The sequence below is a fragment of the Sphingobium sp. 3R8 genome, from assembly GCF_020166615.1.
Classification (GTDB): Bacteria; Pseudomonadota; Alphaproteobacteria; order Sphingomonadales; family Sphingomonadaceae; genus Sphingobium; species Sphingobium bisphenolicum.
Genome location: NZ_JAIQXR010000012.1, coordinates 56,507 through 113,049, shown reverse-complemented (window position 1 = coordinate 113,049; position 56,543 = coordinate 56,507). Strand labels below are relative to the sequence as shown.

At 62.7% G+C, this 56,543-nt stretch carries 53 protein-coding genes, 1 tRNA gene and 1 pseudogene (2 of these 55 running past the window's edge); 25 read left to right on the top strand and 30 right to left on the bottom strand.

The window, feature by feature from the left end:
• The 3 genes from K9B33_RS13095 to K9B33_RS13085 all read right to left on the bottom strand — a co-directional run.
• On the bottom strand, positions 1–90 hold the 5' portion of the coding sequence (locus K9B33_RS13095; RefSeq protein WP_224549331.1) for a hypothetical protein. The gene continues 78 nt to the left of window position 1, outside the view; 90 of the gene's 168 nt are visible here — the first part of the coding sequence; it begins with the start codon at positions 88–90; its stop codon lies beyond the left edge, outside the window.
• A gap of 40 nt (positions 91–130) precedes the next feature.
• The gene (locus K9B33_RS13090) at positions 131–856 is read right to left on the bottom strand and encodes a Crp/Fnr family transcriptional regulator (protein ID WP_224549329.1); all 726 of its coding nucleotides are present in this window, start codon (positions 854–856) and stop codon (positions 131–133) included.
• Positions 857–1,364: 508 nt separating this feature from the next.
• Entirely contained in the window at positions 1,365–2,723 is a 1,359-nt protein-coding gene (locus K9B33_RS13085) for an alginate export family protein (protein WP_224549327.1), read from the bottom strand.
• A 47-nt stretch (positions 2,724–2,770) separates the two neighbouring features.
• Here K9B33_RS13085 and K9B33_RS13080 point away from each other — a divergent pair, with 47 nt between their 5' ends.
• The 3 genes from K9B33_RS13080 to K9B33_RS13070 all read left to right on the top strand — a co-directional run bounded on the left by K9B33_RS13080 (position 2,771) and on the right by K9B33_RS13070 (position 5,873).
• The gene (locus K9B33_RS13080; protein WP_224549326.1) at positions 2,771–3,727 is read left to right on the top strand and encodes a chromate resistance protein ChrB domain-containing protein; all 957 of its coding nucleotides are present in this window, start codon (positions 2,771–2,773) and stop codon (positions 3,725–3,727) included.
• Positions 3,724–5,127, top strand: coding sequence for a chromate efflux transporter (gene chrA / locus K9B33_RS13075; RefSeq protein ID WP_411974013.1), 1,404 nt, complete (start codon positions 3,724–3,726; stop codon positions 5,125–5,127). The genes K9B33_RS13080 and chrA overlap by 4 nt, the downstream gene beginning before the upstream one ends.
• Before the next feature lie 71 nt (positions 5,128–5,198).
• Positions 5,199–5,873 (top strand): superoxide dismutase, encoded by a 675-nt coding sequence (locus K9B33_RS13070; protein ID WP_224549324.1) that lies wholly within the window; start codon positions 5,199–5,201, stop codon positions 5,871–5,873.
• Positions 5,874–6,180: 307 nt separating this feature from the next.
• On the opposite strand, the gene K9B33_RS13065 is transcribed toward K9B33_RS13070, so the two are convergent.
• Positions 6,181–6,609, bottom strand: a complete 429-nt coding sequence (locus K9B33_RS13065) for an NUDIX hydrolase (RefSeq protein ID WP_224549322.1) — start codon at positions 6,607–6,609, stop codon at positions 6,181–6,183.
• 161 nt (positions 6,610–6,770) lie between these two features.
• Between K9B33_RS13065 and K9B33_RS13060 the strand changes: the two genes are divergently transcribed.
• Together K9B33_RS13060 and K9B33_RS13055 are read left to right on the top strand one after the other, a co-directional pair.
• Positions 6,771–7,106 carry a TfoX/Sxy family protein gene (locus K9B33_RS13060; protein ID WP_224549320.1) on the top strand — a complete coding sequence of 112 codons (336 nt, stop codon included), beginning with the start codon at positions 6,771–6,773 and terminating at the stop codon, positions 7,104–7,106.
• A 334-nt stretch (positions 7,107–7,440) separates the two neighbouring features.
• Complete coding sequence (locus K9B33_RS13055; RefSeq protein WP_224549318.1) at positions 7,441–8,238, top strand: HEPN domain-containing protein; 798 nt, start codon at positions 7,441–7,443, stop codon at positions 8,236–8,238.
• A 166-nt stretch (positions 8,239–8,404) separates the two neighbouring features.
• Here K9B33_RS13055 and K9B33_RS13050 read toward each other — a convergent pair whose 3' ends face one another.
• Positions 8,405–8,833 (bottom strand): NUDIX hydrolase, encoded by a 429-nt coding sequence (locus K9B33_RS13050; protein WP_224549316.1) that lies wholly within the window; start codon positions 8,831–8,833, stop codon positions 8,405–8,407.
• A gap of 241 nt (positions 8,834–9,074) precedes the next feature.
• On the opposite strand from K9B33_RS13050, the gene K9B33_RS13045 reads away from it, so the two are divergent.
• Positions 9,075–9,707 carry a tyrosine-type recombinase/integrase gene (locus K9B33_RS13045; RefSeq protein WP_224549314.1) on the top strand — a complete coding sequence of 211 codons (633 nt, stop codon included), beginning with the start codon at positions 9,075–9,077 and terminating at the stop codon, positions 9,705–9,707.
• A gap of 118 nt (positions 9,708–9,825) precedes the next feature.
• Here the strand turns inward: K9B33_RS13045 and K9B33_RS13040 are convergent, their stop codons facing one another.
• From K9B33_RS13040 to K9B33_RS13020, 5 genes are read right to left on the bottom strand one after another with little or no spacing between them, the layout of a single operon-like run.
• Positions 9,826–10,227, bottom strand: a complete 402-nt coding sequence (locus tag K9B33_RS13040; RefSeq protein WP_224549312.1) for a thiol-disulfide oxidoreductase DCC family protein — start codon at positions 10,225–10,227, stop codon at positions 9,826–9,828.
• Positions 10,220–10,753, bottom strand: a complete 534-nt coding sequence (locus K9B33_RS13035; protein ID WP_224549311.1) for a DUF4166 domain-containing protein — start codon at positions 10,751–10,753, stop codon at positions 10,220–10,222. The genes K9B33_RS13040 and K9B33_RS13035 overlap by 8 nt, the downstream gene beginning before the upstream one ends.
• Complete coding sequence (locus K9B33_RS13030) at positions 10,750–11,223, bottom strand: DUF2269 family protein (protein ID WP_224549309.1); 474 nt, start codon at positions 11,221–11,223, stop codon at positions 10,750–10,752. The genes K9B33_RS13035 and K9B33_RS13030 overlap by 4 nt, the downstream gene beginning before the upstream one ends.
• Positions 11,216–12,493, bottom strand: a complete 1,278-nt coding sequence (locus K9B33_RS13025) for an SDR family oxidoreductase (RefSeq protein ID WP_224549308.1) — start codon at positions 12,491–12,493, stop codon at positions 11,216–11,218. The genes K9B33_RS13030 and K9B33_RS13025 overlap by 8 nt, the downstream gene beginning before the upstream one ends.
• 14 nt (positions 12,494–12,507) lie before the next feature.
• A complete protein-coding gene (locus K9B33_RS13020) occupies positions 12,508–12,831 on the bottom strand; it encodes a hypothetical protein (RefSeq protein ID WP_224549307.1) in 324 nt (107 codons plus the stop codon).
• 172 nt (positions 12,832–13,003) lie between these two features.
• Between K9B33_RS13020 and K9B33_RS13015 the strand changes: the two genes are divergently transcribed.
• The 8 genes from K9B33_RS13015 (at position 13,004) to K9B33_RS12980 (ending at position 22,005) form a co-directional block, all read left to right on the top strand.
• On the top strand, positions 13,004–14,746 hold the full coding sequence (locus K9B33_RS13015) for a sensor histidine kinase (RefSeq protein ID WP_224549306.1): 1,743 nt from the start codon (positions 13,004–13,006) through the stop codon (positions 14,744–14,746).
• The gene (locus K9B33_RS13010) at positions 14,743–16,083 is read left to right on the top strand and encodes a sigma-54-dependent transcriptional regulator (protein WP_224549305.1); all 1,341 of its coding nucleotides are present in this window, start codon (positions 14,743–14,745) and stop codon (positions 16,081–16,083) included. Before K9B33_RS13015 ends, K9B33_RS13010 begins: the two co-directional genes overlap by 4 nt.
• Positions 16,084–16,417: 334 nt before the next feature.
• Complete coding sequence (locus K9B33_RS13005; protein WP_224549303.1) at positions 16,418–17,284, top strand: TauD/TfdA dioxygenase family protein; 867 nt, start codon at positions 16,418–16,420, stop codon at positions 17,282–17,284.
• Positions 17,285–17,303: 19 nt separating this feature from the next.
• Entirely contained in the window at positions 17,304–18,302 is a 999-nt protein-coding gene (locus K9B33_RS13000) for an ABC transporter substrate-binding protein (protein ID WP_224549301.1), read from the top strand.
• Between the two features lie 101 nt (positions 18,303–18,403).
• Positions 18,404–19,747 (top strand): LLM class flavin-dependent oxidoreductase, encoded by a 1,344-nt coding sequence (locus K9B33_RS12995; RefSeq protein WP_224549299.1) that lies wholly within the window; start codon positions 18,404–18,406, stop codon positions 19,745–19,747.
• A complete protein-coding gene (locus tag K9B33_RS12990; RefSeq protein ID WP_224549298.1) occupies positions 19,744–21,339 on the top strand; it encodes an FAD-binding protein in 1,596 nt (531 codons plus the stop codon). The genes K9B33_RS12995 and K9B33_RS12990 overlap by 4 nt, the downstream gene beginning before the upstream one ends.
• Positions 21,336–21,740 carry a ferredoxin family protein gene (locus K9B33_RS12985; RefSeq protein WP_224549296.1) on the top strand — a complete coding sequence of 135 codons (405 nt, stop codon included), beginning with the start codon at positions 21,336–21,338 and terminating at the stop codon, positions 21,738–21,740. The genes K9B33_RS12990 and K9B33_RS12985 overlap by 4 nt, the downstream gene beginning before the upstream one ends.
• 85 nt (positions 21,741–21,825) lie before the next feature.
• Positions 21,826–22,005, top strand: coding sequence for a hypothetical protein (locus K9B33_RS12980; RefSeq protein WP_224549295.1), 180 nt, complete (start codon positions 21,826–21,828; stop codon positions 22,003–22,005).
• Between the two features lie 21 nt (positions 22,006–22,026).
• Here the strand turns inward: K9B33_RS12980 and K9B33_RS12975 are convergent, their stop codons facing one another.
• The gene (locus K9B33_RS12975; protein ID WP_224549293.1) at positions 22,027–22,827 is read right to left on the bottom strand and encodes an SDR family NAD(P)-dependent oxidoreductase; all 801 of its coding nucleotides are present in this window, start codon (positions 22,825–22,827) and stop codon (positions 22,027–22,029) included.
• Positions 22,828–22,851: 24 nt separating this feature from the next.
• Positions 22,852–25,398: a TonB-dependent receptor plug domain-containing protein gene (locus tag K9B33_RS12970; protein WP_224549291.1), complete on the bottom strand. Its 2,547-nt coding sequence runs from the start codon at positions 25,396–25,398 to the stop codon at positions 22,852–22,854.
• A 661-nt stretch (positions 25,399–26,059) separates the two neighbouring features.
• Between K9B33_RS12970 and K9B33_RS12965 the strand changes: the two genes are divergently transcribed.
• The 3 genes from K9B33_RS12965 to K9B33_RS12955 are packed head-to-tail and all read left to right on the top strand — an operon-like array spanning position 26,060 to position 30,464.
• Entirely contained in the window at positions 26,060–26,662 is a 603-nt protein-coding gene (locus tag K9B33_RS12965; protein ID WP_224549288.1) for a PAS domain-containing protein, read from the top strand.
• Positions 26,659–30,078, top strand: coding sequence for a chemotaxis protein CheB (locus tag K9B33_RS12960; protein WP_263499568.1), 3,420 nt, complete (start codon positions 26,659–26,661; stop codon positions 30,076–30,078). The genes K9B33_RS12965 and K9B33_RS12960 overlap by 4 nt, the downstream gene beginning before the upstream one ends.
• A 5-nt stretch (positions 30,079–30,083) precedes the next feature.
• Positions 30,084–30,464, top strand: coding sequence for a response regulator (locus tag K9B33_RS12955; RefSeq protein WP_224549287.1), 381 nt, complete (start codon positions 30,084–30,086; stop codon positions 30,462–30,464).
• Positions 30,465–30,532: 68 nt separating this feature from the next.
• Here K9B33_RS12955 and K9B33_RS12950 read toward each other — a convergent pair whose 3' ends face one another.
• Complete coding sequence (locus tag K9B33_RS12950; protein ID WP_224549285.1) at positions 30,533–32,641, bottom strand: response regulator; 2,109 nt, start codon at positions 32,639–32,641, stop codon at positions 30,533–30,535.
• A gap of 456 nt (positions 32,642–33,097) precedes the next feature.
• Between K9B33_RS12950 and K9B33_RS12945 the strand changes: the two genes are divergently transcribed.
• On the top strand, positions 33,098–34,174 hold the full coding sequence (locus tag K9B33_RS12945) for a sensor histidine kinase (RefSeq protein ID WP_224549283.1): 1,077 nt from the start codon (positions 33,098–33,100) through the stop codon (positions 34,172–34,174).
• 33 nt (positions 34,175–34,207) lie between these two features.
• Here the strand turns inward: K9B33_RS12945 and K9B33_RS12940 are convergent, their stop codons facing one another.
• The 7 genes from K9B33_RS12940 to K9B33_RS12915 form a co-directional block, all read right to left on the bottom strand.
• Positions 34,208–35,113 (bottom strand): NAD(P)H-hydrate dehydratase, encoded by a 906-nt coding sequence (locus K9B33_RS12940; protein ID WP_224549281.1) that lies wholly within the window; start codon positions 35,111–35,113, stop codon positions 34,208–34,210.
• Positions 35,110–35,895 (bottom strand): histidine phosphatase family protein, encoded by a 786-nt coding sequence (locus K9B33_RS12935; protein ID WP_224549366.1) that lies wholly within the window; start codon positions 35,893–35,895, stop codon positions 35,110–35,112. Before K9B33_RS12935 ends, K9B33_RS12940 begins: the two co-directional genes overlap by 4 nt.
• Positions 35,896–35,992: 97 nt before the next feature.
• Positions 35,993–36,280, bottom strand: coding sequence for a hypothetical protein (locus K9B33_RS12930; protein WP_224549279.1), 288 nt, complete (start codon positions 36,278–36,280; stop codon positions 35,993–35,995).
• A gap of 321 nt (positions 36,281–36,601) precedes the next feature.
• Positions 36,602–37,159 carry a hypothetical protein gene (locus K9B33_RS12925; protein ID WP_224549277.1) on the bottom strand — a complete coding sequence of 186 codons (558 nt, stop codon included), beginning with the start codon at positions 37,157–37,159 and terminating at the stop codon, positions 36,602–36,604.
• A 39-nt stretch (positions 37,160–37,198) separates the two neighbouring features.
• On the bottom strand, positions 37,199–37,297 hold the full coding sequence (locus K9B33_RS23250; RefSeq protein ID WP_224549365.1) for an excalibur calcium-binding domain-containing protein: 99 nt from the start codon (positions 37,295–37,297) through the stop codon (positions 37,199–37,201).
• Positions 37,298–38,030: 733 nt separating this feature from the next.
• Positions 38,031–38,180, bottom strand: a complete 150-nt coding sequence (locus K9B33_RS23245; protein ID WP_411974017.1) for a DUF6961 family protein — start codon at positions 38,178–38,180, stop codon at positions 38,031–38,033.
• A 35-nt stretch (positions 38,181–38,215) separates the two neighbouring features.
• Positions 38,216–38,416 carry a DUF5818 domain-containing protein gene (locus tag K9B33_RS12915; protein WP_224549275.1) on the bottom strand — a complete coding sequence of 67 codons (201 nt, stop codon included), beginning with the start codon at positions 38,414–38,416 and terminating at the stop codon, positions 38,216–38,218.
• Positions 38,417–38,566: 150 nt separating this feature from the next.
• On the opposite strand from K9B33_RS12915, the gene K9B33_RS23155 reads away from it, so the two are divergent.
• The 3 genes and pseudogenes from K9B33_RS23155 to K9B33_RS12900 all read left to right on the top strand — a co-directional run bounded on the left by K9B33_RS23155 (position 38,567) and on the right by K9B33_RS12900 (position 41,159).
• Positions 38,567–39,481: an HNH endonuclease gene (locus tag K9B33_RS23155; protein WP_224549273.1), complete on the top strand. Its 915-nt coding sequence runs from the start codon at positions 38,567–38,569 to the stop codon at positions 39,479–39,481.
• Positions 39,482–39,570: 89 nt separating this feature from the next.
• Positions 39,571–39,900, top strand: a pseudogene (locus K9B33_RS12905) (class I SAM-dependent methyltransferase); the annotation flags it as partial.
• A 296-nt stretch (positions 39,901–40,196) separates the two neighbouring features.
• Positions 40,197–41,159, top strand: coding sequence for a recombinase family protein (locus K9B33_RS12900; protein ID WP_411974016.1), 963 nt, complete (start codon positions 40,197–40,199; stop codon positions 41,157–41,159).
• Here the strand turns inward: K9B33_RS12900 and K9B33_RS12895 are convergent.
• From K9B33_RS12895 to moaA, 3 genes are all read right to left on the bottom strand, one after another.
• A tRNA-Asn gene (locus K9B33_RS12895) sits at positions 41,145–41,219 on the bottom strand. The two genes, K9B33_RS12900 and K9B33_RS12895, sit on opposite strands and share 15 nt — an antisense overlap.
• A 76-nt stretch (positions 41,220–41,295) precedes the next feature.
• Positions 41,296–42,072: an NAD kinase gene (locus tag K9B33_RS12890; RefSeq protein ID WP_224549272.1), complete on the bottom strand. Its 777-nt coding sequence runs from the start codon at positions 42,070–42,072 to the stop codon at positions 41,296–41,298.
• Positions 42,069–43,079, bottom strand: coding sequence for a GTP 3',8-cyclase MoaA (gene moaA / locus K9B33_RS12885; protein WP_224549270.1), 1,011 nt, complete (start codon positions 43,077–43,079; stop codon positions 42,069–42,071). The genes K9B33_RS12890 and moaA overlap by 4 nt, the downstream gene beginning before the upstream one ends.
• Positions 43,080–43,218: 139 nt before the next feature.
• Here moaA and K9B33_RS12880 point away from each other — a divergent pair, with 139 nt between their 5' ends.
• A complete protein-coding gene (locus K9B33_RS12880) occupies positions 43,219–45,246 on the top strand; it encodes a putative bifunctional diguanylate cyclase/phosphodiesterase (RefSeq protein WP_224549268.1) in 2,028 nt (675 codons plus the stop codon).
• On the opposite strand, the gene K9B33_RS12875 is transcribed toward K9B33_RS12880, so the two are convergent.
• The 5 genes from K9B33_RS12875 to K9B33_RS12855 form a co-directional block, all read right to left on the bottom strand.
• Positions 45,243–45,638, bottom strand: coding sequence for an MAPEG family protein (locus K9B33_RS12875; protein ID WP_224549266.1), 396 nt, complete (start codon positions 45,636–45,638; stop codon positions 45,243–45,245). The genes K9B33_RS12880 and K9B33_RS12875 overlap by 4 nt on opposite strands.
• 74 nt (positions 45,639–45,712) lie before the next feature.
• Positions 45,713–46,438 carry a TorF family putative porin gene (locus K9B33_RS12870; protein ID WP_224549264.1) on the bottom strand — a complete coding sequence of 242 codons (726 nt, stop codon included), beginning with the start codon at positions 46,436–46,438 and terminating at the stop codon, positions 45,713–45,715.
• Between the two features lie 13 nt (positions 46,439–46,451).
• Complete coding sequence (locus tag K9B33_RS12865; RefSeq protein WP_224549262.1) at positions 46,452–46,862, bottom strand: hypothetical protein; 411 nt, start codon at positions 46,860–46,862, stop codon at positions 46,452–46,454.
• Positions 46,863–46,999: 137 nt separating this feature from the next.
• Positions 47,000–50,473 carry a transcription-repair coupling factor gene (gene mfd, locus K9B33_RS12860; protein ID WP_224549260.1) on the bottom strand — a complete coding sequence of 1,158 codons (3,474 nt, stop codon included), beginning with the start codon at positions 50,471–50,473 and terminating at the stop codon, positions 47,000–47,002.
• Between the two features lie 125 nt (positions 50,474–50,598).
• A complete protein-coding gene (locus K9B33_RS12855) occupies positions 50,599–50,865 on the bottom strand; it encodes a succinate dehydrogenase assembly factor 2 (protein ID WP_224549258.1) in 267 nt (88 codons plus the stop codon).
• Positions 50,866–50,951: 86 nt separating this feature from the next.
• On the opposite strand from K9B33_RS12855, the gene recG reads away from it, so the two are divergent.
• Both recG and K9B33_RS12845 read left to right on the top strand, forming a co-directional pair.
• Complete coding sequence (gene recG, locus K9B33_RS12850) at positions 50,952–53,015, top strand: ATP-dependent DNA helicase RecG (RefSeq protein WP_224549257.1); 2,064 nt, start codon at positions 50,952–50,954, stop codon at positions 53,013–53,015.
• 75 nt (positions 53,016–53,090) lie between these two features.
• Positions 53,091–54,212 carry a mechanosensitive ion channel family protein gene (locus tag K9B33_RS12845; protein WP_224549255.1) on the top strand — a complete coding sequence of 374 codons (1,122 nt, stop codon included), beginning with the start codon at positions 53,091–53,093 and terminating at the stop codon, positions 54,210–54,212.
• Here K9B33_RS12845 and K9B33_RS12840 read toward each other — a convergent pair.
• Positions 54,184–54,540 carry a PilZ domain-containing protein gene (locus tag K9B33_RS12840; protein ID WP_224549253.1) on the bottom strand — a complete coding sequence of 119 codons (357 nt, stop codon included), beginning with the start codon at positions 54,538–54,540 and terminating at the stop codon, positions 54,184–54,186. The two genes, K9B33_RS12845 and K9B33_RS12840, sit on opposite strands and share 29 nt — an antisense overlap.
• A gap of 130 nt (positions 54,541–54,670) precedes the next feature.
• Positions 54,671–55,888, bottom strand: a complete 1,218-nt coding sequence (tyrS, locus tag K9B33_RS12835) for a tyrosine--tRNA ligase (RefSeq protein WP_224549251.1) — start codon at positions 55,886–55,888, stop codon at positions 54,671–54,673.
• 55 nt (positions 55,889–55,943) lie between these two features.
• On the opposite strand from tyrS, the gene K9B33_RS12830 reads away from it, so the two are divergent.
• Positions 55,944–56,543: the 5' portion of an anhydro-N-acetylmuramic acid kinase gene (locus K9B33_RS12830; RefSeq protein ID WP_224549250.1), read on the top strand. Its footprint extends 486 nt past the window's final position; the window shows 600 of its 1,086 coding nt (coding positions 1–600); the start codon lies at positions 55,944–55,946; its stop codon lies off the right edge, out of view.

Genomic DNA, 56,543 nt, shown 5'->3' with positions numbered 1-56,543 from the left:
GGCGACGGCAATCCCGTCGGGCCCGTCCAGCAGGACCTGCCCTTTTTCCGCTACGGCTTTTCCGGCGTCAGAATAAGGCTGCTGGGTCATGTCGATCTCCACCTGATAAGGAGCGAACGACACGGACCCGTCAGTGTTCCGTCAAAGAATCATCGATGAAAAGATAGTCGGCGTTGAATTCGCTGAGCCGATAGAGCGCGGGTGGATCAATAAAAGTCACTTGATGGGCTCGCACCGTCAGCAGGTCGCGCTCGCGCAATTCCCTCAGCATGCGGTTGACGTGCACGGAAGTCAGGCCGCAGGCTTCGCCAAGATCAGCTTGGGTCACGGGAAGGTGGAATTGCCTGCCATCACTCATCCCAACGGCGCGCAGCTTCATCTCGATTTCGCAGAAGAAATGGCCAAGCCGCTGGATCGCATCGAGGCGGCCGAGCCGAAATATCCACTCGCGGTGCATCGCCGCGTCCAGCAAGGTGCTGAACCATAGCAATTTCGCCATGCCGGGTCGCTCCGCCATGATTTCGTCGAGTCTGTTGTGGGGTACCTGAGCGATGGTGCAGGCGGTCATGGTCGCCACATCATGATCCAGGCGTTTGAGCGGATAAGCATGGAGGTCGACAAAGTCGCCCGGCACATGAACGGCGATCAACTGCCTGTACCCCTCACGGTCGTCCTTGTAGCGACACATAAAGCCATCGACGAGGTAGGTGCTCATGGACACCGGATCGCCCTCGCGTATCAGCATATGCCGAGGAGAAAGCGCGCTGATTGGACCTGCCGCCTGCTCCAGGGCAGCGAGGTCCGCTTCAGTCAGCTGGTTGCGGCGGCGGCCGAGAAGAAACTTATCGAACGTCATTAGCGCCCCCCAAGAAAACGGCATAGCAGGCAATTCATAGGGGTCTGGTTGCTCGTAGCAAGGACGATCATCTCCGACGCCGCGCACAATCCAGCACCATCTACGGACGGTATCACGCGCCGGCAACGAAGATATCGTTTCGGACCGTATCTTTGAACCATCGGAACGAGTTGTGCTCACTTTGAGCTACAGCCGGTCCCATGGCCGCCAAGTCAGGCTACATTAGCCTGCTTCTCGAAGTCCATAAGGCTGAGATAGACCAAGGCCGAGTGCCTGCGTCTGGGATTGTAGAAGCGCTCGATGTAATCGGCGCCGGTACTGTTGGAGCAAACGCCGGAGTCGATGGGTGGCGCTGAGGCAGTTCGCGGTAGCTTGTGGCCGATATGCCGGCGACGGGCATAGCGGACGGTCCGCACTTGGGCGGTAAAAATTGACTGCTGAAAGGCCGCAAAGGGTCGACTCTCGTCGGCCGATATTAGCAACATTCAACTGACAGACCCAGCGGATCTCAGAAACTGGCGGTCAGGTTGAACGATCCATATTTCGTCCAGGGCCCCGATGGCGCGTTGGGCGCGTAGCGCAAGAAGCGGCCCTTGGCCAACAGCAGGCCGTCAAATTCGAAGCGCAACCGCGCCGGGATGAGCCAGTAACGCAGCCGTGCTTCCAGTTGATGGCCAGCAAAGTCGCCCGACCGTCCCGACGCATCGCGCACCCCGGTCCCTGCAAAGCTGTCCTCGCTGGCGGCCAGCCACATCGCTCGATACACCGCAAAGGCGTCAAGGCGCTTGTTGGGCGTGACCTCCAGCCTGATGCCAGGCGTCATGATGTTCGTGCGGGCGATCGCATTGTAAAGACCCGCTGGAGCGAGGTCCGCCCGGCGCATGCCGAACAGCGTGTCGAAACGCCCATAGCGCCCGCCATGCCGGTCACCGCTGGCCCGATCGAATTCGACTGACAGTCGAGGTTTCCATGCGCCCGCAAAGCTGTAGCCAATATCGGCATGGATGAAGTTGGCGTGTACCGATTGATGCAATGCGGCGGGCGCGAGCGACGCGCTAATCATACCGGTCTGGTATAGGGCTTCCACCTCATAATAGAGTTTCCTAGCGCGCGGCTCCGCATTGATACGAACCCCGAACGTATCAAGCGATCGGTCGCGCGTCGGCCGTCCTGGCGCATCGCGTTCGCCGAGATGATAATAGCTGATCTCGCCTATCGCCGATCCCAGGATGTTGCTCTTCGTCATCAGCCCTCCCCATAGGACCACATCAAAACTCTCCCTGTCGAGGTTGACCCTGGCGTCGCGGAGATCCTGCTGACTGTCCGGCAGCCGGACCTGCGGCAGGGTGTAGATCAGCGTCGCCTTGATCCCCTGCGGCATGACCAGATCGGCGCGCCCGCCGGTATAGCCATTGGTGGTATTGCGATAATCATCGGCCGCGACGAGACGCCGCGATCCCAGGTTCAACATCATCCGCCCGGCCGTCAGAGTCAGTTTTGACCCCTTGCCGAAGGGCGCAAGGATGTCGGCAGCGATATAGGCCTGGACCGGCTCCAGCGCATTCACCTCCCCAACCGTGACCGGCGTGCCGGCATCGTCGCCGAACACGCGACTATCGTATAGTTCGACACCGAACCGCACATCGCCCGTCCTATATTCGACGAGAATGTTCGTGCGGATGTTGAGCAGGTCGTCGCTAGCGTTGAAACCCGCGCGCGCCTGTCCGTCGATCGCTTCGTAGCGGACGCGGATAGCGCCGCTCACGGTGAGACCGTCCGCTGGATCATCGGCCATCGCAACCGACGGGACGCCCAGTGCCAAACAGCACGTCACGACGACCGGGAAACAAGCGGCGGCAAATTGCATGAGATATATATGTTCCTATGATTCGATTGATAAGATATATATGTTCTATGATGACGACAAGCGAACCCTCCATCTGGCTGGCCCTGCTGCACCAGCTTCCCGTCAAGCCGCCCTATCTGCGCGTGAAAATCTGGCGTCGCCTGCAGGCGATCGGTGCGGTTCCGCTCAAAAATGCGGTGCATGTCCTGCCTCTCCGCGACGAGCATGAAGCGGCGTTTCGCAGTCTGATGGGCGCGATCATCGATGGCGGCGGAGAGGCGACCCTCATCGAAGCGCGGATGCTGGGCGGCCAGAGTGACGGTGATATCCGCGCCATGTTCGACGCCGCGCGCGACGCCGACTATGATGACATAGCCCTGGCGGCGCGGCGGTTGATCGATACCGGCCCTGCCAGCGGGGCCGATATCGCCAAGCTCCAGAAGCGGATGGCGGATGTCGTCCAACTCGACTTTTTCGGCGCACATGGGCGGCAGCAGGCGCAAGCGGCGTTGGCCGACCTCGATCGGCAACGCTATCAGCATCCCGACGTCAGTCGCGACGAGCCCGCCGCCGACCTGCCGCGCGATCTGAAGGGCAGGACATGGGTGACGCGCAGCGGCGTCCATGTCGATCGCATCGCCTGCGCCTGGCTGATCCGCCGCTTCATAGACCCGGATGCGACCTTCCGTTTCGTCGATGGCCGCAGCTACGCGCCGCAAAAGCATGAGCTGCGCTTCGACATGGCGGATGCCGAGTTCACCCATGAGGGCGATAATTGCAGCTTCGAAACCCTCGTCGCGCGGTGTGGACTGACCGATGATCCGGCGCTTGTCGCTATCGCGGAGATTATTCACGACCTGGATATTGCCGACTGCAAGTTCGCGCGGCCCGAGACGGCGGGCCTTGGCGCGATGCTGTCGGGCGTCTGTGCCTCCACCGATGATGACATGCAGCGCATCGCGACGGCCAGCGACGCGCTGAACCAGTTCCACGCCTATTTTTCGAACCGAAAGGCAAACCGATGACCGCAACCGGCTCCATGCTCGCCGATCCATCTGAGTCGAAAGCGAGCGATCATGGCATCCCGCTTGGGGAGGCGACCCGGATATGGGCGCGCATCGCCGCGTTGAGTTTTGGCGGACCGGCTGGCCAGATCGCGGTGATGCACCGGATATTGGTCGAGGAGAAACGCTGGATCGGCGAGGAACGATTTCTCCATGCGCTCAACTATTGCATGTTGCTGCCCGGCCCTGAGGCGCAGCAGCTTGCCATCTATATCGGCTGGCTGTTGCACAAGACGCGCGGTGGGCTGATCGCGGGTGCGCTGTTCGTCCTGCCCGGTTTTCTCGCCATATTGGCCTTGAGCTACCTCTATGTGCTGCTGGGCCAGTTGCCGCTGATCGAGGGCATATTCTTCGGGCTGAAAGCCGCTGTCCTGGCCGTGGTGGTTCAGGCGGTTGTGCGTGTAGGATCACGCGCGCTCAAGAATAATGTTATGCGCGGCATCGCGGTTGCAGCCTTTGTCGCGATCTTCTTTCTCGACGCACCCTTTCCCCTGATCGTCCTGGCGGCGGGCGCGGGCGGCTATATCGGCGGGCGAAGCGGCCTGCCCCAGTTCAAGGGCGGCGGCGGTCATGGTCCTGCCGTGGGCGACGTCGTCCATGACCGGGACACCGCGCTGGGTGAAGCCTTGCCCGACCATGCGCGACCCGATCTGGGGTGGTCGCTGCGGATATGCGCCATCCTGTCGTTCCTCTGGCTGGCGCCCGTTGCCGGATTGTTCCTGATGCTGGGGCCGGACCATGTGTTCACCCACATCGCCACTTTCTTCAGCCAGATGGCGGTCGTGACCTTTGGCGGCGCCTATGCCGTTCTTGCCTATGTGGCGCAGGAAGCGGTCGGCACTTTCGGCTGGCTGCGGCCCGGCGAAATGCTCGATGGCCTGGGCATGGCGGAAACGACGCCTGGTCCGCTCATCATGGTGACGCAGTTTGTGGGATTTCTGGCCGCCTTTCGCGACGCGGGCACGATGGCGCCCCTGCTGGCGGCGACGCTGGGCGCGATCCTCACGACCTGGGTGACGTTCGTGCCCTGCTTCCTGTGGATCTTCGCCGGCGCGCCCTTCATAGAGCGGCTGCGGGGCAACAAGGCGCTGTCGGCAGCCCTGACCGCCATCACCGCAGCTGTCGTGGGGGTCATCTTCAACCTCGCCATCTGGTTTGCGATCCACACCTTGTTCGGCCAAACGATCGCGGTTCGCTCGCCGACCGGCAGCTTCGACGTTCCCATTCCCGCTTCCATCAATATAGCAGCGGTCGTGCTGGCGGTCGCCGCCGCAATGGCCATCTTCAGGTTCAAGCTGGGCGTATTGACGGTTCTGGCCGGCTGCGCGACGCTTGGCGCGATTTACACCCTTACCGTCTGACAGGATTTGCAAACATGGTTGATGTCTCTCGTCGTACCGCCTTTCAAACCCTGGGAGCAGGCGCTTTGGCCATGGCCACCACCGATACGGCAAGCGGGCAAATCGCCGCGCCGCCCGCCGCCTTGCCGCCAGCCTTTGCCGGCACGCACCAGCCCAAGCCGCTGCGCTTCGATCCGGCGAAGCTGGACGGGCTGTCGGAGCGCCTCATCCGGTCGCATTGGGAGAATAATTATATCGGGTCGGTAAAAACCCTCAACATGGTGGAAACCCGGATCGCCGCCGCGCTGGCCGATGCCGACATGCCGCCAGTCCTCTATGGTGGCCTCAAGCGCGAGGAGTTGCATCGGACCGGATCGGTCATTCTCCATGAGATATATTTCGACGGGCTTGGCGGCAACGGCCAGGCCACTGGCTCCATTCATGCGGCGCTCGCCAAAGCCTGGGGATCGTTCGAGACATGGGAGAAGGATTTCCAGCGCACGGGCCTATCGCTGGCCGGCGGCTCAGGCTGGGTGATCCTCGCCTATAATCTCCATAACCGCTCGCTGCACAATTATTGGGCCTGGGACCATATGCATGGTGCGGTCACCGGCATCCCGATCCTCGCCCTCGACATGTACGAGCATAGTTTTCACATGGATTACGGCACGCAGGCCGCCAAATATATCGACGCCTGGTTCCGCAATCTCGACTGGGAAGCGGCAGACCGGCGCTATGCGCAGGCGATAGCGGTCGGCGCGACCTGAGTTCGGCCGCGTCTAAAGATATTTGGAGATCGTGCGAAATTCTCGACGGCAAACCCATGCCTTCCCTCGCCTGGGTATGACTGAGGCAATGGTCGTGATAATGGCTTCTTGGCGGTGACGATCGCCTTATCGACCGCTTGGACGATGTCTGCGCAGGGGCGTCCGCTGTCGATCATCTCGACCATGCTGTGCAGATGGGGACCCGCCTAAATAGCTGACGGTCTGCTGCTTGGGAGCGAAGTTGGATCGCTGAGAGACTGATTTGGGTCGACATTGTAAGGCCGCGGATGGCACGTGGCCAATCCATTCAGGCTTTAAGGCGCGCTTGATCTGATTGAGCGAAACGCTTGAGAAGCGAGCGTAGCTCTTCGCTTTCGACCATCTCGGTAATCTGCCCCGCGAGAATCCAACGCCTTTGCCGAAAATTCATTTCCGGCCAGGTTTGCAGCTCTACCGTCACGCGCATCGGGAACGTATCAACCGGAATTTCGATCGCGGCCCCATATCCGACTTTCTTTCGCAGATAATATGTCTCGAACGGTGTTTCCGCCATCGAGCCTATTACGCCGGCCTCCTCAAACGCCTCCCGCGCCGCCGAAGCGTGAGGTAACATTCCGCTGACCGTTCCCTTTGGCAGAACCCAGCGTCCCTTCCTTCGAGAGGTGATGAGCAACAGGGAAAGCCTATTGGCCTCATCTAGACGAAAAGGAATGGCTGCCGACTGAATCTTCTTCATGTGGGAGAATGTAGCTAAGCCGTGTGCGTCCGCTATACATATTCGGACGAGAAGCCATCCTTAAGCAATGTCCGCAATCAGGCGATAGAGCTTGGCTCAGGAAAGACCGAAAAGGGTCGATTGACCCTCGACCTTTTCATCTGGACCGGCGATATCGCCTTATGGCGTCCGATCGTAAAACCGTTGAATTCCTCGTCGAGCAGATGGCAGGCGGCGGCACCGTTTCAGCCAAGGCGATGTTTGGCGAATTTGGCATTTATTGCGATGGGAAAATGGTCGCATTGGTCTGCGACGACCGCCTATTCATAAAGCCAACGGTTGGAGGGCGGGCATTCGCTGCCGGTGCGGAAGAAGCCCCTCCATATCCCGGTGCAAAGCCCTGTCTCCTGATCGATGGGGAAAAGTGGGATGACCGTGAGTGGCTTGCCGAGATCGTTCGTATCACATCCCAGGAATTGCCTGTTCCCAAGGTCAGGACCAAGCGGAAATCCGGTTGATGCAACGCCAGGCAGAAGCCCGTGTTCGTTAAACGAATATCCGCTCTTGGAATGTGCAAGTGAATTCCTGAATATCCGGGACGGGTCGGTTTTGGCGGGATCGAGCCAACAGCATTCGTTATCTCCAATCCCTATCGTGCTAAACGCTGCCATCCATTTTAGCGGTGCGTTTCGCCGGCGCCCGAAAATGTGCGAGGAGATAAGTATGACGTTTCAACGGCCGCCTGAGCATGGGCCGCAGTTCGAAGCTATGATGGCGTAGATTGACTTCAAGCTTACCAATGACGGCGTCGATATCCCGTCGCGACCGATGCTTGCGGTGCGCGAAGTTTCGATGACGTATAATCTCAGCATTCCGCTCGGTGGCGACACCATGCGTATGCCGCCGGAATTGCGCGAGAATGCAGCACTGAGCGAAGCGATCAATCAATGGTACAAGGACAACTACGGCGATCGGCTGAAAGAAGATCCATGCCCGGGTCGGATGGTGATCCTGCTCGATGGAGATTTCTATGTCCTGCGTGTTCCTCGTATCTTCGGCAGCGTGAATTTCGTTCTGACGCGCCAGTGGTTGCCTAACCTTAGGATCGGGCGTGGCCCCGCAACCTGCAATATCATCCAGCTTATTGACGGGATGACCGCTGCTAAGGCCGGGCGGCTGTCCGATGCCGCGCTTGAGACAATTGGGCGCGCGTTCGAGATCGCCGTGCCTGCAACGTTTACGCTTGAGAGCACGGGTCATAATTTGATGTTCATCGCTCGCGGCGATGTCGAGGCTGCGGTCAACGGTCTGATGGCTCGTGGCGGCCGCTATGGAGAATCGAAATGGGCTTCGCTTCAGGCCGCCGAAAAGGTACTCAAAGCCGCGATCGATCGCGAGGGCGCGAAATACGGTTTTATCCATGGGCTTGCTGCCCTGTGCAAGACGCTCGCCGATCAAGGGCTGGGCTTTAACGCCGATGCCCAAGTCGCCGCGATTCAGTGCAAACCGGGTATTCGCTATGGTGAGGAACCTTGTACATGCGACGAGGCCTTGGCAGCCCACCGCGCATCGCTTGAGCTGGTAAATATCCTGCGTGACTCAGGCGCGAAGTTCGAACTGGGTATTGGCGGACTCCATCGATCGGGTTGAGCCTGGGCTATTTTCGGGTTCTCCAAGCCCGCCCAATCGCTTTCGGCCAATCGCAGCGTCAGGATTGGAAAAGCCGCCGGTCCGCACTTGGGAACGATAAATTGGTGGCTGAGCGACCGACTAGGGTCGACATCGGAAGGCAGTGGGTAGAACGTGCCCAATCTATTCAACCTTTAAGGCGCGCCTGATCTGATTGAGCAAAACGCTGGAGGAGCGAGCGCAATTCTGCGCTTTCCACCATGTCGGTTATTTGTCCCGCTAAAATCCATAGCCTTTGCCGGAAGTCCATCTCTGGCCAGGTCTGGAGCTCTACCGTCACAAGCATCGGGAACGCATGAACCGGGATATCGATCGCGGCCCCATATCCAACTTTCTTTCGCAGATAATATGTCTCGAACGGTGTTTCCCCGATTGAGCCTATTACGCCCGCCTCCTCGAATGCCTCCCGCGCCGCCGAAGCGTGAGGTAACATTCCGCTGACCGTTCCCTTTGGCAGCACCCAGCGTCCCTTCCTTCGAGAGGTGATGAGCAACAGGGAAAGCCTATTGGCCTCATCTCGTCGAAAAGGAATGGCTGCCGACTGAATCTTCTTCATGTGGAAGAATGTAGTTTACCCGCGTGCATACGCTACACATATTCCAACGAGATGCTCTCCCTTACGCCGTGTCCGCAGTCAGGTGAAAGCGCTTAGCTGAAAAGCGATCGAAGGGGGACAGCTGCCGAAAAAGCGGAACGTCAGCTGCTGGGGATCAAAAATCAGGCGCTGAGTGACCAGAAAGGGTCGGCGTCATCTGAAGCGTTATTCCTGCGGCCATCATGGCCTTAGGAGACGTGTCATGGGATTATCAGAATTTGATCCCGCAGCTCGGGAGCGAATAGCGTGGAACGCCGGACGTAAGGTTGGTGCGAAGCGGGCGCTGAAACCCCGTCAAATTTGGGCGATCCGCTTCTTTCTCGACCAACATGGACGCATTCGAGATCGGGCCCTTTTCGACCTCGCTATCGATAGCAAACTGCGGGGCTGCGACCTGGTGAAGATCAGGATCAGCGACATCGTCTGTGATCGGAAAATTCGAACACGGGCTACCGTCGTGCAGCAAAAGACCGGGAGGGCGGTTCAGTTTGAGCTGATGGACGATGTTCGCGCTAGCCTGCTGAAATGGCTTGAGCTGCGAGGTGGTTCCTTGGAGGATTATGCGTTCCCCAGCCGGACCGACCATGCCGCCCACATAAGCACGAGACAATATGCCCGCCTTGTCGACGAATGGGTCACTGGAATCGGGCTGCCTAGCGAGGATTATGGTACCCATTCTCTTCGCCGAACCAAGGCATCAATCATCTACAAGGCTACCGGAAATCTCCGCGCCGTCCAGATCCTGCTTGGACACACGAAGATCGAAAGTACGGTCAGATATCTCGGAGTGGATGTGGAGGACGCACTGACATTAGCAGAGGGCACAGAAATTTGAGGTTGCCTGGCTCCTCGCCGTTGCGGGGAGCCAGAACCTTTATAGCGGCTGCGCGTCACAAGTCGGTCGCTCAGGCAAGGGTAGGAGTGACCTGAAACTGGCCATTCCCCGCCGTGCGTCATAATAATCGATCCGCATCTTCAGTGCGCGGAATCCAGCAACTCTGGCGCTTGCCGAAAATGCGGTAGCGGTTGCGGGCGACCCAGCGATAAATAGTGTCGCGCAGGCGTCGCGGGATATATCCCGCGACGCCTGCGATCCGCCACGGCCACCCCAGACCGACGTAGATGGAAATGACCGCATCGCTGTCGCGCAGCACCTTGTCCCCATCAATGACTAGGATGGTGTCTGGATCGGTCGGATCGACGCCATGGCTACGGAACAGTTCCTCGCCCACTGCACTTTGCATTGAGGCCAGCCGATAGCGGCGGGCGCGGTCATGGGTCAGGATGAACTGCGCGTTGGCGGAGCAGAGCACGCATTGCGCATCGAACAGGATGATGGGGTGAGTGTCAGTCATCAATGCGCTCCATGCGGCCAGTGTAGCGAATGACATGTCCTAGCCAGGGAAGGCTTACCGGCACGTCAAAGACATAATGCCCGGCCTCTTCCCTTTCCCTCGCCTGACAGTGGGGGCGCGCCCATCCGGGGAAAGGGATACCGAGAAAGCGAAAGCCGACAAGGTCGAGATGAAGCTGCCCGGCGACCGCCGATAGTCGGAAGATATTGGTGGCCGGTCCCATCCGCTCGAACATCAGGCCATTGCGTTCGGCAAGACTGCTGCGATAGCGCCGCCCGGCAAAAGCGCGGCTCCATCGTTCGGTGCCGCTCCGGCGCTCGAACAACACCGACACGGGCACATCCTCTCCCGGAGAGGGCAATCGCATCATCCGGCAAAGCAGCTTTGCGATCGGATTCGCGCTGCGGGTCGCGACCGCCTTGCCCGCCCAACGCTGCATGTCGTCGGCATCATGCGCCTGCCGCAGAAGGGGCGGCAGCTCTTCTATATTCTGCCCCAACAGGCGGCGAAACAGGGGCGCGGTCATATTCCGATCTCCGGTTTGGCGACCATCAGCCAGAAAATGACGATGACGCCGATAAATGCAGGCCAGCCGAGCGCGAACCACCAGCGGGACAGGCGAAAATAGTGTGGCGGCAGCGGCGTGCCATCCGGCGTCGCGTCGGCAATCCGGCGCATGGCGATCTGGATGCCGACAACCGGCAGCCAGCAGGCCCCGACCAACAGATACAGCAGCATCGCCGCGACCAGCCATCCGCTGGTCAGGGGAAAGCCTGCAATCTGGGCCAGCCATATGCCGGTAACAGGCTGGATGATGACGGCGGGCGTCGTGAACAGCCAGTCGGCCAGCACGACATTGCGGTTCACCACGCGCCGCGCGTCCAGCGATCCGGCGCGGTTGGCCATCCAGCCATGAAAAGCGGTGCCCAGCCCGGTTCCGAACAACAGCGTGGAGCTGAGGATATGGATCGTCTTCAACAGGACATAGTCATCCACGGCGTATCTCCTTCGCATGGACGGCCAGCGACAGGCCGAGCACGGCGATATTCTTGACAAGCGGACCGAAGGGATCGGCCCATAGTTCAGGCGCAGCGGCGGTCAGGATTGCTGTGTAGACCAGCATCAGCGCCATACCGGCCAGCGCTGCCCCGCGCACCCGCGCCAGCAGGGCAAGGCCGACGGCGATATCGGCCAGCGACCCCGCCCATAGTGCGGCAGCCGCCGTGAAACCGGACAGGCCTCCACGCGTCAGCCATGTTGCGATCAGATCAGGCGGTGCGAAAGCCAGCGAAACGTTCCCGCCCGCTAGCCAGACCAGCGCGAGGAGGACCGGCAGGATAGGGGCGATGGCGCCGTCACGGGCCTCCGCCAGATCGGCCGGGGCAGCAGGGTGCCGGGCAAGCGCCTGATCCATTGCCATGGGACGAAAGCCGAGCGCGCTGACGAAGGGGGCAACCGGCGCGCAATTTCCTGCGGCCAGCATGGTCAGGCTCTCGCGCGTGGCGGGGCCTATACCCAGTCTTGCCACCCATGCGAGCAGCCATTGGGGGATGCCGATGCGCGGGACTGCTCCCATTCCCAGCCAGCGGCGTAGGGCGGCTGTCAGTTCATCAGTCGTCATTGGCGCGGGACCGACAGCGTCCAGCTTCAGCGCGATCGGCCCGTCATGGCGCAGGAGCCGCACTACAGCCTCGACCAGATCGTCGATATGGATCGGCTGGACCTGCCAGCCGCCTTTGCCAAGGCGGGGCGTCAGGGGCAACGCGGCCAGCATGGTGAACAGCGCCATGCTCGCGCCACCCCGACCCAGCACGAGCGAAGGACGCAGGACGGCCCAGCCCATTCGCCCGCCCATCGGGTCGAGCGCGGCGAGATGTTCATCCGCCCGCTGCTTGCTGCAATGATAAGGGGTGACTCCGGTTGCATCGGCGCCCAGCGCAGAAATCTGGATGACCCGTCCGACACCAGCCGCAAGGCAGGCGTCGAACAGAGCGCGCGGCCCTTGGTCATGCACGCCTGCATAATCGGCGCGGTGGCCGATCAGCCCGGCGCAGTTCACCACCGCATCAATGCCGGCGAGGCGAGCTTCCCACACCCCGGCATCGTCGCGGCTGAGATCGCAGGCCAATGTCGCGGCCTGCGGCCAGCAGCGCGCCAGTCCGACGGGGCGGCGGCCGGCAAGGGTTACGTCGAACCCGTCCGCCAGCAGCCTGCCTGCGATATGGCGGCCGATGAAACCGCCTGCGCCGACGATCAGGACGTGCATCTTTCTTTCCTCCTTCAGGCGTCGTGGCGCGGGCTGCGGGTCCACACCGCGATACCCATGCCGATCAGAGCCAGCAGCACACCGAACAGCGCGCTCGTCATGGTGCTCTGGATCAGGTCGGCGGCGCGGATCTGAATGCCCTTCATCGAGACGAACAGCATCGGCGTGGCGACCATCATGACCATCGACCAGACCGTCCAGAAGCGCGACCGCTCTTCCGTGCCGCAGAGTTCAGCGAGCAGGATCGACAGCGATCGCCACAGCACGGCAGCGGCCAGCGTCGCGACCAGAGCGGTGAGAGCATAAGTGATAAGCAGAGCGGCAATCGGCGCCAACATGGTCTGTCTCCCTTTCATGTCCCACCGGCTTGGCGGGCATGCCGGATGCTTCGCAATTGGCGTGCCAATTGCTTGGAAGGTCGGGAAAGCGGGGAAATGTGCGAAATGGGTGGAGCGATGGGCGGACGAAACGTAAACGATGTAAACAGAAAGCGCTGTTAAGGTGTCAACGATGGATACAGCATTCGGCATCATTGCCTATGTGGGCGCACTCGCTCTGACGGCTGTCGGCAGCCTTTTGCTGGCGATCTTTGTTGCGCTGCGGGCGCGCGCCTTACCTGGCGCAATGCTTCTGGTCGCTTTTTTGTCGGGTGTCGCCCTATGGAGCGCCGCGCAGGCTGCGCCTGCCTTGCTGGGAACCGGGGCTGCACCCTTCACCACCGCGATCATCGCCATCTCGCCGCTGTCAGCCGCGGCTTTCGTGCATCTTGTCTTCGGCTATGCCCTCTCACCATCGGCGCGGCAGGTCGCGGTCGCCAGCTATGCGCTGGCCGGTTTCGCTGGGCTTGTGGGGCTGGTTTTCGGAGTCGGCGAAGTGATCCTCTGGCGCAGCTTTCCGGGCTTTTTCGTGCCCTCGATCGTGGGTTGGGGCGTGCTTGGGCTGGCGGGAGCGCTTTCGCTGGCGGGGCATCTTCGCCTTTTCCGCCTCATGACAGTGCAGACTGGCGCGCCGCGCGAACAGGCCCGCGCCGTATTCGCGTCCAGCGCCCTCGGTCTGGTCGCGCTGAGCGGCTTTGCCTTTCCGGCGCTGGGCATCGATGCTTATCCCTGGCCGGTGCTGCTACTGCCGCTTTATTCGGTGGCGTTGGTCTATGGCATCGTGCGGCATCGCTTCATGGCGGCGGATATGTGGGCGCAGCGGGGACTGGTCTGGCTGTTGCTGCTGGCCGGAGCGGGCGCGGCGAGCGCGCTGATCGCGGCCTTGCCTCTGGCACTGGCAGGGCGTCCGGCGGGTTTCCTTGCGACATGGAGTGCGCTGGCGGCGACGCTGCTTTTAGGTCTTGCGTTGCTGACACCGCTCAAACGGCTGGTCGACCGGTTCGTTTTCCCCGGTGGACGCCTGACCGAAAGCGACGTCGCCCACTGGCGGGACCGGCTGGCTGAAGCGGCGGACGAGGTGCAACTCGCCGCGCTCGCCAATGCCATGCTGCGGGAGCGGCTGGCCCTGCCGCCGGATGGGCCGGTCCTGACGGTGCAGGGCGATGCCGTGACGCTGATCGGATGGGATGACGCGCCGCTGCCCACCCGTCACCTGGCGGAGCGCTTTGCCGGCCTTGTCGGGGAAGCCACCCGGCGCAACGCCGCATCCCAGCAGATGGTCAATGCGGAGCGCGAGGCGCGGCTGGCGGAGATTGGCGCCCTCGCTGCCACCGTGGCGCACGATCTGCGCAATCCATTGGGCATCATCACCATGGCTGCAACCCAGGCACCCGCCGAAGTGCGGGCGGAGATTGGCGAGCAGGTGGGGCGGATGAACCATCTCATCACCGATATTCTGGACTATGCCAGAGCATGGGTGGTCGCTCCGCGAGTCGTGGCGTTGGAGGCACTGGTCGCCCGCCACCGCGTGGAGGCGCAGTTTCCGCCCGGCATGAACATAGAGGCCGATCCCGCGGCTCTGGACCGTGTGCTGGCCAATCTGATCGACAATGCCCGGTCATTGGGAACGAAGGTCGCCCTGTTCGCTGAACCCGGACCGGCCGCGATCATCGACATATGCGATAATGGCCCCGGCATCGCAGCCGATATCCGGGAGAGCCTGTTCCAGCCTTTCGTATCGCGGCGACCGGGCGGCACCGGCCTTGGCCTCGCCATCGTCCGTCGCATCATGGAGGCGCATGGGGGAACCGTGTCGCTGGTCGAGCGACCGGGCTGGTCCACCTGTTTTCGTCTGACCTTTGGAGTGCAACCATGATCCTGCTCGCCGACGATGAACCTGCTTTCCAGCGGCTGACCGGTCAATGGCTGCGCAGCCTGGGCCATTACGTTGAAACGGTCGGCGACGGCGATACCGCCCGCGAAGCCTTTGCCCGCATCGCGCCCGATGTCGTGTTGCTGGACCTCTCAATGCCGCCGCATCATGATCCAGAGGCAGGGTTGGCTTTGATCCCTGCCTTCGCTCCCGCGCCGGTCGTCGTCATGACCGGTCATGCCGATCATGCACTGGCGCTGAAGGCCGTGCAGGCCGGGGCATGGGATTTTCTGGCCAAGCCGGTCGATCCCGATATGTTGCAGGTGGTCGTCGCTCGCGCCGTTGAACGCGCCCGCCTTGCCCGCGAAGTGGCGCAATTGCAGGCGCAGGCGAGCGGTAGCGAGGATATGGGGCTGTTTGGTGTTTCCCCTGCGATGGCGAACCTCCGCGATCTCATCCGCCGCGTCGCGCCCACCCAACTGCCGGTGATGATATTGGGGCCAAGCGGTACAGGCAAGGAACTGGTCGCGCGCGCGATTCACAATGCGTCGCGTCGCGCCGTCAAGCCATTGGTCCCCGTTCATTGCGGCGCGGTGCCGGCCGACCTTCTCGAAAGTGAGCTTTTCGGCCATTTGAAGGGCAGCTTTACCGGCGCCCATGCCGACCGGCCGGGCTTGGTCGAATCAGCATCGGGGGGCACGCTTTTCCTCGACGAGATTGGGGAAATGCCCGCAGCCATGCAGGTCAAGTTGCTGCGGTTCTTGGCGGACGGAAGCTATCAGCCGGTCGGGGCGCGGGAGATGCGGCATGCCGATGTGCGGGTTCTCGCTGCTACCCATCGCAATCTGGAAAGCGCCATTGCCGATGGCAGCTTCCGCGAGGATCTTTTCTATCGGCTGCGCGGCCTAGTGCTGCGTACGCCAGCGTTGGACGAACGACCTGACGATATTGCGATGCTGGCCCGTCTGTTTCTTGCACGCGCCACCAACGGCGAAGCTATGTTCGCCCCGGACGCGCTGACTTGGCTGACAGCTCGTCGCTGGCCGGGCAATGTGCGAGAACTGCGCGCGGCAATCGAATGCGCCGCCGCCTTGGCTCCCAAGGCTGCAACCGGCATCAGTATCAGCGCGAGCGACCTTGCGTTCGCTACCGGCGAAGTCGCGGCTTCGACGCCCCCAGTAGGCAGCCAGACGCTGGAAGAGGAGGTGGCTGCGCTGGAACGCCGGAGGATCAGCGAAGCACTGGACCGTACTGGGCGCAATCATACCCATGCAGCGCGTGAACTTGGCCTCTCACGAGTGGGATTACTCAAGAAGATGGATCGGATGGGATTGCGCTAAAGAAACACGTACCCTTTCATTGGTTGCATTGCACGATCAATGGACAACGGCAGGATCGCAGGCGACCAATTTTGAGGGCCGGAGATCGAATAGCGGCCCTTCCGGACCCGAGAAACGAAAATCAGCCTCGGAATGGCGACAAAGGGTCGTTGCTGCACAATTCTTTCACCTCGTAAATCCGTCTATTCCGATGGACCATGCATGGGTGAACAACGCTCATAGGTTTGAAACAACTGAAGGGCGATCGACCAGAAGTCGATAATCGACCGGCATGACAGTCTCTATTGCGGTGCCATGCCGCTGTTGTCGCGGCGTAGCAGCACAGGAGAGTTGCATGTCCGCTGCCGCCCGAAAAATCGATGTGTCTGCTAATGTCCTGCTCGACATCCGCCCGTTGCAGCCGACCATCGGCGCCGAAATCCACGGCGTCGATCTGTCGCGACCGCTCGACCCCGAGATACGCGACGCGATCCGCGCGGCGGTCGTGCGGCACAAGGTCGTCTTCTTCCGCGACCAGACGCTCGACGATGCCGGACAGGAGGCCTTCGCCGCCCAATTCGGCCCGCTCTATACGCATCCGGCCAACCGCCATGTAAACGCCGTCACGCCGCTGCACGAGATTTCGGCCGATCTGCAGGCGAAGATTGAGGCGAAGCGGCTACATCAGGATGTGAAGCGCGGCGACGAATATCATAGCGATACGAGTTGGCGGCTGGTCCCGACCTGGGGCGCGGTGCTGCGCGCGATCGACCTGCCGGAGGTCGGCGGCGACACCATCTGGGTCGATGCGAACCTTGCCTATGAAGGCTTGCCCGAGGAGGTGAGGCAGCGGCTGGAAGGGCTGCACGTCACGCACGACTATCGCGATGCGCTGCTTGCCAACGGGCACGACTATCCGATCGTCGCCCATCCCGTCGTGCGCACGCATCGCGAGACCGGGCAGAAGATCCTGTGGGTCAACCTGACGCAGAAGCCACAGATATTGAGCGTCGATCTCGCCGAAAGCCGGGAACTGCTCGACGAGGTGCTGCGCCAATACAAGCGACCCGAATTCCAGGTCCGCTTTTCCTGGAAGCCCGGATCGGTCGCCTTCTGGGACAATCGCGGCGCGGTCCATTATGCGGTGCGCAACTATGGCGACTATCCCCGCCTGCTGCGGCGTGTGCTGATCGCCGACGAACCGCTCTACGCCGATCTTTGAGCCAAGAGGAGGCGGCGACATGACCCGATGCGGCTGGCTGACGGCGTCGCTGCCGATCCTGCTTGTGCTGATCGCCGGCGCCCTTTTCTGGGACAGGGGCCGGCTCACGCCGGCGACGGAGGCACGGACCGTCCTCGTCGTCGGCGACCAGAAGGGCGGCGCGCAGGCATTGCTGGAGGCGTCGGGCGAACTGGCGCACATGCCCTACCGGATCAAATGGGCGTTGTTCCCGGCGGCGTCGCCGCTGCTGGAAGCGCTGGATGCCGGGGCGATCGATGTCGGCGGCGTCGGCGCCGCACCCTATGCCTTCGCCTATGCGGGCGGGGCGAAGATCAAGGCGATCATCGCCTATCGCCCGCCGCAGGCGGAGGCGGGGCGCGCTTCCGCGATCGTCGTGCCGAAAGAATCGCCCATCCACACCCTCGCCGACCTTCGGGGCAAGCGCCTGGCGACGATCAAGGGGTCGGCGGGGCAGGATCTGGCGCTCAAACTGCTGGAGAAGGCGGGTCTGAAACCCGGCGACGTGCAATGGACCTATCTCGCCAATGGCGAGGCGAAGGCGGCGCTGGCCAGCGGATCGATCGACGCCTGGTCGACCTGGGGCAGCTATGTCGGCATTGCCGTGCTGGAAAATGGCGACCGCATCCTGGCCGACGGCAGCGGCGTGCCCACGGGCGCGGTGTTCTTTGCTGCGGGCGACGGGGCGATCCGCGACAAGCTGGCGCTGCTGGCCGATTTTGCCGCCCGGCTGGCGCGCGCCCGACTCTGGGGGCAGACACATCAGGAGGATTATGCCCGCACGCTGGCCCGCGATACCGGCATTCCGATCGACGTCGCGCGCTTCGCCGCGGGTGCGGCGCTGGGCGAGACCGTGCCGATCGACGCCGCCCTGATCGCCGAACAGCGCGACATATTCCGTCGCTATCAGGCTGCGGGTTTGATCCCGGCCGTGCCGGACCTGAAAGGGGGATATATCCCCGACTTCAACAGCGCCGCGCAGCCCGCAACTGCACGCTGATCACGGCATCATCCATCAGCATGACGCAACGGTCTATGAGAAGGCCTCGTTATCCGGGGGCTGTCGCTTCGCTTAAGCCCGACCGCATCGGAGGACCGCATATGATCAATCCATCGACACGCGAACTGCATCTCGGCGCGATCCTGGAAGGGGTCGGCGCCAACCAGTCGAATTGGCTGGACCCGGATTTGCCGGGCGACGCCAGCATCGACATCCAATGGTATATCGATCAGGCCCGCGCGGCCGAGGCAGCGAAGTTCGACCTCGTCTTCATCGTCGATTCGCCCTACATCACCCCCGATACGGCGCCGCATTTCCTCAACCGGCTGGAGCCGCTGACCTTGCTGTCGGCCATCGCCGCGACCACATCGCGCATCGGCCTCGTCGGCACGCTCACCACCTCTTATTGGGAGCCCTATAATGTCGCGCGGCAGTTTGGATCGCTCGACCATATCAGCCGGGGCCGGGCTGGGTGGAATGTCGTTACCACCGGCCTGGAGGGCGCGGCGCGCAATTATGGCAGGCAGGAGCATTTCGACCATGCCGTCCGCTATGGCCGCGCGCGCGAATTCGTCGATGTCGTGCAGGGCCTGTGGGACAGCTATGAGGACGACGCCTTTCCGCGCGACCGCGCCGCCGGCCTCTTCCTCGACAAGACAAAGCAGCATCGGTTGGATCATGTGGGCGAGCATTTCTCCGTCGCCGGGCCACTGGCGCTCAGCCGCTCGCGGCAGGGGCAGCCGGTCATCTTCCAGGCCGGCGACAGCAATGAAGGCCGCAACCTGGGTGCCCGCATCGCCGAGGGTATCTTCACCAGCGGCGAGAATTTCGACGATGCCCAGGCCTTCTACGCCGATATCAAGGGACGGGCCGCCACGATCGGCCGCAATCCCGACCATATCACTATTCTGGCCGGCGTGGCGCCGGTGATCGCAGATACCGACGAGGAGGCGCAGGCGATCGCGCTGGAGGCGCAGGGATCGCTGGACGTTAAGAAGCTGCTGGTGCAGGTCGGCCGCGCTTTCAACTATCACGACTTTTCTCAATATGATCTGGACGCGCCCTTCCCGGACCTGTCCGGCGTCACGCTCAACAGCTACAAAGGCCATGCGGAAAAGATCATCCGGGTCTCGGCGGAGCAGGGGCTGACGCTGCGGCAGGCGGCCTATCGCTTCGGCCAGTGGCGCTCGCAATTTGTCGGATCGCCCGAGACGATCGCGAACGAAATTGAGCGCTGGTATGGAGAGCGCGCGGTCGACGGCTTCCTGCTGCAGGTGACGCGGCCCGAACCGTTCCGCCGCTTCCGTGACGAGGTGGTGCCGATCCTGCAGGCGCGGGGCCTGTTCCGCACCGATTATGCGGGGGAGACGCTGCGCGATCATCTGGGCCTGCCGGTCCCGGAAAACCGCCACGCCGCCGCGCCGATCGCCATCGCGGCCGAATGAGGGACGCCGAACCGATCGCGATCACTGCCGATGTTCTGGTCATCGGCGGCGGCATGGCGGCCTGTTGGGCCGCCATCGCGGCGGCGCGGGGCGGCGCGCAGGTCGTGCTGGTGGACAAGGGCTATGTCGGCACCAGCGGCGTGACCGCGACTGGCGGCCCGAACCACTGGTGGGTCGCACCCGAACCGGGCAAGCGCGAAGCGGCGATCGAAGAGCGCTACAGCCGCAGCTTCGGCCTGGCCGAACGGCGCTGGATGGCGCGCATCATCGAGGAGACATGGCGCGCCCTGCCGGAACTGGCCGGCTATTATCCCTTCGCTGGCGACGGCCGTGGCGGCACATTCTATGCGGGCGTGCGCGGCCCGGAATATATGCGCGCGTTGCGCCGCTTCGCGCAGGATGCCGGCGTCACCCTATTCGATCATCATCCCGCGCTGGAACTGCTGGCCCATGCCGACGGTTCGGTGGCGGGCGCGGCCGGCTATGCGCGGCTGTTGCGCCGGCCCTGGATCGCGCGCGCGGGCGCGGTGGTGATGGCGACCGGCGGCTGCGCGTTCCGTTCCGGCCTGATCGGCAGCTACGGCAATACGGGTGACGGATTGCTGATGGCGGCCGAGGCTGGCGCCGTCCTGTCCGGCATGGAGTTTTCCGTTTCCTACTCGCTCTCGCCGGCCTGGAACTCGACCCGAACCTTGCCCTATTTCGCGGCACGCTTCTTCGACGAGAGCGGAGTGGAACTGGACATACCCCCGCCGATGAGCGGCGAAGCGGCGCATCTGCGTGCTCTGGCCAAGGCGATGGACGCGGGACCGGTGCTGGCCGATCTCAGCGATGCGCCGGATCGGCTGAAGCGGGGGCTGCGCACGATCCAGCCGGCATCGCTCGCGCCGTTCGAGCGCAGGGGCATCGACCTGTTCCGGGATCGCTTCCCGGTGAAGATTTTCGGCGAAGGCACGGTGCGCGGCACCGGCGGCCTCCAGATCGTCGGCGACGGGTGCGAAACCAATGTCGAGCGCCTGTATGCGGCGGGCGACAGCGCGACGCGTGAACTGGTGGCCGGCGCGACCAGCGGCGGCGGCGCACAGAATGCGGCCTGGGCGCTGACCTCCGGCCGCCTCGCCGGGGCGGCAGCAGCCGTGCGAGCGCAACGGGAAGGGCAGCGCGCAGACAGCCCCGTCCGGGCGCTGGGCGCGGCGGGGTTGCGCCCGGCCTCGCTCGCCCGGATCGATGATGCGGCTGCTTTCCTGCCCGCCATTCAGGCTGCGACGATCGGGTATGACGCGGCGCTGTGGCGTAGCGCGGACAAGCTGGAGCGCGGCCGGGCCGAAGCGGATGTCGCCTGGCGCGCCGTCGCCGATCATGGCCATGCCAAGGGTCTCGGCGCTATCGCCCTGCGCGAACAGGCGGCGATGATCGCGAGCGCGCGCTGGGTGCTGGGCGCGGCGCTGGCCCGCGACGAGAGCCGCGGCATGCATATGCGTGTCGATCGACCTGCGCGGGATGACGCGCAGGAGCATCGGCTGCTGACTGGCGGGCTGGACCAGATCTGGACACGGCCCGATCACGTCGTAAGGCTGGAGGCGGCCGCATGATCGCGCAGATATTCGTGGATCTCTGCACCGGCTGCGACGCCTGCGTCATCGCTTGCCCGACGCATGTGCTGGATGCGGTGGAGGGCGGCGCGCCGACCATCGCGCGGATCGACCAGTGCCAGACCTGCTTCATGTGCGAACTCTATTGCCCGGCCGACGCCATCTATGTCGCGCCGGAGCAGGATGGAGCGGCCGGCATCGGCGCCGCTGACGCCCGCGTCGCTGGACAGGTCGGGCGGCTGCGCCATGACTATGGCTGGGACCGGGAGCCTGAAGATGGGCGGAGCCATCTGCGCGACTTCTGGCAATTGGGGCCGCTGTTGCGCGAAGGCGCGGAGATCGCCGCGAAGCGTTATGCCGAACGGCGCCATGGGGAGGGGGCCAAGCACGCGGCTTCATGAGCCGCGCTTGATCGCGTGAAACGAAACTCATATGTCGCAACGCCCTCCCGCCGTTATCCTCGGCCGTCCAGTTGGGAGGTCGCTTATGAACATCACCGAACGTCTGTATGCGCTGGAGCGGCGGATGAAGGCCGCGCTGAACGACGACCGGCGCTATGCGGTGGCGGAAAAGATCCGGGACCTGGGCTATATCGATTTTCGCGACTTCGCCCGTGCGCAACCGGCCCCGGCGCATATCGAAGCGGTGGAGCGGGCGCTGTCGTAGCGTCGAAGGGCGCCGCCGCCGTCAATAATGGATCGCGCCCCGCGTGCCGCCACCGGCGGCGATGGCGTCGCCGTTGATCGCTACGCTGCGCGGCGAAGCGAGGAAGGCGACGACATCCGCCACCTCTTCCGCTTCGATGATCCGGCCGATCAGCGAATGGCCGTAAAGTGCGCGTTCGGCCTCGGCGGTTGAAAGCCCGTCGGCGTCGGCCTTTCGGGCGACCGCGTCCGCTGTCTTTTCCGTGCGGGTCGCGCCTGGATGGACGACCGTGACGTTCACGCCCCGCGGCCCCAATTCGTCGGCCAGCGTCTTGGTCAGGGCCGCTACCGCCACGTTACGGGCCGAGCCGGGGATGGTGAAGCTGCTGCGTGCGGCCAGCCCGCTGATGTTGATGATCCGGCCCCAGCCATTGGCGACCAGATGCGGCGCGGCGGCACGCGCCACTCGCAGATAGCCGACCAGCTTGGTGTCCAGTTCCTCCAGCAAATAGGCCGACTCCACCCCCGCGACGCCGGGGATGGCCGGCGCGGCGCCGGGCCGCGCGGCATTGTTCACGACGATGTCGAGGCCGCCGAGCAGATCGACCGCGCTGGCGACCAGTGCATCGACCTGTGCGTCGTCACGCGTGTCTGCGGACAGGGCATGGACCTCGCCGCCGGTCTCGCGCGCCAGTTCTTCAGCGGCGGTCCGCCCCGATGCCGGGTCGCGCGAGGCAAGGACGACGCGTACGCCCTCGCTCGCCAGCGCCCGCACGATCGCCTTGCCGATGCCCCGGCTGCCGCCGGTGACGATTGCCCGCTTGCCGGTCAGATGCGGGTTCATGTCATCCTCTCCTTGCGATTCCGGTCAGAAGCTCACGCCGATGCGCGCATAGTAAAAACCGCCGGTCAGCCCGAATGGCGCGAACAGGCCATATTTGCCCAGGCCCGTATTGGCCTGCACGACGCCGATCGGGTCGGGATAGACGTCGAACAGATTGTTCGCGCCCACCGCCACGTTGATGGTCCGGCTGACCTGTGCCGATATGTCGAGGTCCGTCACCCATTTTGGGCTGAAGGTCCGGTCGTCGGCGGTGGAGGTCTGGCTGCTTCCCGCTTCGGTATAGCGACCGAAACGGGTCAGGCGCAGGCTGGTCTTGACCGGGCCGACCGTCCATTCGCCGTTCAGCACCAGCTTGTCGCGCGGCGTCGCGCTGGTGATGTCCGACCGCGCCTGCCGCCCAAACAGGATCGTGTTGGTCAGGTTCGCAGGGTTGGGCGCGACGCGCAAAATCTTCGTCTGGTTATAGCTGTAGGCCGCGCTGAAGCGGAAATCGCCCAGCCTGTCGGTGCGCAGGCTATATTCCGCGACCGCATCGATGCCGCGCGTGCGGGTGTCGACGCCGTTGATGAAGAATTGGGCGCTGCTGATGCCGGGGACGCCGCGTTCGGCCAGGATCGCGGTGACGGCGGGACTGGCGAGGATCGCTTTCGCCTCGGCGCTGTTCAAAATCTCGGTCTTCACGATGCGATCATCGACCCGGATCTGATAAGCATCCACCGTCAGCCGGAAGGCTCCGGATTCGAAGGTCGTGCCGGCCGTGAAGTTCAGCGACTTTTCGGGCTTCAGCGGCTTGGCGCCGAAATAGCCGGCGATCGGATCGTTGGGCGCCAGGAACTTGACCAACTGGGTCACGAAATCCCCGTTGATCGTGATGCCGGTATTTTGCGACGTGGAGAAGCCCTGCTGCGCCAGCGATGGGGCGCGGAAGCCGGTATTGACGCCGCCCCGGATCGCCCAGCCGGGCACAATCTCGTAGCGGGTGGAAAATTTGCCGCTGATCGTGTCGCCCGAACTGTCGGTATAATGTTCGGCCCGAGCGGCGAGGCCGACATACCATGCCTTGGTCACGTTCGCGCCGACATCGACATAGGCGGCGATATTGTTGCGGGTGAGGGTGAAAGCATCGGCCGGCGTGGTGCCGGTGAAGGACACCAGGCTGGCGGCTGGTCGCTGTCCGCCGAACAGCCGTTCGAACGGGCTGGTCCCTTTAGGAATGATATAGCCGCCGTCGCGATAGCTGTCGGGCTCGCCTGCCTTGTTCTGGAACCGCTCCAGCCGATGCTCGATGCCGAAGGCCAGCGTCAGCGGTTCGGCGAAGCCGACATCGAAGCCGCGGCTGAAGTCGATATTATTTGCCCATAGCGATGAAATCTGCGTCCCCATATAGAAGCTGGTCTTGCTGCTCGGACCCAGCGAGGGGTTGAGCGTATCGACCGCGCCCAGCTTCACATGATCCCGGCCGAAGCTGCTGGAGATATCGACGTCCAGGCCCCGGATCGTACTGCGCAGGCCCGCCGTCACCTGGAAATCCGTTTCCCGGATGCGACGCTTGGCCAGGAAGCCGTTGGGATAAAGCTCCGGCAGCGAATTGACGTTGTTCGCGTTGAACTGGCCGCGCCCGTCCTTCACATCGCGATGGCTGAGGGTCGAGAAGCTGTAGAGCGTCGTCTTGTCGCTCAGTGGCAGCTCCGCATTATAGGAGCCGTTGACGATATAATCGCGGTTGGTGCGGCCGTAATTGCCGGCGCGATTGCGGTCGATCGTCGCCTCACGCGGATCGCGCGATCCGTCCGCGAGGCGCGGGTAGAGATCGACCGAGTCCGCGACGATCGCCCCCGACGGGTCGCCCCGGTCATGATATTTGCCCTCCACCGCGAAGCGGATGAAGCCGCCGTCGCCGCCAAGCCGCGTGCCGTAGCTGATCGCCTGCTGCGCCAGTTCGGCGCCGTGCGAATAGGTGCTGCCGGCGGTGGTGGTGAAGCTGCCGCCCTCGGGCGCGGCATCCAGGATGAAGTTGATGACGCCGGATATCGCATCCGACCCATATTGCGCGGCCGCGCCGTCGCGCAGCACCTCCACGCGGCCGACGGCATTGGTGGGCAACAGGTCGATATCGACCGGCGTACTGCCACCGGAAATGCGCGACAGATTGTTGATGAGCGATGTCGTGTGCCGCCGCTTGCCGTTGACCAGCACCAGCACATAGTCACCCGACAGCCCGCGGATGGAGATCGGTTTGGCGCTGGAGGATGTGCCGCCGCCGCCCAGCGCCGGCATGCTGAGTGAGGGGATGATGTTGCCGAGGATATCCTTGAGCCCCGTCCGCCCCGTCTCCTGCAATTCCTGCGGACCGATGACGTCGATCGGTACAGGGCTGTCGGCGACTGTGCGGGCGCGCGCGCCGCGCACGCCGGTCACGACGATGGCGGCGCCGTCTCCCGACGCGACGGCGTCATCGTCCGGCGCTGCTTGCGTGCCGGCATGAGCGACATCGTCGCGCGCCCAAACGGGTGCTGAGGATAGGGCGATGGCGGATGTCGCCAGCGCCAAGCGCTTGAAGGATAAGATCATATGGTTCCCTGAGGCGGTGTGTTTTCTGTCTCTAGGGATTGATCGAAGTCGGACTATTCATTCAATTTAGAATTGCTTGGTCCGAATATTGCAATTATTTAAGGAATATTAGATATAATCGCTTGTCAATAATCTAGATGATAATATGAAAAATCCTAATATAATTTATTTTAATATGAATTACAGGATTGCTTGTTTGTTTCGACGTCGATGATAGGCCTGAAGCGTCTATATTGCTGGACTGCGTGTGCGAGGAGCTTAGAGCAATTGCCAATCCGTGAGCGTCGGGCCTGACAGGTCGGCTTTTTACGCATCCCTTTTATAGCAGACCGTCTGCACTTGGGATGTGGAAATTGGCGGCTGAATGGCCAGGATGGGTCGGCTTTGCCAAGCACACTGCAGCGTAGCGGGACAAATAGCAGTTCCCGTTCAGCGTTCGTGCGGCGGGTGTCGGCGAAGGCTGCCTGTCTTATCATGTTAGGGCACGACAGCCGGGCTCCCCTCCAACTCTCGGTTGGGCGGATAAACAGCTCTACCACACAAAAAAATCAGATTGTCCCCTATGGGCAAAGGACGGTCGCCCACCGAACAATCTGGATCAGGCCACTGCGTCTTGTCCCGGCAAGGCTCAGCCGGTAGGGCGGGTAACCGAGCCTAGAGTATGCTGGAACGTTCCCGGCAATCTGACGCAATCGGAGAGTCCATGTGCCGTGACGACCTTCCCGTAGAGCTGCGGGACTATTTCGACAGATCGCCGGTCGCCCTGTCCCTTGGAGAGGCATCGAGCGATCATGCTCTGCTGTTGACCAACAGGCGTTTTCGCGACCTGACCGGTTACACAACGAGCGAGATCGTCGGCCGCAACTGCCGCTTCCTCCAGGGCGAGAGCCGAAATGACGAGGCGCGCGAGAAGATCCATGCGTTTCTAGCGGAGGATCGCATTGCCAACGTCCGCACGCCCATCGTCAACTTCCGCAAGGATTGCCGTCCGTTCGTCAACCTCCTCTACATGTCGAAACTGCGGGCCCAATCCGGCGAGGTGCGCTACATCTTCGCATCGCAGTTCGACGTCAGCCGTACGCAGGCGGACCTCTTGCAGAACTATGACGCCGACCTTGGTCAGACGCTGGACCGGATGAGCCCGGTGCTGGCGGAAAGCGGCATTGTGGTGGAGGGATCGCTGATGACGATCGCGAACTCGGCCGCCACCATCGTCCAGGCCAAGCTGACCCTGACCGAGCTAGACCGAGGTTCCTTCCTTTGAGCGGCGGAGACGTTCCGTCACCACGCCTGCCAGTTGTTGGCATCGGTGCCTCGGCCGGTGGGCTGGAGGCGCTGCGCGAGATGCTGTCGACGGCGCAGGGCCCGACAGGCATGGCCTTCGTTATAGTGCAGCATCTCGACCCCACTCATGAGAGCATGATGGCGCAGCTGCTCGATCGCCACACGACCCTGGAAGTGCTGCAGTCCGAAGGAGGCGAGCGGATCGCGGCGGATAAGGTTTACGTCATCCCGCCGGGACACGGCCTCGCCATCCGCGACGGCGTGCTGGAGCTGACCGAGTTCGCACAGCCACGGGGCCTGCGCCGTCCCATCGACGATTTCTTTATCTCGCTTGCCACCGACCAACAGGGGGATGCGGCGTGCGTCATCCTATCAGGAACCGGCGCGGATGGGACCACGGGACTACGCGCGATCAAAGAAAATGGCGGCGTCTGCCTCGTCCAGCAGCCCGAAAGCGCGCGCTACGACGGCATGCCGCTCTCGGCCGTCGGCACCGGGCTCGTTGACTATGTGAAGCCGCCGGGCGAGATGCTCGAATGCCTGATCGCCTTCTTCAACCACCGCGCCGTCGATGCAACGGAGCGGGAGGCGGCACTGGTTGCCGACCATGTCGATGAAATGTGCAAGACCTTGCGCGCCGCCGTTGGGCACGACTTCTCCGGTTACAAGCGCACGACCCTGATCCGCAGGGTCGAACGGCGCATGCATGTGCTCGGCATTGTTTCGGGCAGCACCTATCTCGCACGCATCAAGTCCGACGCGGAGGAGTGCGAGGCGCTGTTCCGTGATCTCCTTATCAACGTCACCCGGTTCTTCCGCGATGCCGAGTTGTTCGAGCGGCTGCGCACGCAGGTCGTGGAGCCGCTGATGCAAGAGAGCGATGGCGAGGAGATACGCATCTGGGTGCCCGGCTGCTCATCCGGCGAGGAAGCATACAGCATCGCCATCCTGTTTGCCGAGGCGGCGCGCAAGCTGGGCGTGACCCCGGCCACGGTACAAATCTTCGCGACGGATATCGACGAGAGCATGCTCCAGATCGCGCGGGAGGGCGTTTATCCTGCCTCTGCTCTCGCCGACATGCCGATCGCGCTGCGAGAACATTATGCAATCCCGCATGCGGAGCGCTTCACCATCGCGTCGCAGATTCGGGACATGATCCGCTTTTCCAGCCACAGCATCGTCAAGGATCCGCCCTTTTCGCGCATCGACCTGGTGTCCTGCCGCAACCTCCTGATCTATTTCGACGATCGTTTGCAGCAGTCGGTCATGCCGCTTTTGCATTATGCGATCCGGCCAGGTGGCTATCTCTTCCTCGGCCCCTCGGAAAGCGTCGGCCGTTTCGAGCATCTTTTCCCGACACTCGATCAGCAGGGGCGTCTGTTCAAGCGCGCGCCCGGTCCGCCCAGTTATCCCATAGACCTGCCCGGCAGCGCCTATCCGCGCGGCACCCGCGCGGACGGCCGGACGGAGAGGGGTAGCGGGCGCACCTTATCGGACGAGGGCGCAGCGGTGCGCCGGATCGTTGACCGCTATGCACCCGCCAGTTTGGTCCTGGACCAGGATGGTGGAATCATTGCCGCCTATGGTCGGTTGGGACGATATTTCGACTTCCCCGTCACCCGTACCGGCGGATCGAGCGCGATTAGTCTAGCCCGGGCGGGTCTGCGCACCGTGCTCGGCCCGCTGCTGCGGGAGGGCCGCGACACCCGCAAACGCGTCGTCGTGCGCGACGTCCAGATCGAGACGGAATATGGCAACCAGCAGATCGACGTCGTGTGCGATCCGTTGCCCGACGGTACGTTGCTCTTCGTCTTTCGCGATACCGCTCCCTTCCGTCCTGTGCTGGATGATGACGTGGCAGAGATGGATGCAGGCGACGACCATCTCGACGCGCTGGAGGACGAGCTGCGCGTCACACGGCACCGGCTGCGCTCCACCGTGGAGGAACTGGAGACGGCGAATGAGGAGCTGAAAAGCTCGAACGAAGAAATGATGTCGATGAACGAGGAGCTCCAGTCCACGAACGAGGAATTGTCCACCGTCAACGACGAGCTCAAGTCCAAGGTCGATCAGCTTACTGTCGCCAATTCCGACCTGCGCAATTTCTTCGAGTCCACTGAATTGGCCGTGATCGTGTTGGATTCGGATTTGCGCATCCGCAGCTTCACGGAGGCCGCGACTTCTCTCTTTCCCCTGCAACCCGGCGACCGGGGGCGGCCGCTGGAGGACGTATCGACGCGCCTTGTGGAGGCGGACTACATGGATGATGCCCGCGCCGTCGCGGAAGGACATTCGGCGATCCAGCGCCGGGTTACAACACGGGATGGGGAGCGCGCCCTGTCGTTAAGGACCCTTCCCTATCGAATGCAGAACGGCGCTACTGACGGTGCGACCCTGGTGCTGACGGACATCACGGATGCTCTGTCTATGGAACGGGATTTGGCTGCACAGCGGGAGCGGTTGGATATGGCGATCCGGGCGGGCGGCATCGCCGTATGGGAATATAACTTCGAGACCTGCGAAGCGGTCGTGGACGCGCATGGTCGGGAAATCCTCGGTATTTCGGCCGATACGGCGTCCAATGATGCTGAAGCGCGGCTCAGCCGCCTGCATCCCGATGATCGACCCGAATTCGACGCCGCGCTCGCGAAGGTTGTCGCGGATGGCGGCGATTTTGAGGCAAGCTACCGGATTGTCGATGGCGACCAGATGCGTCGGATAAAAAGTTTTGGCCGGCTGGTTACCAGCGAGGGATCGCCGCGGCTCGTCGGGGTATCCATCGACGTGACGCCGGAATATGCGCTTGCCGAAACGCGCGAGCTGATGCTGCGCGAGATGAACCACCGAGTGAAGAATTTGTTCGCCATCGTCGCTGGCATGGTCTCGGCAGGTTCGCGCACCCATCGGGACGTCCGCGCTTTCGCGGCGGACTTGCGGGAACGGATAGCGGCCTTGGGCAACGCTCATTCTCTCGCCTCGCCAACAGGCGAGGTGCAGGCTATCGATCTGGCCGATCTGTTGAATGCGACCCTGGCACCCTACCGCGATCACACTGATATAGCGGTCGATGGACCAGATGTTCGGATCGCTCGCTCCTCACTCTCGCCTCTTGCACTCATACTGCACGAATGGGCTACGAATGCAGCAAAATATGGGGCTTTGGGTCCGGATGGCGGCGTTCTGCGAATCGGTTGGGCGCTTGAAAACGACATCTTACGATTGCGGTGGGTTGAGGAATGCACTCATGCGACCGTTCTTTCAGAGGGGACCGGTTTCGGGACAGTGCTGGTGAAGACTTCCGCGAAGCAACTCGGCGCCGAGGTTACACGAAAGATGAAAGACGGAACTTTTTTGATCGAACTCTGTTTGCCTGCGCAAGCGCTTACGGATGGATAATGTGAATGGCCGGGACGGTATTGCTGGTTGAAGACGAACTGTTCGTTGCGCTCGACCTACAGGATACCATCGAGGGGGCGGGTTTCGCCGTTGATGGACCTTATATCTCCGTTTCGTCCGCGTTGACCGCCGTCGGTAGCGCTTTGCCGGATTGCGCCATTTTGGATGTTCAGCTGGCTGATGGCGAGGTCTATCCGGTGGCAGAGGCGCTAGTCGCAGCGGGCGTCCCTGTCATTTTCCATTCTGGACATGCGGACCCGTCTTTGCTCGTCGAGCGATTCCCCAGGGCAGTTGTCTGCGGCAAGCCATGTTCGCCTTCCCGCCTCCGAGACACATTGAGGAAGGTTACCGGCGGCAGTGAAGATATGGCGTACACTGCTGCATAACATCGGTCAGCCAGCGGTTGACCTATGGGCCGAAGCTTCCGTTTGTCCACCACTGTGCCTTTGCACCCTCACGCGATAGATAATGTCTTCCTGAGGGCCAAGCTGAGCGCCTCTGCGCCATAGGGTTTGGCAAGGACGTCGAATTCATCGATACCTTCCCCGATCATCTGCTCGCTATACCCTGTGGCCAGCAGCACTGGCAGGCCCGGGGCTCGAACGCGCAATTGCCGTGCCAGATCGATACCGCTCATGCCTGGCATGACCACGTCGGTAAATATGAGGTCGAACGGATCTTCCTGCAGTGCTCCGAGAGCTTCGGCGCCATTTGCAACGGCGGTCACCTTAGCCCCCAGGTCGTGCAACAAATGCTCCGCAAAGTGGCGCACCTGGTCGTTATCCTCCACAAGCAGAACCTTAAGCGCCTGTGGGATGGGTTCCAACGTTCCCTTTTCCTCGATGGTTCGTAGCGCCTTGTCAACGCGAGGGAGAATGATGCGAATCGTCGTCCCGACGCCTTCGCGGGAAAAAATCTCTACCGAGCCTCCGGCCTGAGCCGCAAACCCATGAATCTGGGAAAGCCCCAATCCTGTCCCCTCGCCAACCGGCTTGGTGGTGAAGAAAGGTTCGAATACCCGTTTTACCGTGTCGGGCGACATGCCCATCCCCGTATCGGTGATATCGATTGCGACCCCAGGTTCGTTTGCCAGAGGATGGTCCCGGATTGCAATCGACAGTGTGCCCCCATCGGGCATCGCATCCCGCGCGTTGACCGCTGCATTCAGGATGGCAGTTTCAAATTCGGTGGGATCGACTTCTACCCGAGCTTCCTGCCCGGAGGGCCTGACCTCAATTTGAATATGGCCACCCAGAGAGCGAGCCAAGACCTCTTCCAGTGCGTCGATCTGAATGTTGAGATCGACGACCTCCGGCCGAATGACACGCCTCCTGCTGAAGGCCAGAAGGTGACTGGTAAGAGTCGACGCGCGCTTTGCGGTCGATGCTATACTTTCAATATATCTGGCTCGCTTCTGTTCCGGGAGATCGGGTCTTGCCAGCATCTCCGCAGCACCTGCAATCACTGTCAGCAGGTTATTGAAATCATGCGCGACCCCCCCGGTCAGCTGACCGATCGCTTCCAGCTTTTGGGCGTGCCGCAAGGCCTCATGCGCCTGGGTCAGTTCGGCCGTTCGCTCGGACACCCGCCTTTCCAGCATGTCATTTGCTTCACGGACCTGCTGGATAAGGCGGGCATTTTCGATCGCAACCGCCGCTTGGCCTGCCAGCCCGGCAACGAGCCCTTCATCAGCCTTTTGGAACCTGCCGGGTTCAGGATGCCCGAAAAACAATCCGCCCAGCACCTCGCCCTCGCGGGACATAACCGGGACGGCCAGATAACTCCGTACCGGAAGGTGCCCGGCAGGCATGCCAGACCCTGGTTTATTATGCCCGTATCTGGGGTCCAGCGTGATGTCATCAGATCGAACAATCCCATCGCCTTGGAAGGTCGGTGCAAACACCTGCGTGTTTCGAGGCATCGGAAAATCGGCAAAGGCTTCGCGTTCGACCCCAGAGAGAGAGTAAAGCATATAGCTTTCGCCCCCTGTGTTGACGACATTGTAGAAAAAGGCGCCGAAAGCCGCTCGTGAAAGTTCGACGCCCGCGTCGGTAACAAGTTGGACAAGACGCCCGAGGTCATGCTCGCCCGCCAGAGCCGCACCGACCCGGTTCATCAGTTCGAGCGCCCGCCGAGCGTTTCGTTCTTCGGTTATATCTTCGCACGAGATCGCGATCCCGATGACGTCACCTGAAGTGGCTCGTACGGGCACCCAATTTTCTCGCCAGCAGCTGGGCTCTCCAGGCTTTCCCAAAGTGGAGGTGATGACTTCATGTCCACATATCGCCTCCCCAGACAACACCTTGCGGAGTCCTGCCAGTGTGTCTTCGGGCAGATCGGGCAATATATCAGTGACCGATTTGCCGATGTGCTCGGCCGCCGCCACACCATTCCATTGGGCGAGCCGGTCGTTGATGCTTACAAAGCGGAGATCCCGATCAAGCATGGCAAGGCCGACAGGGGCGGCTTCATAGATGGCTTTGAGCGGGTCGCTATCCGTGTGGAGTTGGACGGCATCCGCGGAAATCCCAGCTTTTTCCTCTTTCGCGTTGAAGGAATGCATCGCGCTCGTCCCTGAACCAACTGCTTCACATCTGGAGCAAGGGAGACGGTTTCGTCAAGATTTTCGCCGGAATCGCAGGGCGGATTCATATAGATTCATATCAAACATGGAAGGCTTTCTGGCGAAGCGTTAGCGTCAGTGATGGGACGAAGGGCCGTCCGAGCCTACAACCGGGTCACTTGTAGGGAATGGGAGCGCAGCCATGTGATTGCGCTGCTCGTCGCTAGGCGCATCCCGGCAAACATCCCAATGCTGACCTGCTAGATACCCTCCCACGACGAGGAAATCCTCGCTCGGAGACAAGGCTCAATGGCCAGTCCCCGTCGGCAGAAATAGCGCGTCGCCGGCATCCGTTCGGCGCAAACCACGCCACTGCTCTCGCGCAGCGGCAAGCTGCTGGGCATGATCTCGCACCATTGGAGCGAACCGCACCAACCCTCCGACCGCGACCTACGCATGCTCGACATTGTGGCCCGGCAGGCGGCCGACATCCTGGAACGCACGATCGCCGAAGAACAGCTGCGCCAGCTCGCCGAGACGCTGGAGGTACGGGTCGAGGAGCGATCACGTGAACTTATGGCGTCGGAGGATCAGGTTCGACAACTGCAAAAAATGGAAGCCATCGGCCAGCTGACCGGCGGCGTCGCGCATGACTTCAACAATCTGCTGACGATCATTCGCTCTTCAGCTGAACTGCTGGCCCGACGCGAACTGCCGCGCGACAAGCAGAAGAAGTATATCGACGCCATAGCGGAAACCGCCGATCGCGCCGCGAAACTGACCAGTCAGCTCCTCGCTTTCGCACGCCGGCAAGCGCTCAAACCCGAAATATTCAATGCCGCAGACAAAGTGGCCAGCGTGGCGGACATGCTGCGCACGGTTGTGGAGTCGCGTATTGCCCTCACGGTCGATCCGATATGCTCGTCCTGCTTCGTGGAGGTCGATGCCAGTCAGTTCGAGACGGCACTCGTTAACATGGCGATCAATGCGCGGGACGCCATGAGCAGCGAGGGATCCATCACGATCGCGATTGAGGCGGAGGGATGTATTCCCGCGCGGCGGGGCCATGCGGCCGCAAAAGGCGATTTCGTCAAATTGTGCGTGACCGACACAGGCTCAGGAATGGCTGGCGATCAGCTCTACCATATCTTCGAGCCTTTCTTCACGACGAAGGAAGTCGGCAAGGGTATAGTCACGTGCTGGCCGATGATGCGCGGCACGGGTTCGCTCTGTTGCACAAACCCTATTCCGTCGACGAACTGTCCCGGGTCCTGCGGGATGCCCGCTGGGCAAATAGCCGCTGAGTGCCAAGAACAGGCGAAATCCGCCCCTGAGGCTGTCGCTGATGGGACGCTCACCATTTATGAACTGCCGGATAGCCCGCTCATCGATCCTGAGACGCCGCGCAAATACTGCCGTTTCAGCAAACAGCGCTACACAGTCTGCGAGGTGCTCCTGTCGATTTTGCATGCACCGCTGTCTTGCGAGGGGAACGATGTAAGGGAAAGCGGCCCCTCCGCTCCTGGGAAGTGAAATCCGGCGTTTGAATGGCGGCAAAGGGTCGCTTTAGTGAGCCTGATCAACATTTTTGTTGGGTATCGCGCCGTCTATAAGTCGAGGTATCATCGGCAGCAGTTCACGTGCCAGAAAGCCCACCGTCGCCATTTCATGTGACAGGGCTGCACCCGTTCGACCGTGAATGCAGGCCCCCCATCCAGCAGCGGTCAACGGGGCTGCACCCCGTGCTGCCAGCCCGCCTATAATTCCCGCAAGCACATCCCCGGATCCGCCGGTGGCGAGGCCGACAGAGCCGCCCCGATGGATCGCAATTTCGCCTGACGGGGCTGCAAGAATGCTCTCCTTGCCTTTTAGCAAGATGATGGCGTTGAACCGTTGTGCGATGTCGCGGGCCACGCCCTCCGGATCGGCCTTCACCGCTTCGATCTCCAGCCCGGAAAGATGCGCCATTTCGCCATGATGGGGCGTCAATATGACATGCCCGTGATGCGCCGCGATCAGTCCTTCCAAACATTGCGCCGACGTCAGCGCCGCCGCGTCCAGCAAGATGGTACGCGAGCCGTCCGGCGCACTGAGGAGGTCAGCCACTAGCTGGTCGGTGCGCTCGCCAATGCTCATGCCAGGGCCTAGAATCAGGGCGTCGCAGCGCAGGAGCTTTTCGCGAAGCACCTCCGCCGCCTCCGCGGCAATCTCGCCCTTCTCATCGGAAGGCAGGGCAATCATGGCCGCTTCGGGGATCAGCACACCCAGAGCCATCGCCACAGTCTTGACCGTTGCGAGCTGCAGTTTGCCCGCACCCGCACGCAGCGCTGCCTCGCCAGTCAGCCGCAGCGCGCCGGGCACGAACTCCGCCCCGCCAACCACCAGCACGCGACCTCGGCTGTCCTTATTGCATACGGTGTCCAAGCCGGGTAGAGGATGGGCTGCAAGCCAAGTATCGTCGATTTCGGTCACCCGCGCGCGCCCGCGATGCGGTCTGGAGCTTTGGTGACGGGCGTCGCTTCCTTCTCCATCGCTGCGGTGACATTGTAACGCTGCAGGACCAGCTTTCCCGCCGCCTCATCGAAACGGTAATCGGTGATGGCGCAATTCGCCACATCGCCTTTGGCGTCGATGGCAAGTATCTCCTGCTCACGCAGATTCTCGATAATGTAGCGCAAGCATAACACGACGACCTGGTGCGAAAAGATCATCACGCGCTTGCCCGCATAATGCAGCGAAATGGTGTCCATTACAGAGCGTAGGCGCAAGATAACGTCGCACCAACTCTCCCCTCCCGGCGAGCGATGATAGAATTTGCCAAGCAGTTGCCGGAATGCCGCCTGTTCCGGCTGGAGGTGGCGGATGCCTGTGCTGGTTAGGCCATCCAGTATCCCGAATTCCTTTTCTCGCAGACGCTCGTCGAAGCAGATCGGCTTATCTCGGGGGGCGCCGCCCTGCGCGCGGAAAATGTCCGCGGTCTGGCAAGCGCGAAGATAGGGTGAGGACAGGATGACTTCCGGTCTGTCCTCTTCAGGTTGCACGGCGAACCAATGCCCTAGCGCCGACGCCTGTTCACGCCCCAGATCGCTCAGCGGCACATCAGCATCGCGGATGGACAGGGGGATGCGGTCCTCCTCCGCCTCATGTGCTGCATCGCGCGCGACATTCCCGGCGCTTTGCCCGTGGCGCACGATGATGAGCTGGCTTGGCCAGCGGCCGGGTCCGCTCAACGCTTCCTCCTTCAAAACAGGCATTTTAAAGGAAGTGTTTGTCTGCGCCGCAAGTTCCACCAGAAGGCACTGATCGGTACTCAGCTGATAAAGGCGAGACTCAGATCACCAACGATGTTGCTTATTTGCTTTTGTTGGAGGTGCTGCTTTGTGACTTCGCCGCGCTCTTGGCAGCTTCCTCAGCGGTGAAGGGATGACTGTCGGGAACGCCAGGCACAACTTCTTCGCCCTTGTTTGTCCAGCGTCCATCAGTGGTCTTGGCGGTCCGGGTCACGTTGCGGGAGTCGGCTGGCTCATATTCACCGGTCTTGGCCGTTGGTTCCTTATCCCCGCTCCAGCGTCCGTCCTTGGTATTGGCCGCGCCGGTCACGTTCCGAGAATCCTCAGGTTCATATTCACCACCGCTCATGGCTAAACTCCAATCAGAATTGCGACCTCTCACAGCCAGCGTGGTGGAAACGGTACGCAAGACGCCATGGTTCCTCTCGGTCATCGGGAGATATCGGTTCAGCGACTATTCCCGGTTGAGCCCGCCATTTGTGGCTGATCCTGGTGCTGGTGGGTATGTCCGCTTTCCGCTGTGCGATAAGGGACAACCGGACGGTCTGCACCTGAGAAGCTCAAACGGGCGCTGAATGACTGACATGGGTCGTTCGAGGCTGAATATAGATGCCGCAGCTCAGATCACCAGCTGATCACGGACCGCTTCTGCTGGCTGATTGGTGCAGCGTCATGGCTTGGCCAAAAATGGATCCTGCGGGTCCAGTTTTGCGGCCTCATAGGCACAAGTTCGCAACTGTTCGACGGCGCGTGACGAGCCATCGAGTTTGATGGCTGAAACCACTGTGCCTTGAGGAGTCAGCACCGCCATGAAGCCGGAGCTGGCAAAGTCAGCCAGGAAATCTTTGTAAGTAGGGGATGCGCTGAGAACCCGTTGCGCATCCACCTCATGGACGTCGAACGGCATCACATGTTTGCTGGTAAAAGGCCGTTCAGGTTCGCTGCCAAATACGACCACCAGCGACTTCACCTCGCCCGCCCGAAGCGATGTGGCGTGCTTGTTGGTGATCATCACGCTGGTGCCGACGCGCGGCTTATATCCAATGGTGACATATTCGTCAAAAGCCGTGGGAAATCCCAGGTCGCACATCTCCTCGTCGGGATAGGCGAAAACGCGCCAGCCCTCGTCACCGGACCAATATGGCGTGAGGTCTGAATCGATCCGCGCGGTGCTGTCCTGCGTAGCAGCGAGCAGAGCAATGGCGGCAATGGCTGCGAAAGCTGGCATAACCGTCAAATCCGATTGAATTGTGAGAGCGCCGACCGCTCAACAGATGCTTTCGCAAGGCACCCCATCGCCATCACCATCCAACCGACCAACCCCGCACTCGTTGAGATAATGATAGGCTTCCTCGCAGCTGCTCATCTGTCGGCATAGATGTTTGCTTCCACAGCTTGGTCTCTCATCGCGCGACCCTAGATCTTCCAACGCGCGGCTTGAGACCAATGCAGCTGGCTCGGGGGCACGCTCAGGGGGCGCCTCGACGGGCGTATCCAAAGCTTCTCCTGGGGAGGCCACAGCATCAGATGACATCAGCGCTACTGGGGCAGGGTCAGTGGCAGGCTTAGGGCCTTCTGCGGAACATCGGCCGAGCGCAAACAGAAAGGCACCAATGGCGATGAAGCCGATCAGACTGTCATTTTTCTTCCCCCGCATGGACGTGCGCTATGCCATGCAATCCTTTACACGCCGTATCGCTTGTTGCCACTGCGCGTGATGCAATAACGTCCTCCTCTTGGACCGACGCAGACTTTGCCGCCGTTACATGGGCATTCGCCATCATCTGTCGTGCCGCGGCCAAATAAAGGCGTGGACGCGCCGCTGCCGGTACGGCGCCGTGCCTTGCGACTGCGGCGCTTGGCATCGCCATCGCTTTCAAGTCCAGTGATTGCTAGCGCAAAAATGCCAGCCAAAAACGCGCGTCGATGCATCTCGTCCCCCTCCCGATAGCAAGATCAATCGACAGCAAAGTTGATTGCAAGTCAAATAGACTTGGATTAAAGATGCATAACTTTGATCTTGGGAGAGAGGTTGCTGCCTTCTACGGCTTTCATGCCGCGGTGGTGCCGCCCTGTAGCATGATGATGGCTATGCGAACTCAGACAGCATGCCTGCCCGCGACCAGATCATCGAGCCGATGAGCCAGCGCCTGCCACAGGGCAACGCCACCATCCTCGCCATGATGTGCCAATCTCGCGATCCGGCCGGCGACTTCGGATGACGCTTTGTTGCCATGCTGACGCAGCATCATAAGGGCCATGCCCCAAAGCTCTTCGTCTCGAGTCATGCGGGTTCGATTTTCTGCACAGCGAGCAAATCGAAGCCGTCGCGGACGCCGATCACCCTTACGCGTGTGCCGAAGAGATGTTTGTGGCGTTTGGTGATGTCTAACCGCCATTCGCCACCGCCTGGCGTACGCAGGATGGGGTAGAATCCGTTTTCGAGAAGGATCCCGGTCAGATCATGTTCGCTTCCGCGTGGCATTGAGCGTGATCATAATCCTGTTCGGTGCTGGAGGTCTATATCGCTATGGCCATTCACTTTGCTCGACAGCCATAAGCAACCGACCGAAGGCTGGCATTTGGCCGAGCTGCATTGTATTTCGCTTTTGAAGGCGGTGAGGGCCATGAGACTGTGAAGGGTGTCTTCGAGATCAGCGGGGCGTCACGCTATGACGATCTTATCGCTGAGCGCTATCACTTCCCACGAATTTATCTGCGGGCTGCGCAAACCTGCATCGGCGACTGGATCATCTACCGTGAGACGGGGTCGGGTGGTGGCCGTAAAGCCTATGTCGCAGCGGGTCATGTCGACCGAATTGACGCGGACCCGGCCGCGCCTGGCCTTTACTATGCGCGGATTAGCCAGTTCGTCGAATTTGACCGCCCGGTTGCCTATCGCGACGCAACCGGTCGGTTCGCTGAACAGATGCTGCGGGATCTTTCGAACCCGGCGGAGGCAGGGCGTGCGCTGCGCGGACGGTCAGTCAGAGCGCTAAGCGGCAGCGATTTCACCGCGATCGTCAGCGATGGGCTGACGGACACGCTGTCGGAGCGCCTTGCCATTCGGCTGGAACTAGACGCCGCGCATCTTGATCCGATGACGCAAGCTTTGTTGCATGAACCTCCGTCTGAGCGCCGGATCGAACAGATCCTCATCAACAAGAAGATCCGCAGTGCAGCCTTTCGAGGACATGTGCTTGACGCCTATGACAATCGCTGTGCGGTGACGGGGCTTAGGATGATCAACGGCGGGGGCAAGGCAGAAGCGCAGGCAGCGCATATCTGGTCGGTCGCCGACGGAGGACCCGATGAGGTGCAGAATGGGATAGCCTTGTCGGCAACGGCTCATTGGCTGTTCGACCGGCATCTCATCAGCCTGGATGAGCAGTTCGGTCTACTCGTGTCGCATAATAAGGTGCCGGCCGAGCTTAGCCGCCTCTTCCCGACTTCCGGCATGCCTATTCACTTGCCTGCCAATCCCAAATTCCGGCCCCGGCCAGAATATGTCGCGCGACACCGGGCTCGCTTCATGGGTGACCTGCACTGACCGCTTACGCCCGCACGATCGCAGCCTATGATGAGGCAGCAGCAGATCTGGCTGCGCGATATGAGGCGTTGCCTGGCGGCGCTGCCTTTGTGCAGGCTCATGGCCTGTTGCCCAAAAAGGGTTTGGCGCTCGACGTGGGCGCCGGATCTGGGCGGGATGCTGCCTGGCTCCACGCACAGGGATATGATGTCGTCGCTGTTGAGCCTGCTGACGGATTTCGCCTGGAGGGCCGCGCGCGTCATAGCCCAGATATTCGTTGGCTCGACGACCAGCTGCCCAGCTTGAACCAGGTGCATCGGCTCGGCTTGGCATTCGATCTGATCGTGCTGTCAGCCGTCTGGCAGCATGTCGCGCCAAAAGACCGGGCGCGCGCCTTTCGAAAATTGGTGACCCTGCTTCGTGCGGGTGGCGTGATGGTCCTCACTTTACGGTCCGGGCCGGCGCCTGAAGATCGGCCGATGTTCTCTACCTCGAGTGGCGAGATCGAAGGCCTGGCACGAACCTATGGCATGGAGATCCTTAAGGTCCATGCGTCTCACGATCTACAAGGACGCGATGGCGTCATGCCCGCGAACATGGTCTGGAAGGACAGGCCGCGCGCCGACAATCTTTCTACGCGACGCGGGGCCCCAAGGAGAAGATCGGCCTGGAGGCGCTGCATCTCCAGTGGCGGGCTCGGCTCGGGGATCCAGCAGCGGCGCCGATCGTGTCACGCATGTTCGAATGGTTCGAGACCGGCAACTATTCGCTCAAGGAACTGTCGAAGATGGGGCGTGACGCCGGCCTGCTCCGCCATCGCAGCCAACGTCCCGTCAGCGTCTCGACCGTCCACCACATGTTACGCAACCGACTATATGCCGGTGCATTTGAATGGCAGGGACGGATGTTTCAGGGCACGCATGAGCCCCTTGTGTCGACAGAAACCTGGGAGAATGTTCAGGAAGTCCTGGACGGGCGAAGCGTCAGCAATATCAGGGGAAAGCCGCTCTTATTCGCCTTCACGGGCCTCATCACCTGCGGGCACTGCGGTTGCGCTCTGGTCGCGGAAATCAAACGAGAGCGATACATCTACTATCACTGTTCGGGCTACAAGCAGAAGTGCCCGGAGAAATATGTCCGGCAGGGGGCGCTGGTAGAGGCATTCTCCGAACAGCTCGCACGGCTACATCTGGATGATCAGGTCTTCGCCCTGATCGAACGCGCCCTCCGCGAGTCGCATACGGACCGGAGTCGCGAGCGGGTTGAAACGATGACCCGCTTGAGGGCTGAAGCCGATCGCCTGCAGCAGCGGTTAGACAAACTCTATGTGGATCATCTTGACGGGCGAATCTCGGGAGAAATGCACGATCGGATGGCGTCGACCTGGCGTGAGGAGCGGGAGCGCTGCTTGCGGCACCTTGAAGGTCTCCACAGCACCGAAGACCTCATCGTGGACGACGGTATCGCGCTGTTGGAGCTTGGCCGGAACGCGCATAAAATGTTCAACAAACAGTCCCCAGGCACCCAAAATGCCCTTTTAAAACTGTTAGTATCGAACACTGTCTGGGCCGAGGGAAGGCTGCGAGTAGAGTTCAACGAACCCTTTGGAATGCTTGATAAAATGTCTGATTTTGAGCTGGCTGAAAATCGCCCAGAAGGGGCCGAAAAATCGCAGCGTACAATTTGGCTCCCCGAGTAGGATTCGAACCTACGGCCATTCGATTAACAGTCGAATGCTCTACCGCTGAGCTATCGGGGAGCAACCCGCTTTCGCTGGGCAGGCCGCGCCTATAGCAGCGGCTTTCCTGACATGGCAAGGGCCAAATGACGGAAATTTATGCGATGAATTGTTCCGCCGCGATGCGGTCGTCCAGAGTATGTTCGGGGTCGAACAACAATGTCAGCGGGGTCGCGCGGTCGATGCCGATCTCCACCTGCGCGATGTCGCGCACTTCGCGCTGGTCGGCCACGGCGCTGACCGGGCGCTTGACGGGATCGAGGACGATGAAACGGATGACCGTATTTTCGGGCAGGATGGCGCCGCGCCAGCGCCGGGGACGGAACGGACTGATCGGGGTCAGCGCGACAAGCGCGGACCCCAGCGGCAGGATCGGCCCGTGGGCGGACAGATTATAGGCGGTTGAGCCGGCCGGGGTCGCCACCAGCACGCCATCGCACACCAGTTCAGGCAGCACGGTGCGGCCGTTTACCTGTACCTCCAGCTTCGCGGTCTGGCGGGTTTCGCGCAGCAGCGACACTTCGTTGATGGCGGGAATGGAGAAGCGCTCACCATCGACCGTGTCGACCGTCATGCGCAGCGGATTGACCTTGAAGCTCTTGGCCTTGTCCAGCCGCTGGTCGAGCCGTTCCAGCCGCCATTCGTTCATCAGGAAGCCGACCGTGCCCAGGTTCATGCCGAAGATGGGGACGATCCGCCGCCCTTCCAGCATCGAATGGAGCGTCTGGAGCATGAAGCCGTCGCCGCCGAGCGCGATGATCATGTCGGCCTGCTCGACCGGCACGAAGTCATAGGCGGCGCGCAACCGTTCCTCAGCCGCCCGCGCAGCCTGGGTGGGGGACGCGACCAGAGCGCGCCTTGGTTCGCTGCTCATCCGCCGGTGACGCTCATATGACGCTGCGTGGCGGCGCCTTCGCCCGCGCCGATGCGGAAGTCGTGGGCGGCGGGCTTCAGCCGCAACGCCCGGTCGATCAGGGGTTCTACAGCGGTCAGGCCGCCTTCACGCAGGGCCGCCTTGAAGTCGACATGGTCCTCATGGCCCAGGCACATGAATATCTTGCCCTCGCACGTCATGCGGATACGGTTGCAGTTGGCGCAGAAATTCTGGGTGAGCGGGGTGATGAGGCCCAGTTTGATGCCCATCCCCTCGACCGCATGATAGCGGGCAGGGCCGCCAGTCCGGTGGGAGAGGGGGGTGAGCGCATGTTCGGCGCGAATGCGGTCGGCGACCAGGGTCAGCGGCAGATAATGGTCGGTGCGATCCTCACCGGTGTTGCCGAGTGGCATGGTTTCGATCAGGGTCAGGTCGAACCCTTCTTCGCCGCACCAGCGCAGCATCGGCAGGATTTCATCGTCATTCACGCCCTTGAGCGCGACCATGTTGATCTTGACCGCAAGCCCCGCGGCACGCGCGCCGTCCAGCCCGGCGAAGACCTGATCAATCTTCCCGCCGCGGGTGACATGGGCGAAGCGCTCGGGATCGCGGCTGTCCAGGCTGACATTGATCCGCCGCACGCCCGCATCCGCCAGCATCTCCGCATGGTCGGCCAGCCGCGTGCCGTTGGTGGTGAGGGTCAGTTCCTCCAACTCCGCGCCGATGTGCCGCCCGATCCGGCGAACCAGATCGCCGATGTCCCGCCGCACCAACGGCTCGCCACCGGTCAGGCGAATCTTGCGGATACCGCGTGCGATGAAAAGATCGGCCAGCAGCGCGATCTCCTCCAGCGTCAGCACCTGATTCTTGGGCAGGAACTGCATCTTTTCCGCCATGCAATAGCGGCAGCGCAAGTCGCAGCGGTCAGTGACCGAAATGCGCAGATAGCTGATCCGGCGGCCCAGGCCGTCGGTCATCAATGTGCGTGAGGGATCGGCCATGGCCATGCCGACTAGCTAGGCGATGGACATGGCCGGTGCAAGCGTCGCGGCTTGCGGGGACCATAGGAAGTTGCAGACGAGGCAAGAGGTCGGTAACGCCTATATGCTAGGGCGTGGCGATGCGCGGCGCCGGGGAAAGAAGATTGTGAGCGCGGACCAGAGCGGCGGGGACCAGAGCGGCGGGGGCCAGCGCAGCCTGTTCATCCTGTCGCCCGGAGACCGCGACGGATTGAGCCAGGCCGCGCAGCGTGCCGGCTGGCGCGCTATTGGCGCACGAAGAGCGAAGGATGCGCCGCAGCGTTATCTGCATAGCGAAGCGCAGGTGGCCCTGGTCGATCTGCGCGGCGGCGGCAATGTCGAGGCGCTGCTGACGCCGCTGGTCCCGGCGATGGAAGCGGGCGGCGGTGCGATACTGATATTGATCGATCCGGAGCATCTGGACCAGGCTCCTGCCTTGCTGGCGGTTGGCGCGACCCATTATCTGGTGGGGCCGATCAGCGACATGGGCTTGCGCGCCGCCCTGGCGTCCGCGCATCGACTGGTGGAAAGGCTGGGCGGCGGTGTCGCGCATAACCAGCGCGCGCAGCGCATCCGGCGCGGCGACGCGCTCTATTGGGCGCTCGGGCGTGACGGACAGTTGCGGTTGAGCGACAATCTGGCGCGGCATATGGGATTGGACGACACGCGGATCGCGCCGGCCGCGCTGGTGCGCCGGCTGCCCCGTGTCGAGCGTCGGGCGGTGCTGGCCGGGCTGAGAGCGATGCGGCGCGCAGGGCGACCGGCTGCGCTCGCCCATGCCTTGCCCGAACGACCGGGCCAGCGGCTGGTCCATCATCTGCGCCATAGCGACGGTGCGATCGCCGCCGATGTCGAGTGGTTGTCGGACGGGCAGGCGCAGGATGGCGCCACGCGCGATTATCTGACCGGGCTGCGGTCGCGTCAGGCGGCGCTCGACTGGCTGGATCGGCGGGCGGGCCTTGCCACCACGATCCTGCTACTATCGATCAGCCAGTTCGACCGGATGAACGCGGCCTATGGCCAGGTTGTCGGCGACGCTCTGCTGGGCCGGATCGCGCGGCGGATCGAGCGGATGGTCGACGATGTCGCGCCCGGCACCATGGTCGCCCGCATCGCGGGAACGGAATTTCTGGTCGGCCTGACCGGCGAAGCAGCCGGGAGTGACCGGGCGACCTTTCTGGCGCGGCAACTGATCGGCGCGGTCGGGCAGCCGTTCAGCGCGGGCGATCACCTCATCCGCCTGATCGCCCGTTGCGGCATTGCGCAGGCCCGGACGGAGGATGACGCCACCCAGTTGCTGCGGCGTGCGGGCACGGCACTGTCCGACGCGCGGCAGGCGGGCGGAGAGGGCATCCGCATCCTGTCGGCGGAAAAGCATAGCCGCCAGGTAGATGCCGACCGGCTGGAGACGGACCTGCGCCTGGCTCTGGACCGGGGCGAGATCGGCATCGTGTTCCAGCCGCAATATCCGGTCGACAGCGACAAGATCAGCGGCGTGGAGGCGCTGGCGCGCTGGAATCATCCCCATTACGGGCCGCTGGGCGCAGGCATTTTATTCGCTACCGCCGAACGATCCGACTATATGCTGCCTCTGTCGGCGCATATCCAGGCGGAGGCGTTGCGGCAGGCGGCGGCCTGGCCGCGCGCGCTGTCCGACCTGCGTCTGTCGATCAACGTCACCGCGGCCGACATCGCCCAGCCGGGCTTCATGACCGGTCTGCTGGGGCTGGTCGATCGCAGCGGCTTCCCACGGTCGCGCCTGACGGTGGAGATTACCGAAAGCGGGCTGATCGAGGATGTCGGCGCGGCGTCGGCGCTGCTCACGGCGTTGAGGACGGAAGGGCTGGGGGTGGCGATCGACGATTTCGGCACCGGCTATTCCAGCCTCTCCTATCTCAAGAATCTGCCGCTCGACTATCTCAAGATCGACAGCGGACTGGCGCAGGATATTGCCGGCACGGCCCGCGACCGCATTATCGTGCGCGGTGTCATCCACATGGCCAAGTCTCTGGGCCTCAAAGTGATCGCCGAGGGCGTGGAGACGGAGGAGCAGTTGCATCTGCTCGCCCGCGAGGGATGCGATTTTTATCAGGGCTTCCTGCGGTCGGCGGGCGTGTCTTCCGCCGACCTCATCAATCTGGTCCTGGCGACTTAGACAGTCAGCAGCGGCCAGAGGGCGATCAATATACCGACCAGGCTAGCCAGGAAGATGACGGTGCGGACCACCGGGATGCCCGCTGCGTAGAGCGGCAGATAGACGACCCGCGCGCCCAGCCAAATCCAGCCGCCCATGGCCGTCCATTCGCTGGTCTTGTCCGCCGCCACCACGCCAATGAGCGCGACGATGGCAATGGGCAGGGTTTCCTTGAAATTGGCTTCCGCGCGGACCAGACGTCCCGCGAGCGGATGGAGGGGCGGCAGTTTTTCGTCGCGGGCGCCCATATTCCATTTGGGGCCATATTGCTTCGTCTTCACATGGGCCGCGGCGAATATGTGGACCAGCAGCAGAACCATGGACCAAGCCAGGATCGTGAGTTCGACGGGCATGATATTTCCCCCTCCATATGGAGGGGGAAGGATAGGTCTGCGGCCGCTGCATAACAAGCGGAATAGGCGGTGGCCTAAAGCGTCAATCCGACCCTGGCGATCAGGCTGGCGCCGGCATGGCGGCTGGCGGGGCCGTCGATGCTGCTGTTGGCATAGCGCAGGCCGGCGGACCAGCGGCCCCTATACCAGTCGAGCGCAACGCCATGGTCCCAATAGCCGCCATCGGGACGGGGCCGTGTGGCGCGCGGGGCGTCACGTACATCGCCCGAAGAGTGGCCGACATGGCCCGACAGCGTAAGCGGTGTGCCGGGGATGCCGACAGCCGAACTGGCCGACAGATAGAGGTTGTCGCCGCCGATCGCCGACTGGCGCGGGGCATAGCGAGCGGCCAAATCCATGCTGGCAGGGCCGAGTGAGAAACCGGCGATCGCGCCGACTTCGCCATAGCCCCATCCGTCGCCATTCGCGCCGGATGCGCCGGGGAAGAGATGGTAGCGCCCCTCCGCGCTCAGCCGCCAACCGCCTAGCTGCCGCATATAGGTGGCGCCCAGGTCGATCACGGCATCGGCGTCGCCATAGCGGTTGCTGCCCCAGAGCGTGGTGGCCGCGCCGTCGAGGCTGAGCCCTTGCGCGACCGGCACCGACACCGTTCCGCGCAGCACGGGATCGCCGTCGCTCCAACTAAGGCCGCGGCGGCGTTCGTCGCTGGCGACTTCGAGTGTGACGGTCGGGTCGGACGCCATCTGCGCGGCGGCCGGAACGGCATGGCCGGCGAGCATGATCGCTCCCAGCCATGCCATGCGGGGCAAGCGATCAATTCGATGCAAGATTGCGCACCGAATCCAATTCGGCCATCAGCGGCGCGCGATCGGCCTGCGCCACCGCGATCAGATGCGCCGCAATCTTGTCCTGATGCTGGGCGAGATTGCGCTCGCCCGACTGGCGGCCGGGGGTGCAGGCACCGGCTTCGCTGCCCGAAAAGCGCGTGTCGGTCGCGATAGTGCGGGCCAGCGCCGGGCCATGGTCCAGCTTGCGATCGACGACGATGGTCGCGGTCCATTGGCAGCGCTGGGCGTCCATCCGGTTGGGGACTTTGGCGCCAACGGTCCTGGTGCGCATTTCCGCGCGGGCGGTGTAGGTTGCGCCGAGCTGCTGGCCGTGATGTTCGATCGAGACGCTATGGGACGCGGCGGCAGCCGCGAGCGCGATTAGGGTGATGCTCATGTCAATTCTCCTGCTGTGACGCCGGACTTTGCTGGCCGATCGTCAAAAGCGGATTTAGGTTTCCCCTGTTGCTGCTTGTTTGCTGGATGATGAGGAATGGCGACTTGAGGGTCTAGGTGGAAGCGACGCGATCCGCTTTACCCCGCCGCCTTGGCCAGCCCCTTCGACAGTTGCAAAGCGCCGTTCAGGCGCGCCTGCGGATCGGGCCAGGCGCGATTGACGACGATCTTGCTGTCGGGGCGCAGGCGGGCGACGCCATCCAGGCGCTGGACGTAGGCGACCAGACCCGCGGGATTGGGGAAGCGGTCTTCGAAGAAGCTGACCAGCGCGCCCTTGGCACCCATGTCGATTTTGGCGATGTTCGCCGTCATGCAATTCTGCTTGATCTCTATGATCTTGAGCAGGTTTTGCGTGGGCAGCGGGAGCTTGCCGAAACGGTCGATCAGTTCGGCGGCGAAGGATTCGAGGCCCTGACGGTCCTCGATTTCGTTGATACGGCGATAGAGGCCCATGCGCAGATCGAGGTCCGGCACATAATCGTCGGGGATGAGGATGGGCGCGTCGACGCTGATCTGGGGGGAGAAGCTGTCGCTGCGTTTTTCGATGCCGACGTCGCCGGCTTTGGCGTCCATGATCGCCTCTTCCAGCATCGACTGGTAGAGTTCGAAGCCGACTTCCTTGATATGGCCCGACTGTTCGTCACCGACCAGGTTGCCCGCGCCGCGAATGTCGAGATCGTGGGAGGCAAGCTGGAAGCCAGCGCCCAGCGTGTCGAGGTCCGAGAGAACCTTGAGCCGCTTTTCCGCCGTTTCCGTGATGATACGGTTGGCGGGTGTCGTCATATAGGCATAGGCGCGCGTCTTGGATCGGCCGACGCGGCCGCGGAGTTGGTAGAGCTGGGCAAGGCCGAAGCGGTCGGCACGATGGATGATGAGCGTGTTGGCGCTGGGGATGTCCAGGCCGGATTCCACGATGGTGGTGGACAGCAGCACATCGTAGCGCTTGTCGTAGAAGGCGGACATGCGCTCCTCCACTTCGGTTGCGCTCATCTGGCCATGGGCGACGATGGCCTTGATCTCCGGCACCTCGTTGCGGAGATACTCCTCGATCTCGGTCAGGTCGGCGATGCGGGGGACGACGAAGAAGCTCTGTCCGCCGCGATAATGTTCACGTAGCAGCGCTTCGCGGATGACGACGCCGTCCCAGGGCATGATGTAGGTGCGCACCGCGAGGCGATCGACCGGCGGGGTCTGGATGACCGATAGTTCGCGCAAGCCCGACATCGCCATTTGCAACGTGCGGGGAATCGGCGTTGCAGTGAGGGTCAGGACATGGACGTCGGTCTTGAGGGACTTTAGCCGTTCCTTATGGGTGACGCCGAACCGCTGTTCCTCGTCCACGATGACGAGGCCGAGCCGCTTGAAATCCAGTCCCTTGGCGAGCAGCGCGTGGGTGCCCACGACGATGTCGATCGTGCCGTCGGCCAGGCCCGCCTTGGTCGCCTTCGCCTCCTTGTCGGGGACGAGGCGGGAGAGGCGGCCGATATTGACGGGAAAGCCGCGGAAGCGATCCTCAAACTGCATGTGATGCTGTCGCGCGAGCAGCGTGGTCGGGCAGATGACCACGACCTGCATTCCCGCCATCGCCGCGACGAAGGCGGCGCGGAGCGCGACCTCGGTCTTGCCGAAGCCGACGTCGCCGCAGACAAGGCGGTCCATGGGCTTGCCCGATCCCAGATCCTCCACCACGTCGTTGATCGCGCGGTCCTGATCGTCCGTCTCCTGATAGGGGAAGCGATCTACGAAGGCGGGGTATCCGGCCTGATCCGGTTCGGCGACGGTGGCGGCGCGCAGGGCGCGCTCGGCGGCGGTTTTCAGGAGTTCGCCCGCGATTTCGCGGATGCGCTCCTTCATCTTCGCCTTGCGCCGCTGCCAGGCTTCGCCGCCCAGCTTGTCGAGGCTGACGCCTTCATTCTCGCTGCCGTAGCGGGAGAGAACTTCGAGATTTTCAACCGGAACGTAGAGTTTGTCGCCACCAGCATAGGTCAGTGCGACGCAATCATGGGCGGCCTTGCTGACCGGAATCTGCGTCAGCCCTTCATAGCGGCCGATGCCGTGATCCATGTGGACGACGAGGTCGCCGGGCGAGAGGGTGGCCAGTTCCTGTAGGAAGGCGTCGGCGCTTTTCTTGCGCTTGGCGCGACGGACCAGGCGGTCGCCGAGCATGTCCTGTTCGGTAAGGACGGCAACGTCGGGTGCGGTGAAGCCGTGGTCGAGCGGCAGGACGGTGAGCGTCACGCTGCCATTGGCGGCGACGCCCAGCGCCTCTTGCCAGCCGTCGGCGGTGGCGAGGCGGGGGACGTCATGGTCGGCGAGCAGGCCGGACAGGCGTTCGCGTGCGCCGAGCGAATAGCTGGCGATGACGATCTTTTTTTTGGTCCGGCGCAGGCTGGCGATATGCTTACCTACCGCTTCGTAGATGTTGCTGTTCTGCGCGCGTTCGGGGGCGAAATCACGGGGGCCGTCGACGGCGAAGTCGAGGACGGTCGCACTTTCCGGTTCGTGGAAGGGCGTGGTGTGGTGCATCCGCCGCGTGGCGACGGCGGCGTCCCATTCGGTGGCGTCGAGATAGAGCGAGTCGGGTTTGAGCGGACGGTAGGCGCCAGGATCGGCCGACTTCGCCTGGACGCGGTTGGCATGATAGTCGCGGATCGCCTCGAACCGGTTTTCCGCCGCGCCCGCGACGCCGGGATCGCGGATCAGAACGGCGTCATCGCCCAGATGGTCGGCGAGGGGGACGAGCTTTTCCTCGAACAGGGGGAGCCAATGTTCCATGCCGGCGAGGCGGCGGCCGTCGCTGACCGCCTGATAGAGCGGGTCGCCGGTCGCGGTCGCGCCGAACGTCTCGCGGTAGCGGCTGCGGAACCGCTTGATCGTGTCTTCGTCCAGCAGCGCTTCGGAGGCGGGGAGGAGGGTGAAGCCATCGACATTTTCGATCGTGCGCTGGTCGGCCGCGTCGAATCGGCGGACCGTCTCGATCTCGTCGCCGAAGAAGTCGAGGCGGAGCGGTTGTTCCTCGCCGCCGGGGAACAGGTCGACGATGCCGCCGCGAATGGCGAATTCGCCCCGGTCGTGGACCGTGTCGGTACGGACATAGCCGTTGGCCTGGAGCATGGCGGCCAGCGTCTGGATCGCGATCCGTTCCTTGGGCGCGAGTTTGGCGACAAGCTGACGCACGCGGAAGGGGGTGAGCGTGCGCTGGGTCATGGCCGCCAGCGTGGTGAGGACCAGTTGCGGGCCTTTGGGCGGGGCTTGCAGCGCATGGAGTCCCGCCAGGCGCGCGGAGGCGGCGCGCAGCGAGGGGCTGGCGCGATCGTAGGGCAGGCAATCCCAGGCCGGGATTTCGATGATCTCGATCTCTGGCGCGAAATAATGCGCCGTGTCTGCGACCGCACGCATCAACTGTTCGTCGGACGCGATGAAGACGGCACGGCCGCCAGCGGCCCCCGCCGCGCGGGCGATGTCGGCCAGCAGCCAGGGCTGGAAGCCTGCGGGCACGCCGGACAGGGTGAGCGGCGCCTTCGCCTTCAGGATTTTCTGGAGATCGGTCATTCTGCTTTTCGTCATTCCCGCGAAGGCGGGAATCTATCTCCCGGCCTGTCGCCTAATTGGTCCGTTAGAAGATGGATCCCCGCGCTGGCTTGCGGCCGCTCTTCGGGTCGCGGGGATGACGAGGATCAGTTCTCGATCTTCACGAAATCGAGCTTCAGGAACTTGTCCATCATCGGGCCTTTCCATTCGTCCGGCACTGGGATGGTGCCGAGCGCCCAGCCGATGATGTCGGCGTCCTGCTCCTCCATGAACCGTTCGAACCAATCGATCTCTTCCGCATTCCATTCCGCATGATAGCGTTCGAAGAAACCGCCGACCGTGTAATCCGATTCGCGCGTGCCGCGGTGCCAGGCCCGAAATTTCAGACGGCGCATCAGGGGGGTGTCGTTCACAATTTGTTCCTTTTGCGGGCATGGCAAAATGGCCGATCGGGGATTTGTATGACCGCCCCTGCTCAGCTACAGGCAGCCAGATAGCCATGCGACCCGATATTCTCAATCCGCTCTTTGCCGAAATATCCCTGTTCAAGGGGATCGGCCCCACGCTGGCCCGTCCTCTGGAGCGGCTGGGGCTGGCGCGGGCGGTCGATGTCGCCTTTCATCTGCCGGTTAGCTGGGTGGACCGCCACCTGACCGACAGGCTGGACATGGCCGATGCCGGGCGAGTGGTCGGGATCGAACTGACCCCGGTCGATTATCGCGCCAGCGGCAGCGCCCGCGCGCCCTTTCGCGTCGATGCGGTCGATCGCTACGGCAATCATGTGGCGCTGGTCTATTTCGGCCGGAATAGCGGCTGGCCGCGCAAATTGCTGCCATTGAACGAGCCGAAATTCGTGTCGGGGAAGCTGGAGGCCTATGGCGACAATCTCCAGATCGTCCACCCGGACTATGTGTTGCCGCCCGAAGAAGGCGGCACGGTGCCGCCGCGCGAATCTGTCTATGGGCTATCCGAAGGGCTGACCAACAACCGGATGCGTGACATTGCGGGACAGGCGCTGAGCCGCGCGCCCGACCTGCCCGAATGGATCGAGCCGAGCTTGCTGGCGCGCAAGGATTGGCCTGCCTGGCGCGAAGCGCTGGGTCGGGTTCATGCCGACCCGTCCGACGCCATGGCGCGCGAGCGACTGGCCTATGACGAGATTTTCGCCGGACAGTTGGCGCTGATGCTGGTGCGGCAATCCTCGCGCAGGCGGCGGGGCGTCTCGATCCAGGGCGATGGGCGATTGCGGGACATGCTGAAATTGCCCTTCGCGCCTACGGGCGCGCAGCGACGGGCGATCGGCGAGATCGAAGGCGACATGGCGCAGGCGACGCCGATGCTGCGGCTGCTTCAGGGCGATGTCGGGTCGGGCAAGACCTTGGTGGCGCTGATGGCGCTGCTGAACGCGGTCGAGGCCGGGATGCAGGGTGCGATGCTGGCGCCGACCGAGATTTTGGCGCGGCAACATCATGAGACGCTGCGGAAAATGGCGTCGGGCCTGCCGATCGAGATCGCGATCCTGACCGGGCGTGAGAAGGGCAAGGTCCGGGAAGCCACGCTGATGGGGCTGGCGGACGGCAGCATCGACATCCTTGTCGGCACCCACGCCATCTTTCAGGAAGCGGTGCAATATAAGGCGCTGGGTCTGGCCGTGATCGACGAGCAGCATCGGTTCGGCGTGGCGCAGCGCATGATGCTGGCCAGCAAGGCGGAGCGCTCGCCGCATCTGCTGGTGATGACGGCGACGCCGATTCCGCGCACGCTGACGCTGACCTATTATGGCGAGATGGACGTGTCGCGGCTGGACGAGATGCCGCCGGGGCGCCAGCCGATCCAGACGCTCGTCATGGCCGCCAGCCGGCTGGACGAGGTGGTGGAGGCGCTGGCCCGCCATGTCGAGGGCGGGGGGCAGGCCTATTGGGTGTGCCCGCTGGTCGAGGAAAGCGAGACGAGCGATCAGGCCGCGGCGGAAATGCGGGCGGAGTCGCTGCGGCAGCGGTTCGGGGCGCGTGTAGGCCTTGTCCATGGCCGGATGAAGGGACCGGACAAGGATGCGGCGATGGAGGCCTTTGCCGCCAATCGCACGCAGATATTGGTGGCGACGACGGTGATCGAAGTGGGCGTGGATGTGCCCAACTCCAGCCTCATCATCATCGAGGGGGCGGAGCGGTTCGGCCTCGCGCAACTCCACCAGCTACGTGGGCGCGTGGGGCGTGGCGACAAGCCGTCGGTCTGCCTGCTGCTGCGCGGCAATGCGCTGGGCGAGACGTCGCGCGCGCGACTGGCGCTGATGCGCGAGACGAATGACGGATTCCGGATCGCCGAGGAGGATCTGAAGCTGCGCGGCGCGGGCGAAGTGCTGGGCACGCGCCAGTCGGGGGAGGCGGAACTGAAGGTCGCAACGCCGGAGCATGTCGCGGCGCTGGTGGATAGCGCGCGGGACGATGCGCATTTGCTGATCGAACGGGACGGTGGGCTGGACAGCGCGCGGGGGCAGGCGGCGCGGACATGTCTGTATCTGTTAGAGAAGGATGCGGCTGTGGGGTTGTTACGGGGCGGATAGCCTTCCAACGGAACCGCTCGTCGCTTTTTTGCTGCAACTGCGAAACGTCAGAGCGGTCATGGCGTTGCCTTGTCGATGACGGATATAAGTTTGACCCACATCACGCCCATGGCGGCGATGTCGATCGCCATTGCGGTGGCTGCCGCTTTCCTGATCCACTGGGCGCTCTACTGGATCGCACTGCGGGTTGCGAAACATTCGAAGATCGAGCCGGTGCTGCTGCCCGCCATCTTCCAGCCGACGCGATGGCTGGTGGTGTTGCTGGCATTGGGCGCGGGCCTCAAGTCGATCAAGGTAGGGCCGGGCACGGAAGATATCTGGTCGATCGGGGCGCGGATGATCTTTGCGCTGCTGGTCGGCTGGCTGATCTTCCGCGTAATGCGCGCGGGCAAGGCGATGCTGGAGGAGCGCGCCGACATCAGCGTCGAGGATAATCTCAAAGCCCGGCGGCGGCGGACCAAGATCAGCATCCTCTACCGCATCTGCCAGTGCATCATCGGCTTCTTCGTGATCGCGATGATGCTGATCGCCATTCCGGGCGTGCGGACGATCGGCGTGTCGTTGATGGCGTCGGCGGGCCTTGCAGCGCTTGCGGTCGGCGCGGCCGCCCAGCCGGCGCTCAAGAATCTGATCGCGGGCGTGCAGATGGCCTTTTCCGAACCGATCCGGCTTGACGACGTCGTGATCGTCGAGGGCGAATGGGGGCGGGTCGAGGAGATCAAGCTGACCTATGTCATCATCCGTATCTGGGACGACCGGCGAATGGTGGTGCCGGTATCCTACTTCCTGGAAAAACCGTTCCAGAACTGGACCACCAAGACGTCCGACCTGCTGGGCACCGTGTTCCTCTATGTCGACCCCACCGCGGATATCGAGCGTATCCGCACCCGATTCGTCGAGGCGGTGAAGGCGAACGGCCGCTGGGACGGGCGGGTCGCGATCCTGCAGGTGACGGATCATCGCGCCGACGCGCTGGAACTGCGCGGGCTGTTGAGCGCGCGCAATGCGGGTATTGCGTTCGACCTGCGCTGGGAAGTGCGGGAGGCTATGTTGAGCTTCCTGCGCACCGAGATGCCCGAAGCGCTGGTGCGCGGGCGTCAGCGGGTGGAGGCGGGAGAGGGCTTAGCCCGGCTGGACGTCGCCGGACTTGACGCCATCAGTCCGGAAATTACCAAGCCGTCCGGCGCGGCGGAATGAGCGACAGCATCGCGTCATAGATTTTGGGGCTGATCGGCTCGTAAAACTCCATGCCGACCCGGCCATCCTCCACCCAGCGTATTTCAGCGGGATAGTCCTTTAGGATCGGCAACCAGATGCTGACCCGTTCGCCCTGTAATAAGGCGCTGTCGCTGCGGCACATCAGGCCGAGGGCGGAGATATTGATGATCCGTACACCATGACTACGCCCCTGCGCCGTGACATGGCTCACCATGTCGACCAGTTCGCGCTGCGCACGGCGTTGATCGACCGCAGGGTCGCGCGAGCGTAGCACATGGCCGAGATTGGCGAAGACGGAGGACGACATGGTCCCGAGTCTAAGCCGTTGGAAATGGACGAGTCGATAGGAAGGAGCGTTAATCGGGTGCTAACGCTCTTTTGCCAGTTTGTTGCCATGGTCGGTCATTGCGAGCGCTCTGCGCTCGCAATGATGAATTTCAGGCGACGACCAGACCGTGCTTCTTCGCACCGAAGCTCAGCTTATCGCCGGGCTTGAGTGTGACGGCGGGGTCGGTGACGACATCGCCATTTACCCGGATTGCGCCTTCGCCCAGTTTGCGGCGCACTTCCTTGTTGGAGGTGGCGAAGCCAAGGCCGGTGGTGGCCTGCACGACGTTCAGGCCGTCCGCGCCGAGGCTGACGGTCGGCAGGTTGGCGTCCGACGCGCCTTCCTCGAAAGTCTTGCGCGCGGTTTCGGCGGCCGCGGTCGCGGCCTCCTTGCCATGGGCCATGGCGGTGGCGGCATGGGCCAGGATCTTCTTCGCCTCGTTGATCTCCGCGCCTTCCAGCGCCTCCAGCCGGGCGATCTCGTCCAGTGGCAGGTCGGTGAAGAGGCGTAGGAAGCGGCCGACATCGGCATCCTGGGTGTTGCGCCAGAATTGCCAATAGTCATAGGCGGGCAGGGCGTCGGCGTTCAGCCACACCGCGCCGTTCATGGTCTTGCCCATCTTCCCACCGTCGGCGGTGGTGATGAGCGGGCTGGTCAGGCCGAAGACCTGCGTGCCGTCCACCCGGCGCGAAAGTTCGATGCCATTGACGATATTGCCCCACTGGTCGGAGCCGCCCATCTGCAGGCGGCAGGCCGAGCGGCGCGACAGTTCGAGAAAGTCGTAGGCCTGCAGGATCATATAGTTGAATTCGAGGAAGCTGAGCGACTGTTCGCGGTCGAGGCGCATCTTGACCGAGTCGAAGCTGAGCATCCGGTTGACCGAAAAATGCTGGCCGATGTCGCGCAGGAAAGGGATATATTCCAGGGCATCGAGCCAGTCGGCATTATCGACCATCACCGCGTCGGTCGGGCCTTCGCCAAAGGTCAGGAATTTTTCGAATACCCGCTTGATGCTGGCGACGTTGGACGCGATCGTGTCGCCGGTCATCAGCTTGCGGGCTTCATCCTTGAAGCTGGGGTCGCCGATCTTGCCGGTGCCGCCCCCCATCAGCACGATCGGCTTGTGGCCGGCCTGCTGCATCCGGCGCAGCATCATGATCTGCACCAGGCTGCCGACATGGAGCGACGGGGCGGTCGGATCGAAACCGATATAGCCGGGCACCACCTGGCTCTTGGCAAGGGCGTCAAGCCCCTGCGCGTCGGTCAGCTGGTGGATATAGCCGCGCGTGTCGAGCAGGCGGAGAAGATCGGACTGATAGTTGCTCATGGCGCGCGCCTGTAGCATTGCGGTTGCGACTGTTAAAGAGGCGGAGTTTTCGATCATGTTGGCAATCGGCCTGATGTCCGGCACATCGCGCGACGGAATCGACGCGGCGCTGATCGAAACGGACGGCGAGGGGCTTAGCCACGCGATCGAATTTCACGCCATGGCCTATGATGACGGCTTTCGCCTGCGGCTGGCCGAAGCGTGCCAGCGGGCGATGGCGATGGATAAGCCTGGCTTCGAGCCGCTGCTCGCCTCGGTCGAGGTGGAACTGACCGAGCGCCATGTGCAGGCAGTCGCGGATTTGCTGGGCCGTAGCGGGCATATCGCCGAGGATGTGGGCGTGATCGGCTTTCACGGCCATACCGTCGCGCATCGGCCCGATCGAGGCTGGACCTGGCAGATCGGCGACGGGGTGGACCTGGCCGGGGCGTTCGGCATTCCGGTCGTAGCCGACCTGCGCAGCGCCGATGTGGCGGCGGGCGGGCAGGGCGCGCCGCTGTTGCCCGTCTATCATCGGGCGCTGGCGGCGGGGCTGGACAAGCCGGCGGCGGTGCTCAACCTGGGCGGGGTGGCGAACATTACCTTTATCGGATCGGACGGCACGCTGATCGCGTTCGACACCGGCATGGCGAGCGGGCTGATCGACAATTGGATG

Coding starts and splice junctions, on each gene's coding strand:
- K9B33_RS13090 (WP_224549329.1), bottom strand. CDS start 856: ATGACGTTCGATAAGTTTCTTCTCGGCCGCCGCCGCAACCAGCTGACT.
- K9B33_RS13085 (WP_224549327.1), bottom strand. CDS start 2,723: ATGCAATTTGCCGCCGCTTGTTTCCCGGTCGTCGTGACGTGCTGTTTG.
- K9B33_RS13080 (WP_224549326.1), top strand. CDS start 2,771: ATGATGACGACAAGCGAACCCTCCATCTGGCTGGCCCTGCTGCACCAG.
- chrA (WP_411974013.1), top strand. CDS start 3,724: ATGACCGCAACCGGCTCCATGCTCGCCGATCCATCTGAGTCGAAAGCG.
- K9B33_RS13070 (WP_224549324.1), top strand. CDS start 5,199: ATGGCCACCACCGATACGGCAAGCGGGCAAATCGCCGCGCCGCCCGCC.
- K9B33_RS13065 (WP_224549322.1), bottom strand. CDS start 6,609: ATGAAGAAGATTCAGTCGGCAGCCATTCCTTTTCGTCTAGATGAGGCC.
- K9B33_RS13060 (WP_224549320.1), top strand. CDS start 6,771: ATGGCGTCCGATCGTAAAACCGTTGAATTCCTCGTCGAGCAGATGGCA.
- K9B33_RS13055 (WP_224549318.1), top strand. CDS start 7,441: ATGACGTATAATCTCAGCATTCCGCTCGGTGGCGACACCATGCGTATG.
- K9B33_RS13050 (WP_224549316.1), bottom strand. CDS start 8,833: ATGAAGAAGATTCAGTCGGCAGCCATTCCTTTTCGACGAGATGAGGCC.
- K9B33_RS13045 (WP_224549314.1), top strand. CDS start 9,075: ATGGGATTATCAGAATTTGATCCCGCAGCTCGGGAGCGAATAGCGTGG.
- K9B33_RS13040 (WP_224549312.1), bottom strand. CDS start 10,227: ATGACTGACACTCACCCCATCATCCTGTTCGATGCGCAATGCGTGCTC.
- K9B33_RS13035 (WP_224549311.1), bottom strand. CDS start 10,753: ATGACCGCGCCCCTGTTTCGCCGCCTGTTGGGGCAGAATATAGAAGAG.
- K9B33_RS13025 (WP_224549308.1), bottom strand. CDS start 12,493: ATGCACGTCCTGATCGTCGGCGCAGGCGGTTTCATCGGCCGCCATATC.
- K9B33_RS13020 (WP_224549307.1), bottom strand. CDS start 12,831: ATGTTGGCGCCGATTGCCGCTCTGCTTATCACTTATGCTCTCACCGCT.
- K9B33_RS13015 (WP_224549306.1), top strand. CDS start 13,004: ATGGATACAGCATTCGGCATCATTGCCTATGTGGGCGCACTCGCTCTG.
- K9B33_RS13010 (WP_224549305.1), top strand. CDS start 14,743: ATGATCCTGCTCGCCGACGATGAACCTGCTTTCCAGCGGCTGACCGGT.
- K9B33_RS13005 (WP_224549303.1), top strand. CDS start 16,418: ATGTCCGCTGCCGCCCGAAAAATCGATGTGTCTGCTAATGTCCTGCTC.
- K9B33_RS13000 (WP_224549301.1), top strand. CDS start 17,304: ATGACCCGATGCGGCTGGCTGACGGCGTCGCTGCCGATCCTGCTTGTG.
- K9B33_RS12995 (WP_224549299.1), top strand. CDS start 18,404: ATGATCAATCCATCGACACGCGAACTGCATCTCGGCGCGATCCTGGAA.
- K9B33_RS12990 (WP_224549298.1), top strand. CDS start 19,744: ATGAGGGACGCCGAACCGATCGCGATCACTGCCGATGTTCTGGTCATC.
- K9B33_RS12985 (WP_224549296.1), top strand. CDS start 21,336: ATGATCGCGCAGATATTCGTGGATCTCTGCACCGGCTGCGACGCCTGC.
- K9B33_RS12980 (WP_224549295.1), top strand. CDS start 21,826: ATGAACATCACCGAACGTCTGTATGCGCTGGAGCGGCGGATGAAGGCC.
- K9B33_RS12975 (WP_224549293.1), bottom strand. CDS start 22,827: ATGAACCCGCATCTGACCGGCAAGCGGGCAATCGTCACCGGCGGCAGC.
- K9B33_RS12970 (WP_224549291.1), bottom strand. CDS start 25,398: ATGATCTTATCCTTCAAGCGCTTGGCGCTGGCGACATCCGCCATCGCC.
- K9B33_RS12965 (WP_224549288.1), top strand. CDS start 26,060: ATGCTGGAACGTTCCCGGCAATCTGACGCAATCGGAGAGTCCATGTGC.
- K9B33_RS12955 (WP_224549287.1), top strand. CDS start 30,084: ATGGCCGGGACGGTATTGCTGGTTGAAGACGAACTGTTCGTTGCGCTC.
- K9B33_RS12950 (WP_224549285.1), bottom strand. CDS start 32,641: ATGCATTCCTTCAACGCGAAAGAGGAAAAAGCTGGGATTTCCGCGGAT.
- K9B33_RS12945 (WP_224549283.1), top strand. CDS start 33,098: ATGCTCGACATTGTGGCCCGGCAGGCGGCCGACATCCTGGAACGCACG.
- K9B33_RS12935 (WP_224549366.1), bottom strand. CDS start 35,895: ATGCCTGTTTTGAAGGAGGAAGCGTTGAGCGGACCCGGCCGCTGGCCA.
- K9B33_RS12930 (WP_224549279.1), bottom strand. CDS start 36,280: ATGAGCGGTGGTGAATATGAACCTGAGGATTCTCGGAACGTGACCGGC.
- K9B33_RS12925 (WP_224549277.1), bottom strand. CDS start 37,159: ATGCCAGCTTTCGCAGCCATTGCCGCCATTGCTCTGCTCGCTGCTACG.
- K9B33_RS23250 (WP_224549365.1), bottom strand. CDS start 37,297: ATGAGCAGCTGCGAGGAAGCCTATCATTATCTCAACGAGTGCGGGGTT.
- K9B33_RS23245 (WP_411974017.1), bottom strand. CDS start 38,180: ATGCTGCGTCAGCATGGCAACAAAGCGTCATCCGAAGTCGCCGGCCGG.
- K9B33_RS12915 (WP_224549275.1), bottom strand. CDS start 38,416: ATGCCACGCGGAAGCGAACATGATCTGACCGGGATCCTTCTCGAAAAC.
- K9B33_RS12900 (WP_411974016.1), top strand. CDS start 40,197: ATGTTCGAATGGTTCGAGACCGGCAACTATTCGCTCAAGGAACTGTCG.
- K9B33_RS12890 (WP_224549272.1), bottom strand. CDS start 42,072: ATGAGCAGCGAACCAAGGCGCGCTCTGGTCGCGTCCCCCACCCAGGCT.
- moaA (WP_224549270.1), bottom strand. CDS start 43,079: ATGGCCATGGCCGATCCCTCACGCACATTGATGACCGACGGCCTGGGC.
- K9B33_RS12875 (WP_224549266.1), bottom strand. CDS start 45,638: ATGCCCGTCGAACTCACGATCCTGGCTTGGTCCATGGTTCTGCTGCTG.
- K9B33_RS12870 (WP_224549264.1), bottom strand. CDS start 46,438: ATGGCATGGCTGGGAGCGATCATGCTCGCCGGCCATGCCGTTCCGGCC.
- K9B33_RS12865 (WP_224549262.1), bottom strand. CDS start 46,862: ATGAGCATCACCCTAATCGCGCTCGCGGCTGCCGCCGCGTCCCATAGC.
- mfd (WP_224549260.1), bottom strand. CDS start 50,473: ATGACCGATCTCCAGAAAATCCTGAAGGCGAAGGCGCCGCTCACCCTG.
- recG (WP_224549257.1), top strand. CDS start 50,952: ATGCGACCCGATATTCTCAATCCGCTCTTTGCCGAAATATCCCTGTTC.
- K9B33_RS12845 (WP_224549255.1), top strand. CDS start 53,091: ATGACGGATATAAGTTTGACCCACATCACGCCCATGGCGGCGATGTCG.
- K9B33_RS12840 (WP_224549253.1), bottom strand. CDS start 54,540: ATGTCGTCCTCCGTCTTCGCCAATCTCGGCCATGTGCTACGCTCGCGC.
- tyrS (WP_224549251.1), bottom strand. CDS start 55,888: ATGAGCAACTATCAGTCCGATCTTCTCCGCCTGCTCGACACGCGCGGC.